Annotated in this window: 44 protein-coding genes (1 of these 44 running past the window's edge); 42 read left to right on the top strand and 2 right to left on the bottom strand. The window is 36.0% G+C overall.

Annotated elements, in window-relative coordinates:
* A partial coding sequence (locus tag QPK98_RS11550) for an FIDD domain-containing protein (RefSeq protein WP_310993539.1) occupies positions 1 to 3,749 on the bottom strand: 3,749 nt, incomplete at its 3' end.
* A 374-nt stretch (positions 3,750 to 4,123) separates the two neighbouring features.
* Here QPK98_RS11550 and QPK98_RS11555 point away from each other — a divergent pair.
* From QPK98_RS11555 to azu, 13 genes are all read left to right on the top strand, one after another.
* A complete protein-coding gene (locus QPK98_RS11555) occupies positions 4,124 to 4,792 on the top strand; it encodes a hypothetical protein (RefSeq protein WP_310993540.1) in 669 nt (222 codons plus the stop codon).
* 319 nt (positions 4,793 to 5,111) lie between these two features.
* A complete protein-coding gene (locus QPK98_RS11560) occupies positions 5,112 to 6,077 on the top strand; it encodes an EpsG family protein (protein ID WP_310993541.1) in 966 nt (321 codons plus the stop codon).
* 145 nt (positions 6,078 to 6,222) lie between these two features.
* Positions 6,223 to 7,605, top strand: coding sequence for a phenylacetate--CoA ligase family protein (locus QPK98_RS11565; RefSeq protein WP_310993542.1), 1,383 nt, complete (start codon positions 6,223 to 6,225; stop codon positions 7,603 to 7,605).
* 322 nt (positions 7,606 to 7,927) lie between these two features.
* On the top strand, positions 7,928 to 9,052 hold the full coding sequence (locus tag QPK98_RS11570; protein ID WP_310993543.1) for a glycosyltransferase family 4 protein: 1,125 nt from the start codon (positions 7,928 to 7,930) through the stop codon (positions 9,050 to 9,052).
* Positions 9,049 to 10,116 carry a CapA family protein gene (locus QPK98_RS11575; protein WP_310993544.1) on the top strand — a complete coding sequence of 356 codons (1,068 nt, stop codon included), beginning with the start codon at positions 9,049 to 9,051 and terminating at the stop codon, positions 10,114 to 10,116. The genes QPK98_RS11570 and QPK98_RS11575 overlap by 4 nt, the downstream gene beginning before the upstream one ends.
* A gap of 4 nt (positions 10,117 to 10,120) precedes the next feature.
* Positions 10,121 to 11,395: a phenylacetate--CoA ligase family protein gene (locus QPK98_RS11580; RefSeq protein ID WP_310993545.1), complete on the top strand. Its 1,275-nt coding sequence runs from the start codon at positions 10,121 to 10,123 to the stop codon at positions 11,393 to 11,395.
* A gap of 1 nt (position 11,396) precedes the next feature.
* The gene (locus QPK98_RS11585) at positions 11,397 to 12,002 is read left to right on the top strand and encodes a sugar transferase (protein ID WP_310993546.1); all 606 of its coding nucleotides are present in this window, start codon (positions 11,397 to 11,399) and stop codon (positions 12,000 to 12,002) included.
* A gap of 4 nt (positions 12,003 to 12,006) precedes the next feature.
* On the top strand, positions 12,007 to 13,083 hold the full coding sequence (locus QPK98_RS11590; protein WP_310993547.1) for an ATP-grasp domain-containing protein: 1,077 nt from the start codon (positions 12,007 to 12,009) through the stop codon (positions 13,081 to 13,083).
* A 342-nt stretch (positions 13,084 to 13,425) separates the two neighbouring features.
* Positions 13,426 to 14,562, top strand: coding sequence for a DegT/DnrJ/EryC1/StrS family aminotransferase (locus QPK98_RS11595; protein ID WP_310993548.1), 1,137 nt, complete (start codon positions 13,426 to 13,428; stop codon positions 14,560 to 14,562).
* Position 14,563: 1 nt separating this feature from the next.
* Positions 14,564 to 16,519: a polysaccharide biosynthesis protein gene (locus QPK98_RS11600; RefSeq protein WP_310993549.1), complete on the top strand. Its 1,956-nt coding sequence runs from the start codon at positions 14,564 to 14,566 to the stop codon at positions 16,517 to 16,519.
* A gap of 203 nt (positions 16,520 to 16,722) precedes the next feature.
* Positions 16,723 to 17,481 (top strand): polysaccharide biosynthesis/export family protein, encoded by a 759-nt coding sequence (locus QPK98_RS11605; RefSeq protein ID WP_310993550.1) that lies wholly within the window; start codon positions 16,723 to 16,725, stop codon positions 17,479 to 17,481.
* A gap of 3 nt (positions 17,482 to 17,484) precedes the next feature.
* On the top strand, positions 17,485 to 19,863 hold the full coding sequence (locus QPK98_RS11610; protein ID WP_310993551.1) for a GumC family protein: 2,379 nt from the start codon (positions 17,485 to 17,487) through the stop codon (positions 19,861 to 19,863).
* Between the two features lie 215 nt (positions 19,864 to 20,078).
* On the top strand, positions 20,079 to 20,618 hold the full coding sequence (gene azu, locus QPK98_RS11615) for an azurin (RefSeq protein WP_310993553.1): 540 nt from the start codon (positions 20,079 to 20,081) through the stop codon (positions 20,616 to 20,618).
* A gap of 155 nt (positions 20,619 to 20,773) precedes the next feature.
* Here the strand turns inward: azu and lplA are convergent, their stop codons facing one another.
* On the bottom strand, positions 20,774 to 21,778 hold the full coding sequence (gene lplA / locus QPK98_RS11620; RefSeq protein WP_310993555.1) for a lipoate--protein ligase: 1,005 nt from the start codon (positions 21,776 to 21,778) through the stop codon (positions 20,774 to 20,776).
* A 607-nt stretch (positions 21,779 to 22,385) separates the two neighbouring features.
* On the opposite strand from lplA, the gene QPK98_RS11625 reads away from it, so the two are divergent.
* The 29 genes from QPK98_RS11625 to QPK98_RS11765 form a co-directional block, all read left to right on the top strand.
* Positions 22,386 to 23,042, top strand: coding sequence for a PglD-related sugar-binding protein (locus QPK98_RS11625; protein WP_310993556.1), 657 nt, complete (start codon positions 22,386 to 22,388; stop codon positions 23,040 to 23,042).
* Between the two features lie 51 nt (positions 23,043 to 23,093).
* Positions 23,094 to 24,398 carry a polysaccharide pyruvyl transferase family protein gene (locus QPK98_RS11630; protein WP_310993557.1) on the top strand — a complete coding sequence of 435 codons (1,305 nt, stop codon included), beginning with the start codon at positions 23,094 to 23,096 and terminating at the stop codon, positions 24,396 to 24,398.
* Positions 24,395 to 25,621: a WbqC family protein gene (locus QPK98_RS11635; RefSeq protein ID WP_310993558.1), complete on the top strand. Its 1,227-nt coding sequence runs from the start codon at positions 24,395 to 24,397 to the stop codon at positions 25,619 to 25,621. Before QPK98_RS11630 ends, QPK98_RS11635 begins: the two co-directional genes overlap by 4 nt.
* Complete coding sequence (locus QPK98_RS11640) at positions 25,618 to 26,628, top strand: glycosyltransferase family 2 protein (RefSeq protein WP_310993560.1); 1,011 nt, start codon at positions 25,618 to 25,620, stop codon at positions 26,626 to 26,628. Before QPK98_RS11635 ends, QPK98_RS11640 begins: the two co-directional genes overlap by 4 nt.
* Before the next feature lie 43 nt (positions 26,629 to 26,671).
* Positions 26,672 to 28,468, top strand: a complete 1,797-nt coding sequence (locus tag QPK98_RS11645; protein ID WP_310993562.1) for an ABC transporter ATP-binding protein — start codon at positions 26,672 to 26,674, stop codon at positions 28,466 to 28,468.
* Between the two features lie 255 nt (positions 28,469 to 28,723).
* Positions 28,724 to 30,520, top strand: a complete 1,797-nt coding sequence (locus tag QPK98_RS11650) for an ABC transporter ATP-binding protein (protein WP_310993563.1) — start codon at positions 28,724 to 28,726, stop codon at positions 30,518 to 30,520.
* A 55-nt stretch (positions 30,521 to 30,575) separates the two neighbouring features.
* The gene (gene cysQ, locus QPK98_RS11655) at positions 30,576 to 31,367 is read left to right on the top strand and encodes a 3'(2'),5'-bisphosphate nucleotidase CysQ (protein ID WP_310993564.1); all 792 of its coding nucleotides are present in this window, start codon (positions 30,576 to 30,578) and stop codon (positions 31,365 to 31,367) included.
* A gap of 45 nt (positions 31,368 to 31,412) precedes the next feature.
* Positions 31,413 to 33,197, top strand: coding sequence for an SLC13 family permease (locus tag QPK98_RS11660; RefSeq protein WP_310993565.1), 1,785 nt, complete (start codon positions 31,413 to 31,415; stop codon positions 33,195 to 33,197).
* 10 nt (positions 33,198 to 33,207) lie between these two features.
* Entirely contained in the window at positions 33,208 to 33,816 is a 609-nt protein-coding gene (cysC, locus tag QPK98_RS11665) for an adenylyl-sulfate kinase (protein WP_310993566.1), read from the top strand.
* Positions 33,813 to 34,718 carry a sulfate adenylyltransferase subunit CysD gene (gene cysD, locus QPK98_RS11670; protein ID WP_310993567.1) on the top strand — a complete coding sequence of 302 codons (906 nt, stop codon included), beginning with the start codon at positions 33,813 to 33,815 and terminating at the stop codon, positions 34,716 to 34,718. Before cysC ends, cysD begins: the two co-directional genes overlap by 4 nt.
* A gap of 76 nt (positions 34,719 to 34,794) precedes the next feature.
* Positions 34,795 to 34,965, top strand: coding sequence for a GxxExxY protein (locus QPK98_RS11675; protein WP_310993568.1), 171 nt, complete (start codon positions 34,795 to 34,797; stop codon positions 34,963 to 34,965).
* 159 nt (positions 34,966 to 35,124) lie between these two features.
* Entirely contained in the window at positions 35,125 to 35,268 is a 144-nt protein-coding gene (locus QPK98_RS11680; RefSeq protein WP_310993570.1) for a GxxExxY protein, read from the top strand.
* A 29-nt stretch (positions 35,269 to 35,297) separates the two neighbouring features.
* Entirely contained in the window at positions 35,298 to 36,554 is a 1,257-nt protein-coding gene (locus QPK98_RS11685; RefSeq protein ID WP_310993572.1) for a sulfate adenylyltransferase subunit 1, read from the top strand.
* A 677-nt stretch (positions 36,555 to 37,231) separates the two neighbouring features.
* Complete coding sequence (rfbB, locus tag QPK98_RS11690; RefSeq protein WP_310993573.1) at positions 37,232 to 38,275, top strand: dTDP-glucose 4,6-dehydratase; 1,044 nt, start codon at positions 37,232 to 37,234, stop codon at positions 38,273 to 38,275.
* 127 nt (positions 38,276 to 38,402) lie between these two features.
* A complete protein-coding gene (locus QPK98_RS11695; RefSeq protein WP_310993574.1) occupies positions 38,403 to 38,777 on the top strand; it encodes a four helix bundle protein in 375 nt (124 codons plus the stop codon).
* A gap of 262 nt (positions 38,778 to 39,039) precedes the next feature.
* Complete coding sequence (gene rfbA / locus QPK98_RS11700) at positions 39,040 to 39,918, top strand: glucose-1-phosphate thymidylyltransferase RfbA (RefSeq protein ID WP_310993575.1); 879 nt, start codon at positions 39,040 to 39,042, stop codon at positions 39,916 to 39,918.
* Between the two features lie 182 nt (positions 39,919 to 40,100).
* Complete coding sequence (locus QPK98_RS11705) at positions 40,101 to 40,793, top strand: sulfotransferase family protein (RefSeq protein ID WP_310993577.1); 693 nt, start codon at positions 40,101 to 40,103, stop codon at positions 40,791 to 40,793.
* Entirely contained in the window at positions 40,790 to 41,869 is a 1,080-nt protein-coding gene (locus QPK98_RS11710) for a DegT/DnrJ/EryC1/StrS family aminotransferase (RefSeq protein WP_310993579.1), read from the top strand. Before QPK98_RS11705 ends, QPK98_RS11710 begins: the two co-directional genes overlap by 4 nt.
* A gap of 191 nt (positions 41,870 to 42,060) precedes the next feature.
* Entirely contained in the window at positions 42,061 to 42,861 is an 801-nt protein-coding gene (locus tag QPK98_RS11715) for a sulfotransferase domain-containing protein (RefSeq protein ID WP_310993580.1), read from the top strand.
* Positions 42,862 to 42,936: 75 nt separating this feature from the next.
* A complete protein-coding gene (locus QPK98_RS11720) occupies positions 42,937 to 44,136 on the top strand; it encodes an ATP-grasp domain-containing protein (RefSeq protein ID WP_310993581.1) in 1,200 nt (399 codons plus the stop codon).
* Between the two features lie 40 nt (positions 44,137 to 44,176).
* Positions 44,177 to 45,001, top strand: coding sequence for a sulfotransferase domain-containing protein (locus QPK98_RS11725; RefSeq protein ID WP_310993582.1), 825 nt, complete (start codon positions 44,177 to 44,179; stop codon positions 44,999 to 45,001).
* Between the two features lie 9 nt (positions 45,002 to 45,010).
* Positions 45,011 to 45,970, top strand: coding sequence for a glycosyltransferase family 2 protein (locus tag QPK98_RS11730; protein WP_310993585.1), 960 nt, complete (start codon positions 45,011 to 45,013; stop codon positions 45,968 to 45,970).
* A gap of 83 nt (positions 45,971 to 46,053) precedes the next feature.
* On the top strand, positions 46,054 to 46,908 hold the full coding sequence (locus QPK98_RS11735; RefSeq protein WP_310993587.1) for a glycosyltransferase family 2 protein: 855 nt from the start codon (positions 46,054 to 46,056) through the stop codon (positions 46,906 to 46,908).
* Between the two features lie 87 nt (positions 46,909 to 46,995).
* Complete coding sequence (locus QPK98_RS11740; protein ID WP_310993590.1) at positions 46,996 to 48,123, top strand: hypothetical protein; 1,128 nt, start codon at positions 46,996 to 46,998, stop codon at positions 48,121 to 48,123.
* Between the two features lie 309 nt (positions 48,124 to 48,432).
* Entirely contained in the window at positions 48,433 to 48,849 is a 417-nt protein-coding gene (locus QPK98_RS11745) for an FAD synthase family protein (protein WP_310993591.1), read from the top strand.
* A 1-nt stretch (position 48,850) separates the two neighbouring features.
* A complete protein-coding gene (locus tag QPK98_RS11750) occupies positions 48,851 to 49,900 on the top strand; it encodes an iron-containing alcohol dehydrogenase (RefSeq protein ID WP_310993593.1) in 1,050 nt (349 codons plus the stop codon).
* A gap of 391 nt (positions 49,901 to 50,291) precedes the next feature.
* Positions 50,292 to 51,395: a helix-turn-helix domain-containing protein gene (locus tag QPK98_RS11755; RefSeq protein WP_310993595.1), complete on the top strand. Its 1,104-nt coding sequence runs from the start codon at positions 50,292 to 50,294 to the stop codon at positions 51,393 to 51,395.
* Between the two features lie 364 nt (positions 51,396 to 51,759).
* Complete coding sequence (locus QPK98_RS11760) at positions 51,760 to 56,565, top strand: DUF7507 domain-containing protein (protein ID WP_310993596.1); 4,806 nt, start codon at positions 51,760 to 51,762, stop codon at positions 56,563 to 56,565.
* 718 nt (positions 56,566 to 57,283) lie between these two features.
* Positions 57,284 to 57,671, top strand: the start of a protein-coding gene (locus QPK98_RS11765; RefSeq protein ID WP_310993598.1) for a LicD family protein. 398 nt of this gene lie beyond the right edge of the window; the window shows 388 of its 786 coding nt (coding positions 1–388); its start codon is at positions 57,284 to 57,286; the stop codon falls past the right edge of the window.

Below are 57,671 nucleotides of genomic sequence, written 5' to 3' on the forward strand. Positions count from 1 at the left end.
TTTTGTATGGCAAGGGAGAAGTCGGGGTTGTCCAAAGCGGCCATCCCGGCGTCTATTGCGTCTTGCTCTACTACATAAAAATACAAATCGTATAGTTGGGGGTCTAGGCCACCCAAGATCTCGTCTTCCTTGGTGGTGAGGTCAAAAATGGCAAGGCCGTCGCTGTCGTCATCACACAGACGGTAGGGCTCGGGAACCGTGAGCACGGGGCTATCACGGACTTCCAATTCTAGGGCTACAAGGGCGTAACAACTGGTGTTTGGGCCCACTACGCGTGCCCAAACTTCATCGTTATAGGGGATGATGTTCTCAAAGGGCTCAGGGAGCTCTCCCTCGTCGGTACGGGCGTCAAGCTCGGTGTAGTGATAGGTGACCGTAAGGGTGGGGTCGCCACCGGTAATGTCATCGTCTGCGGTGTGCAAGAAGAAGTCTGTAAAACCATTGCTGTCGTCGTCGCAGGCGATTAAGGGGTCTATGCTATTGGCAGTAGGTAAAGGTTTGACAATAAGCTCCAATTCAACCAGAGCATGGCAGCTATCATTTTGTTTTTCTACTCGCGCCCAAACAGAATCGTTAAATGGTACAACATTGGTGTAAAGATAGGGAGCGGGTATATAACCAGGACCTCCAGCTTCTGCTTCTGCTTCAGTAGGATAGTATTTTAATATAAGACTAGGGTCTCCATTAGTAATCTGAGTTATTCTCAAGCTAAGGTCAAATTCAGCGAAGCCACCACCTTCATCACATACTTCTATGGGATCTGGTTGTGAGGGTGAGGGTACTGGATCTACTACCAAAGTCAAGTTTACAACATCTTTACAATCAAACCCATTGGAAACCCTGGCTACAATATTTTGTGGGTTTGAGGTGTTTTGGTAGGCAGTAGGGTTGGCAATTGGAACATTTGCAGCCTCGTCTGCCGGAGTTTCAAACCATGTAACGAGTAACTGCGGATCTCCTCCCGTAACTTCATTGTCTTTAGAAGTGAGATTAAAGCTGCTAATTTGATCATTAGGCGTACTTCCATTCAAGGTATCATCACAAAGGTGGTAGTCTGCTGGATTAACCCCTTCTGGAGTAGGGTCAACAACAAGCTGCATTTCCACAATATCATAACAGCCTTCAGCGCCGTTATTGGGTGTGGTATTGGCTGCTGTACCCACTCCAAGCACATAAATAGTCTGTGCGTACTGCACTTCGTTTTGATAGTTGGTTATATTGCTTATGGCTTCAGAAAAATCTGGGTTTTCAAGTGCTGTTTCCCCTGCATCAATGGCTTCTTGCAGTACGCTATAAAAATATAAATCATATTCCAGCGGATCTAGACCATTGCGTATCTCGTTTTCCTTAGTAGTAAGATCAAAGATTTCATACCCATCATTGCTTGCATCGCAAATACTATATGGGCTTGGCTCCGTTAGCACTGGGCTATCCCGAACTTCTAACTTCAACAGAACTGTAGCGTAGCAATCAGCAGGTGAACCTTCTATTCGGGCATAAACTTCATCATTATAAGGAACAATATTATCAAAGGGTTCTGATAATTCTCCTTGAGCATTCTGGGCTTCTAAAAGCGTATAGTGGTAGGTAACCGTCAAACTAGGGTTTCCTAAGCTAATATCTGCATCGGCATTGTGAAGAAAAAAAGAGGTGATACCATTGTTATCGCTATCACAAGAAACTAAAGGGGCTGGAGTTTGGTTAACATTAGGGGTAGAGTCTATTGTAATATTTACCGATGTTGTTAGGTAACAGTCACCATCTATTGCAGTTTCAATTCTAATAAAAACCCTTACTCCTGGAACTGGAACGTTATAAATATTCGGCAAGGGAGCGTTTCCATTATCAGCATCACTTTGGGTGCTATGGTAGGTTACTTGATAATCAGTAGCACTTTGACCATCTAGGACGATATCATCAAAAGTACTCGATAGGTTTAGGCTTTCGTTACCGCTACCGTCCAAGTCACACAAAAAAATCGGCGAAGGATTACCCGCACGGATTGGAGAATAGTAAATTTCAAATTGCTCGAGTTCATAACACGATTCATTTGCCTGATTGTGAATACGGACGTAAATGGTTTGTGGTGAAGGTCCAGCTATGGGATAGGCTTCGGGGCTTGGAATGGCATTTACATTATTTTCACTTTCTGCGAAACTGGTAAAATACTTCACCTCAAAAATCGTAGGGTCCTGGCCTCCCAATACGGTATTATCATTTTGGGTAAGGTTAAAAGTGCCTGTTTGCGTTCCATTGTTGCATCTATATAGGTCAACAGGTGTATTTGCAACTGGTGTAGTATTGAAACTAACGTTAAATACTGGTGACTCCGTTATAAAGCAATTTCCCACATTTCCACTAACGGTATAGTCTCCAGCTTGGGTTACATCTATAGTTGGGGTGTTGCCACCATAGGGGTCGCCGTTAAAAAACCAGTTATAGGTATCTAAGTTGTCAAAATTTGCTGATAAGCTTATAGTTTCGCCTTGGCAGTCTTGATTGTCGCCAAGTATTAGTAAACCGTCACTTGTCAGAACCACTGCCTGTTCAAACTCATTATTGTCTTCATTGGTTTCCTCGATTATTCCATTTCCTGTTCCATCATCATCAACTACCGCTTTTAAGGTAAATGTTTGCGGTGTTCCTAAAGGTATATTTAGATTAACACTACCGCTTTCCGATCCATTTCTTGGAATTGTATTTACAGTATATGCTTGCCCTAAATGTATATTATCGGCGTAAAATGCAATTGGGACATTTGCTGGCAAGGGGGCAGTACTATTAAAATTTGAGACCGTATAATCAACGTTAATACTTTCGTCCCCACAATTTACTTCATAATCGTCAATAGTTATTGTAGCATCTGGCAACTCTGAATTTATTTTTGTAATGATGTTGTTCACTAAAATCCAATCGCGATCTGAGGTCAATTTAATATCTATGGTATTGAGACCAGATTCAATTATTCCAACCAGACTATAATAATCCAGATCCATATTATAGTTCTGTGCATTTTCAGGGGGGGGGATATAAGAATTAGTTCCGTTAAATGCATTATCGGCAGGATTTAAAGGCGGATTTGAGATTACTTGGTCACGGATATATAGTCTTTCTTTAACACCGTGTTGATTATCTCCCTCCCAAGCAAGTAAACCTATTTTTGAATCTTGATCTGTAGTTACTTCAATATTGGTCAAGGTTAAATTTATTGGATTATTAAAACTTCGAACGCTTTCTAATCCATCAAAAAGGCTAATCTGGTTTAGAAGCTCTGTATTAGAATCCTCATAAATTACATAAATTGCCCACCCACCAAAATTATATTTACAATATTGACCTATAATGTCCATAACGTCCAGTTCTGAGAAGGTATAGTTGCCATTACCCGTGTTGGTAACTAGGTCGGTAACATCGGAATAAGCAGAAAAATATGTACCCCCGCTAGCTGAGTGATTAAACGTTCTTTCAGCGTTAATTGATTCTCCGTTTAAGCTAATCTCAAAATCTCCCGGTCCTATAGAGGCCCAATATAAATGGGCTGAAATTACAGTTTGTTCAGGTTCCAAGTTTAAAGTAGCACTACTTTCAGATAGCATATCGCAATACCCATGGCCATTTTCTTCGGCGTTTAAGGTGTTCCCAATAGCGGTATAACCATAATGTCCATTAAATTGTTTATATAATTCAATAGACTGACCAAAAGTAAAAAGAGGCAAAATAAAGAGTAAAAGAAATACTAATCTTTTCATAATTAGGAGTTGACGTTTCAAATATATTGAATAGGACGCTTAATTGCTCGTTTTTTTTACGAAAAAGCTAACAATTAGCACTGTTTCTTGTCTAAAGATTAACATCTTGTCCATTTAGGATTTAAATTTCATAAAGTTGTTACCAGAATTTGATTGGTTATAGTTTTAAAAGACAAAAGACAAAAGACAAAAGACAAAAGATATAACCCCAAATAATCTAACACATTTTACAGCTTTTCTTTTGCAGTTTCTAGATTATAATCAAATATATTTAGTTATATAATTAACATTCAAAAAAATAATCTTATTTTTGCTCTTTGTTCCGTAAAAGGAACAAGTACTTAAAAATCTAAATTTTTAAAATTAAATTATCCATGAAGAAGTTTTTGAATATTAAAATTCTTTCTATTGCTGCATTCTTATTTATTGGCATGAGTGTGTCTGCCCAGAAATATGAACGTCCTTATAACCAATGGTCATTAGAGGTGCAAACTGGCTACCACCTGCCCGTTGCTCCTAGTGATGATGTAAAGCTGGGTGATTATTCTGGCGCTTTTCAACAATTTAAAGGAGGGATTCGTTATATGGTTAATGATACGTATGGTATTAAAGCGCATTACTCATTTCTAAGTTTTGAAAATTCCGATCTTCCTGGCGATTATAAATTTAATAGCGTTGCTATTGAGGGGGTTGCAAATTTATGGAAAGTAGGTAATGTAAAGGGAGATTTTAAAAAGACCTTTGGGCTTTTGTTTCACCTAGGTGCTGGCGTTACTTTCGCTAATCCTTCCGGTTCAAAAGGTACCGACCATGTTGGTAATATTTTGGGAGGGTTTATGCCCCAAGTAAAACTTTCCAAAAACTTTACCGTTTTTGCAGATTTGGCTTTTCAGACTAATTTAAAACAGCATTATGCTTATGATGGAGGTTTGATTGATAGAAGTTATGAGCACAAAACTGGAGGCTTATTTAACTTTAGTATAGGGCTTACCTATAGCTTTGGTAAAAAGGACAATCACGCCGATTGGTATTATGAGAAGTAAAATTCCTTTTCAATAAAGAAAAAGAAATTCGAGTCAAGAACAAAAATATTGAGGAATGGTCTGTTTTGAACTTCAAAAGAGGCCATTTTTTATTTCCCTTTTCTTAGTTAATTAATCTTATAGTTACATTTTTTATCAGCACACCTTGTTAAACTATTCATTTAATCCATTATTAATATAGCCTGCTTAAAATATGTTTGATTGGATTCCAGTAGATGATTATACTAATGTCCATTATTATATAATGTATTTTTTGGTATTGTTGACTTTTACTCATTCTCAGAGTACACCTATTGATAGTGATCAGAACTTTCGATATATGAAGGTCATTGGGTGGATATATTTGATATTTTTAGTTTTATTTATGGGGTTAAGACCTATCAGCGGGAAGTTTGTTGATATGATGACATATAACCGACTTTTCCAGCATTACGCAATAGGAGGGTCAATAAGATCTCCAAATGATATTGCTTTCCACATTTTTACGCAGATTAGTTCACAGATTATGAGTGCTAAGATTTATTTTCTAGTCTGTGCCACTTTGTATGTTGTGCCCTTATTCTATGTAGCTAAAAAATGGTTTAAGGACTATTGGTTTTACGCACTATTATTTTTGGTTACCTCTTTTTCATTTTGGGCCTATGGGACTAACGGAATTCGTAATGGAATTGCTGGCTCTTTATTTTTGCTAGGAATGTCCCGTGATAAAAGAGTTTGGCAGATAACAATTATTTTGTTGGCCATTGGCTTTCATAAGTCTATGCTAATTCCGGCTGCTGCTTTTCTCTTGGCTAATTTTTATAATAAACCCAAGGTTCTGATTTATGGATGGTTGTTTTGTATTCCTTTGTCGCTGGTAGCAGGGGGTCTTTTTACACAATTTTTTGGAACACTCGGATTAGAGGATGAGAGATTAGCCTATTTTGCTGGAGAAAATAAATACAACGTCCAGTTTGCTGGTACCGGGTTTAGATGGGATTTTTTGTTATATAGTGCTACGGCTGTATTTGCGGGTTGGTTCTATATATTTAAAAGAAATTATAATGACAAGATTTATTTTTGGCTGTTTAACACTTATATTATTGCAAATGCTTTCTGGATTTTAGTAATACGAGCAAGCTTTTCAAATAGATTCGCGTATCTATCATGGTTTATGATTGCTTTGGTTATTCTATATCCTTTATTAAAACATTTTATTGTGGATAAACAACATAAAAAAATTGGATTACTTCTTCTTGCTTATTCTGGTTTTACTCTTGTTATGATTTTATTGAAGAGGCTATAATTGATATTTATATGGACGAAAATTTGAAAAACCTAAACAGGATTATGAAAAATCTTAGTTACCACAACTTCCTCTTCTATTTTTAAAATAGTGAATTTGCCTGAGGACATAAATTAAATTTAGAATCAAAATAAATCCTTAAGAAATGGATGAAATATATAAACTTGCTCCCAATTTTTTTCAAAACCTAATGGTAACTCTTTACAATTATAAAGCTTATAAAAGACGTTATGGAGGAAGTTATTATGAATTTTTAAAAGTTTTTAAGGCGAATAGAAACTTAAGCAGAGAATCTCTAATTGAACTTCAGAAAGAAAGATACTCAAGATTTATAGAGGGGGCGATGTCTCAATCTATATTTTATCGAGAGCGATTTAAAGACATTAGTGATCCCACGAATCTTAATAATATTAGGAAATTACCCATTTTAGATAAAGAGACCCTTCGGACTAAAACTGATGAAGTCGTAATTCAAACTGATGAAGATTTAAAGACTGCAAAAACAGGAGGAACAACTGGTAAGTCGCTTCAAGTTAAAATCAGGGCTGTTAATATTCAGGAACGTTTCGCTATGCTTGATGATTTCCGTTCGAGATTTGGTTATAAACTCGGAAAAAAAACAGCGTGGTTTTCAGGAAAGGATTTGTTGACTCAGAGAGATATTAAAAAAAATCGATTTTGGAAAAAAGATTACTTAAACAAGGTGCGTTACTACTCTACATTTCACATGAAGAGGGAGTTTATTCCTTATTATATTGAAAATTTAATTCGTTTTAAACCAGAATATGTAGTGGGTTTTCCTTCCTCTATTTTTGAAATTGCTAAATTTGGTAAAAGAAATAATTATGAATTCCCACCGAATACTGTTAAAGCTGTATTTCCAACCGCTGAAACTCTTTCTAATGAAATGCGTATCGCTATTGAATCTTTTTTTCATACCAAAGTCTATGATCAATATGCATCATCAGAAGGGGCGCCATTTATAATTGAATGTTCGGAAGGCGAGTTACATTTGGAACTCCAAAGTGGCGTGTTTGAAGTGTTAGACAACAATAATAACCCTGCCACAACTGGGAGGTTAGTGGTAACATCCTTTACAACTGAAGCCACACCCTTGATTCGTTATGATATAGCAGATACAATCTCGTTAGCGGATCAAGACAAGATCTGTAGTTGCGGCAACAATAATCCGATGGCCTTAGAGCTTCATGGACGACTTGATGATTATGTCTTTTCACCAGAGATGGGCAAAATAAATATTATTAATGTGGCAAATGCAATTAAGGACGTTAAGGGCATCGCATCATATCAAATTGTACAGAATGAATTAAATCAACTTGTTTTTAAAATTGTTGCCGATAAAAACTATTACGATAAAAGCCAAGAAAAATTATTTATCAGGAATTGGCGTGATAGAGTTGGTTATCAGATGAAATTTGATTTACAATATGTGGAAGATATCCCTGTAGAATCGAGTGGTAAATTTAGGGTTGTAAAGAATAGCATCAAGCATTTAGTAGATGCTTAGTAAATGAAGTTTATATTATACTATATTCTTCCGAAAACAGATAAAACGATTAAATAAATGGGATTTCCAAGTTTGAGCGTTTAATTTAATTGGTTTTGGAAATTCTTCTTAGGGACTTGTCAGCCTATAATCTTTACAGTTATATCCATTTATTCCGTTAGGCAACTTTTTCACTCACTTTATGAAGTGCATACTTTTTTTAAAATTCGATAGATTAAGATATAGTATTATACTCCCGTGGGTGGGTCAATACATTTTTTCCTTACTGTAAATAACTATATTTTTGCGCAAACCAATGATACCATTTATAAATGTTAATTAAGTGAGAAGGAAAAAATTAATTTTAGGAGTCACTCTTGGAGGAAGTTCAAGATTATTAGATGGGCAACCGCAATATTTTAAAAACCTTGGATATGATGTTTTTTTAACTTCTCAAGAACATACTAAAGGAGTTGTATTTTGCGAAAAGGAAGGTATAAGTTATTTGCCTGTTACTATTGATAAAGAAATAAATCCACTCTTGGATATTAAAACCTTATTTCAACTTATAAAGCATTTCCGAAAAGTAAAACCCGAAGTTGTAAATTTAGGAACGCCAAAAATGGGGCTTTTGGGTATATTAGCAGCCACTATTGTTGGAATAGAAAAAAGAGTCTATACATGTAGAGGACATCGATATGAAACAGAAGCTGGTTTTAAACGAAAAATACTCATGTGGGTGGAACGTTTAACTGCCAAATGCGCAACAGATGTAATTTATGTGAGTAAATCCTTATATAACAACGCCCTTATTAATAAATTGGCATACCCCGAAAAATCCCATATAATTGGAGAAGGCAGCAGTAACGGAATCGATATAGAATTTTTTAATAGGAATGCCATTGATACTGCAAAGCAAAATGAATTAATTCAAAACCTTAATTTAAAGGAGAAATTTGTTATAGGGTTTGTGGGCAGAATTAGTTTACACAAAGGGGTATATGAATTGATTGAAGCCTTTGAAGATATATATGAAAACCATACTAACTCTAGACTAATTTTAATGGGGCACATTGATTGCGATGGCAAATTTGAGGAGCGATTTCGTTCGCATCCAGGCATTATTCATATTCCATTTCAGGATGATGTGCCTTTATATATGTCGCTTTTCGATATTTTTGTTCTTCCCTCGTGGAGAGAAGGCTTTCCAAATGTGCCAATTCAAGCAGCTGCAATGGGTTTACCTGTGATTGTAAGTGACGCTACAGGATGTGTTGATTCAGTAGAAGATAACGTGAATGGAATCGTGTTTCCTTGTAAAAATCCTTCAGCTTTAAAGGCCGCTTTAGAAAGTTATATTGAAAATCCAAGCTTAATTAAAAAGCATGGAGAAAATGGTTTAAAATGGGCCGGGAGTTTCTCTCAAAAGAGAATTTGGAATGGCATAAATGAAATTTATAAATTATGATTATACTCGGTGATATCGCATCCCCAAATATAGATAGTAGTCTTAAGGTTAAAAATTTTATCGATAGCTTGAACTTGTCAAATGATCAGGCTATTCTCTTTAACTTGGAAGGACTAATTACAGACAGCTATAAGCTTTCTGATAATAAGCCTATCCTGTTTAATCATAGTTCAATCCTAGATTCCTTTGACGACTTTAAGGTTAAAATTGCAGCATTAGCCAATAATCATACCTTAGATTTACCTGAATATTTAGAACCTACTAAAAATCAACTCAACTCAAGGAATTATCTTGCAGTTGGTGCAGGAGATGTTCAAGATGAAGATTTTGAAGTTATATCATTTTATGAATCCGGATTTCAAGTGTTTGTCATCAATGCCTGTTGGAGTTTTTTATTGTATCATCAAAATAACAATAATCCAGAAAAGAAAGTAAACACCATTGACGAAGAAAGAATCTTACAAATCGTAAAGAAGATTAAAGCCGAAACACCGGATGCTAAAATTGTAACTTACTTTCATTGGAGCTTTGATCTCGAAACATTACCATCACCGTCTTATAGATTATTTTCCCAACATTTAATAGATTCAGGTGTTTCATTAGTTGTCGGTGGGCACTCACATTGCGTACAAGGAGGTGAAATGTATAAGAATGGGCTAATTGTTTATGGTTTAGGAAACTTCCATATACCCAGCGGTGTTTATGCTAATGGAAAATTAAAATTTCCTCAAATGTCTCATTTAGGCTGGATGTTACAATGGGATATAAAAGAAAATAGAATCACTAATTATTGGGTGAATAGTGCTGATAATAATTTAGAAATAGTTGCAATTGATTTATTTAATAATTCGAAAATTTTAAAGGAACACTCATTGTACTCTAAATTTGACAATAAGACTTACATACCTTATTTTAAGCGGAACAGAAGAAAAAATTTATTGAACCCTATTTTTATAGATTATAAAAAGTCCATTACCAATTCGTTGAGGATGAATTTTCTGATACTTCGAGCCAAATTTGCAAGAAGACTGGCTGAGATGAATTTAATCAAATGGCAAAATTAAAATAATGAACAGTACAAGCATTTTGTTTAAATTAAAGGATAGGCTAGAGGGGGGGGGGATTAATTTGCACTATAATGATATAAAAAATCATTTCGAATCTATAAATCCTAGTTATGAAACAGCTTTAAATAACTTATTAGCCCACACTATCGAAAATGTTCCTTATTACAAAGATTCAGATATTAATAATTTGGATAACTTTTCTATTGTAAATAAAACTTTAATTAAATCGCATTTTCAAGAATTCAGGGCTACAAATTATGACGAAAAGGGAATAATTAAAATGATAACCTCTGGTTCAACTGGTACCCCTTTTACCGTTTATCAAGATAAAAATAAAAAAGCTCGTAATTATGGAGATACATTATATTTTGGAAACTTGGGGGGATATCATTTAGGTAATAAATTGATATACCTAAAAATTTGGGTTAAAAAAAAGATGCAGGCATCTTGGCGCTATAAGCTACAGAATATTGTACCTGTAGATGTTATAAACCTCAATGATAAAGAAATTAAAAAGTTGATATTTTTTTTTAACAACAACTCTAACCAAACCCTAAATGTTTTAGGCTATGTTTCGGCCTTAGAGCAAATAATTAGATATTGTGAAAAAAATAAAATACTTGGCTTTCAATGTAAGTTTTCTGGAATTATTACTATGTCTGAGGGACTTTCTTCGGAAACCCGCCAAAAACTTCAAGAATTGTTTGAATGTCATGTTGTATCTAGATATAGTAATATAGAAAATGGTATTATTGCTCAACAAGAAATTGACACTGATTATTTTCTTGTAAACACCGCTAGTTACTTAGTTGAGATCTTCCACCCAGAAAAAGATAATCTTTTACCTGATGATAACCTAGGACGGATAGTAATAACAGATCTTTATAATTATGCTATGCCTATGATTAGATATGATACTGGAGATTTTGGGTCGAAAATTGAAAGAAATGGTAAAACTTATTTAAAAACTGTGGAAGGGCGCAAATTAGATTTGCTTTTTGATACCTCTGGAAACATAGTATCTTCATACATTATGTATAAAAATATGTGGCAATATGAGGAAATTGAGCAATACCAATTGATCCAAATTGGAAAAAAATCTTATGAGTTTAAAGTCAATTGTCCTCAAGGATTTAAAAGAGAATCGCAATTGGTACAAGAATTTAAGACCTTTCTGGGAGCAGATGCAGATTTTAGAGTGACCTATGTAGAAGGAATTCCTTTGTTGAGTTCTGGAAAATATAGAAAGACTGTAAATCTTTATAGAAAAAGTTGATATGTATAGGAACGGACTTAAAAGATGTATCGATTTTTTAGCTTCATTTATTGGATTTATTTTGATAAGTCCAATTATACTTATTATTGCTATTGCACTTGCTTTTCAGAATAGAGGAACTCCTTTTTTCTTACAAACACGGCCTGGTAAAAATCAAAAAGCCTTCAAGATCATCAAGTTTAAAACAATGACAGATCAACGAGATGTTAATGGTGACTTATTGCCTGATAATTATCGTGTAACGAGTTTGGGGAGAGTTATTAGAAAACTGTCAATAGATGAATTACCGCAATTGATAAACGTTCTAAAGGGAGATATGAGCTTAGTGGGGCCAAGACCGCTACTTTTCAAATACATTCCGTTATTTTCCCCCGAACAATTACGCCGTCATGAGGTTAGACCCGGTATTACTGGCTGGGCGCAGGTTAATGGAAGGAATTCTATATCTTGGACAAGAAAATTTCAACTCGATGTAGAATATATTGACAAACTGAGTATGATGTTAGATCTTAAAATCTTGTATCTAACCATTTTAAAAGTAATAATAAAAGAAGGTGTAAATCAGGAAAAGGATAGTCCTATGCAGCCTTTTAATGGAAAAAATTAAGAATATGAAAATCACGATTTTAATCAATGGGGTAGGTGGGCCAACGCCTCGAAGTATTGCCCGATCCTTGCACCGTTATAGTAATTTGAAGGTTCGTCTTATTGGAACTGATGTAAATCCATTAGCATATGGCCTCTATGAAAGTGAGCTTTATGATAAAACCTACGTAATTCCTCCAGCTGGTCACGATCAATATTGGACCACCTTAACAGAAATTGTAAACTCTGAAAAAATAGATCTTGCCATAGTGCAACCAGAAATGGAAGTCTTGGAATGGACCAAGTATAAGTCCTTAGGTAATAATTGGCCTTGTAAGGCCTTATTGCCAGATTATGCCATTGTAGAAAATTTGATTGATAAATCCTTAATGACCGAACTTTTAAAGGAAACTGATTTAGTTCCAAATTCCTTAGATATTTTTCCAAAGAATATAGATTTAAAAACAATAGAAGAAAAACTGGGATATCCATTTTGGATACGTTCAACTTCTGGTTCAAGTGGATTGGGTTCTTTAAAGGTAAAGGACGGCAGTAGCTTAAAAAATTGGATAACCATTAATCCCAATGTTTCCAAATTTATAGGAAGTGCATTTTTACCGGGGCGCAACTTGGCCTGTAAGTTACTTTTTAATGATGGTAAACTTCTAAGGGCTGCCTCAGGAGAACGTGTTAATTATATAATGAGTAAAGTAGCTCCTTCCGGCATTACTGGGAATACCTCTTTTGGCAGACTTTTAAACGAGCCTAAACTTGTTGAGTTATCTGAAAAGGCACTTCGAATTGTAGAAAAAAATACAGGTGCCAAACTTCATGGGTTCTTTACGGCAGATTTTAAGGAAGACCAAAATGGGAAACCATACCTTACAGAAATTAATGTAAGAATGGTGGCCTTTAACATGTCTTTTGCGGCGGGAGGAGCTAATTTTAGTGAAGATATTGTTAATTTGCTTCAAAACCCTAAGAGTTTTGATCAAAACTATAAAATGTACAAATTCGAAAAAGATCTTGCTTTTTTAAGAGATGTTGATGCTGAACCAATCCTTATGAAAGAGTCTATGTTTTTAAAAGAAACCTTTTATTGATTTTAAGATGGTAACAATAATTTACTCCTGTGTTTCACAAAAATTGCATAGGCTTTGAATGAAATTTCCCTCTGTGTTTCAATTAATGCTTTTATACTGCCTATAAGGAAATACTTATAATTAAAAGTAATTTTAAAGTATATACAGAGATTTTACTTGGAAGATGCCTTTATACTATTGGTTAATTTCATATAAAAAATTCATATATTTGCGACTCCCCCACGTTGTTTTATTAGAGCTAGCTTATTAAACAAAAACATGTTTGATTATAAACTTTATTTTTTCAGTTATAATTCGTTTTAAGAGCCCAACTTGTGAAAAAAATCAATTATCCAATTGCTAATGGAAGAAAAAATATACCTTTCGTCTCCACATATGGGTGGAAAAGAATTAACCTACATTAATCAAGCGTTTAAATCCAATTGGATAGCGCCATTAGGTCCCAATGTTACCAAATTTGAATCTTCTTTGGAACACTACCTTGGTGGTGAGAACCACGTAGCTACGCTTAGCTCAGGCACTGCCGCTATTCATCTGGCCTTGATTTTACTTGGCGTAGGCAAAGGAGATGAAGTGCTCTGCCAGAGTATGACCTTTTCGGCCTCAGCAAACCCTATTGTTTATCAGGGGGCAACTCCTATATTTATAGATAGTGAGGCAGATACATGGAATATGTGTCCAGAACTTCTGGAAACTGCTATTCTAGACAGACAGGCAAAGGGGAGAAAGCCAAAAGCAATAATCGCTGTGCATTTATACGGTATGCCTTATAAGGTGGAACAAATTAAAAACATTTCAGAAAAATATAATATCCCTATTATTGAAGACAGTGCGGAAGCCCTAGGATCTAGTTATAAGGGTGTGAAATGTGGTAGTTTTGGCGACTTTTCAATCCTCTCTTTTAATGGAAATAAGATTATCACTACTTCTGGCGGAGGTGCATTGGTTTCCCGAAAACAGCAACACAAAAACAAGGCTATTTTTTTGGCAACTCAAGCTAGAGACGATGCTCCGCATTATCAACATTCAGAAATTGGTTATAATTATAGGTTAAGTAATGTTAGTGCTGGTATCGGGTGTGGGCAAATGGAAATCTTGGACTCACATGTGAACTTACGACGAAAAATGAATTTTTTTTACCAGGATCTATTTGTTGATTATGAGTGTATTAGCGTTATGGTAGAGCCTTATAGCTATGTTTATAGTAATCATTGGTTGAGTTGTGTTACCTTTGCTGACAATGAGAGGTATAGTCCTGAGGGATTACGAAATGCCTTATTGAAAGAAAATATTGAGTCCCGACCCCTTTGGAAGCCGATGCACTTACAACCTGTTTTTAAAGACGCCCCAAGTTATAGAAATGGAGTCAGTGAAAATTTATTTAATTCAGGATTGTGTTTGCCTTCGGGAAGTAACCTGAGCGATACGGATCGTCAACGAATTTCGAATGCTGTTATAGGCTACTTAAAGCAACCATGAAATGGGAAGACCTGGAAAACTGACATTGTTTTTAACTAGGGTTTACTGTAACTTTAGAAGTAATATTCTAGGGCAGCGGTATTTGCCTAGATGGATAGTGGCGCTTAACGACTTGGTGATTTGCGCCCTTTCATTCCTTATTACTTGGTTTATCTTGAGTGAAACTCCAGTTTTTTTTGATCAGTATTTATCGGTCTATCAAAAGGCAATTACTCTTATATCTATACATTATTTGTGTTTTTTCCTATTTCGAACCTATTCAGGGATTATTAGATATAGTACTTTTTCTGACGTTTATCGCTTTGCCAAGGCCACAATTACCTTCGTTGTAATAACCTCGGTTTTAAATATGGTATTTTACCATTATACAAACTCAAAATTATTCCTGACCACTACGTTATTACTTTACTCTTTTATATCAATAACGCTGTTGCTAGGGTTTCGTATTGTTATTAAAGAAACATACCGTTTTTTACGTGCTGCAGCTTCCGGAAACTTAAAGAAACGCGTAATAGTTTTAGGAACAGATGATAAAACCATATCATTAGCCCACGCAATTCTGACAGATCCAGCTTCTGGCTACAGACCAGTGGCATTTTTAACTACCAAGGAAAAACGAACGAGTTTTAAACTTATTGACCTCCCAGTTTGTTATACTGATTCAAATTTGGAAACGAATCTTAAAAAATTCACCAAAAGGTATAAGGCTTCGGGGGTTTTGTTAATAGGAGACATGCTTTCGGTAGAAGAACGCTCTTGGATTGCGGAAGCTTGCTTTTCATTAGATGTTGCAGTTTATAACCTCTCACTTCCCGAGCAATGGAATGATTTTTCAGATAAGCCTTTGAAAATTGTACCATTAAAAATTGAAGACTTGTTAGAGCGCAGTGTAATTGAAATTGATACGGATAATATCTCCAATGACCTTAAGGCAAAAAAAATACTAATTACTGGAGGGGCCGGAAGCATCGGTAGTGAACTTGTACGGCAAATTGCAGCATTTGACCCAGAAATGTTGGTGGTGCTAGATAATAGTGAAAGCCCGCTTCATGTTACAGAGGTTTATTTAAAGAAAAACTTCCCCGAGCTCAATTATCGAATTTACTTAGCAGATGTTACCCAAAAAGAACGAATGGAGGGCGTATTCAAAAAATTCAATTTTGATGTAGTCTATCACGCTGCAGCCTATAAACACGTACCTATGATGGAACGTCATCCACGGGAGGCTATAAGAACAAATATTCTTGGTACACGAAACTTAGCCGAGCTCGCTGTAAAATATGGATGTGAGCGGTTTGTTATGGTTTCTACTGATAAAGCCGTAAACCCGAGTAATGTAATGGGCGCCTCTAAACGCGCCGCCGAAATGTTTGTTCAGGCGTTACAACGATCTCCCGGTATTACTACTCGGTTTATTACCACTCGTTTTGGGAATGTGCTAGGTAGTAACGGTTCGGTGATTCCTTTCTTTAGACAACAAATCAAAAATGGCGGCCCCGTTACGGTTACACATAAAGATATTATTCGTTACTTTATGACTATAGAAGAGGCTTGCCAACTGGTGCTTCAAGCTGGAACTATGGGGAAGGGCGGTGAGATTTTTGTTTTTGACATGGGAGAGCCTGTTCGAATATTAAGCCTGGCGGAACGAATGATAAAGTTGAGTGGCTTTAAACCGTATATTGATATTCCAATAGAAATTGTTGGCCTAAGGCAGGGAGAAAAACTATACGAAGAGCTTTTGATTGACGGCGAAAGTACACTTCCTACTTACCATCCAAAAATAATGGTATGTAGTACAGTGCAACACGATTATACGGTAATATCTGCTGCTATTGATGAACTTGAGGCTTTGGCCAATAGCATCTGTAAAAAGAGAGACATTATTATAAGGTTAAAAATGCTGGTTCCAGAATTTCTAAGCCAAAATTCAGAATATAGTAAATTAGATCGATAGCTTAAAACCACTTTATAGCGCCTTGTAAAGTTGCTTAAGTTTACATTTTCTAAACTTATAGAAAGCGTTTTGTTTCTCAATTTGGTTTTTAGTCTTTAACTTTCTTCATTAGGAAGTAATAAAAATAACATCATCATTCAAAATTTAACAATAGTGTTTTCCTACTAGGTATAATAGTTTATATTTGCGTCAAATTTAATTAGATGAGCCGAATTGCAATAAAAATTATTCTTGCGGCACTGCTGCTACAATTTGTAGCTTCTTGTGTTTCGCCAAAGGAAGTTGTATATTTTCAGAATCTCCCTGAAGAACTTGCCCAATTAGACAGCGTTCAAAACAATTTTAAGATTAAGCCGAATGACATCTTGAGCATTACGGTTACTGCATATGACCCTTCTGCGGTAAAACCTTTTAACCTAGTTTTGGAGTCAAAGGGAGGAGTGTTGGCGCAAAATCAAGGTTATTTAACAGATGTGGATGGGTTTATTAATTTTCCGGTTTTGGGAAGAGTTAAAGCAGCTGGCCTTACAAGGGCGGAGCTCAGTGAAAAACTTACTGAAGAGATTTCAGAATATATTTTAGACCCCATAGTCACTATAAATATATTAAACTTTAAGGTCAGTATACTAGGAGCAGTCAATAGTCCAGGAGTTTACTCTGTGCAAGGAGAGCGTTTTACACTTACCGAAGCTATCGGATTGGCAGGGGATCTAAGTATGTATGGGAAACGCGATAATATTTTGGTGCTTAGAGAGTCTAATGGTAAAAAGGAATATGCCTATTTAGATCTGAGAGATGCCAAAATTATGGAAAGTGAATATTATCATTTACAACAAAACGACCTTATATATGTTGAACCAAATAACAAGGTTGTGCAAACTGCAGGAATTGTAAGTGACCCTAGAACTATTTTGAGCATTATATCCTTATTGACTACTTTAGTGGTCGTTTTTATTAAATAAACAATGCAAGACTTACCACAAAATACCAATCAGCAACAAGAAACTTCAATCCGAGAGCATATTGATGCTTACCTAAGAAGATGGCCGTGGTTTGTACTAGCCGTTTTTATAGCCTTAAGTGCTGCATTTATCTATTTGCGATATACGCCATCTACCTATAGTGCAACAGCTACAATTTTAATAAAAAACCAAGGTAGCAAGTCGGCTTCCGAATTAGGTGCGTTTAAAGACTTGGGACTTGTGGATATGATGAATGTTGTCGATTTTGAGAATGAAAAAATTGTCCTGAACTCTAAGAGCCTTAGTGAAAAGGTGGTAGATGCTCTTAACCTTACGGTTAGATATTTTGTAGAGGGAAGTATATTAGACTCTGAAATCTTTAACAATAAACCTTTTGATTTAAAAGTGGTCTCTCCTCCGGATGAAACAAGAAGACCTCCAGGCCCCTTATATATTCAACCTATTTCAACTACACAATTTAGATTAAAAGCTAAAATTAAGGAAAAAAGTGATCTATATAATTTTGGAGACTTGATAGATCTAGGATGGGGTGTCGTTTTAGTTACCCCAAATGTTGAAGTCTTAAAAAAAGGGGAACGTAAAGGTTATTTTTCTGAAGTACGTGCCTCAATTAGTAATCGAGAGGGGGTTGCGGCAGGTATTCGTTCTGCAATTCAAGTAAGGTCCATGACGGATAGAAGTAGTGTTGTTAAACTCACGATGGTATCTACTGTGCCAGAAAAAGCAAGAGCAATTCTCAATGAGCTTATTGAACAATACAACGCCGATTCAATGAACGACCGGAACTTGATATCTCGTAATACCGCAAATTTTATTCAAGGCAGATTGGAGATAATTACCGAAGAGCTGGACAGCGTTGAAACTGGTAAAGTTGAGTATAAAGAAGAAAATCGTCTAACAAGTATTGAGGCAGAAAGCCAGATTTCTCTTCAAAATGCCAACCAAGCCGATATGCAGCAGATGCAAATAGAGACGCAGATAGCCTTGGTTAACACAATGATGGATTATTTAAAAAATAGTTCAGATACAGATTTATTGCCTACAAACTTAGGTGTGGGTAAAGAGAGTTTTGCTACGGGTATAAATGAATACAACAAGCTTATCATGGAGCGCAATCGCCTGCTGCAAAGTAGTACAACGAAAAACCCTTTGGTTGTTGGCTTGGATAAGCAGATTGGTGAGGTGCGAGGCAATGTGTTGGAAAGTATGGAAAATACTAAAAGAACACTGCGTATTAATTTAAGAGAAATCAACAGCCAGAGGAAAAATATTGGATCGGAAATTCATCAAATCCCTGAAAAAGAAAAAGACTTTAGAAGCATCAGTCGTCAACAGGAAATTAAAGAGTCGCTTTACCTATATTTACTTCAAAAGCGAGAAGAAAATGCTATTACTCTTGCTGTAACTGCGCCAAAAGCTAAGATAGTGGATTCAGCCTACAGTCAATCTATACCTATATCTCCTCAAAAATCAATTATAATTATAGGAGCAATTTTTGCTGGATTAATGATTCCATTACTCATAATCTACCTAAACCAGCTATTAGATAACAAAATTAGAAATCGAGCTTATGTGGAGCGCCACGGTGGCGATGTTGCAATAGTCGGAGAGATTCCAGAAATTGGTAAAAAAGACCATACTCTAGTAAAAACTAACGATACCTCGGTCTTGGCCGAATCCTTTAGAATATTAAGTACTAACTTAAAATATCTAGTACTGGATAAAGTAGAAAATGAAAGTAATGGAAAAACTATCTTTGTTACTTCAACGGTAAAAGGAGAAGGTAAAACATTTGTATCTGCTAACCTTGCCGTTACTTTGGCAAATGGTGGAGCAAGTGTTGTTGTAGTTGGAGCAGATATTAGAAATCCGCAACTACACCGGTATATAGAAGGTGATTTTAACGATAAGGGAGTCGTGGAATATTTGGTCTATCCAGATAGTACAACAGACGACTACCTTCAACCGGCAAACAATCAAAAAAATCTTTGGATGATGGTTACCGGAGCCATTCCGCCAAACCCTGCCGAACTGTGGATGCAAGACCGCGCCAGTGAAATGTTTGAGGAACTTGCTTCAAAATTTGACTATGTAGTGGTAGATACCGCTCCTGCAATGCTAGTAACAGATACCTTATTAATTAATAAATATGCAGATGTAACAATCTACACCTTAAGAGCAGGCTATACAGAAAAGAACCTACTTAACTATCCTTTAGATAATAAGAAAAACGGAAAACTTAAAAATATAGCATTCGCCTTGAATAATGTGACCATGGCCAACTTTGGGTATGGTAATAAATATGGGTACACCTACGGTAGCAATAAAAAGAAATCTTGGCGAAATATATTTGGAGGATAGTATAATCCTGAATAGACTAATAGTGGAGGCTGATAAACTAGCCTCCATTTCATTTGCCTGGAAGCTTAACTTCATTTCTAGAAAAAGTCTTTCTTCTTGTGGGCAAGTGTTATCATTATCACAATTTTATCAATTTTCAGGTAATAGATTTTGTTATCCTAAAAATAGCCGTTAATTTTGTCCTCTATTTAAAATCAATCTAAATTCTATATATAATGAAAAAGTTAGTATTAGTATTTATGGCCGCTCTTGCAATTAGTTGTGGCGATAACAAGAAAAAGGAAGAGAAGTCTAGTATGAAGATCGGTACGCCGAAAGTAGAAGAAAAATCTACTCCTACGGAATCCAATACTTCAACAGATTCTGACACTGCTTCTGATGTAGCGGTTGTAACCATTGAAGGGAATGACCAGATGAAGTTTAATAAAAGTGAAATTCGTGTAAAAGCAGGTCAAAAAGTTAAACTTACTTTAAAACACGTAGGGAAAATGAAAAAGGCAGTAATGGGGCATAATTGGGCTTTACTTACACAAGATGCAGATATAGCCACTGTTGGTCAAGCTGCTGCCACTGCGGCTGATAACGATTATATTCCAGCTGATATGACCGATAAATTTATAGTTCACACCAAAATGCTTGGTGGAGGCGAAAGCGATACCATCGAGTTTGAGGCTCCAGCACCAGGAACTTATACATTTATGTGTACCTTCCCTGGGCACTATGCCTTGATGCAAGGAAAGTTTATAGTTGAATAACTTCAACTATATAAAAAGTTAAAAAAAGCCGCAATAAAAATTGCGGCTTTTTTGTTATCAACTCCCACGGTAATTGTTTTTAGTCCGTGGTGCTATTTTCAACTTTAAACAAGATACAGTTAACCCTTCCTCGCTCTGGGAGCAAAGAGGCCTAACTAAACCTCATCTTCCCCATAGATTAAGTCAATAAATTCCTCTTTCTGAATATCACCAAAGTATTCTTTAACATTGATATCTTTTAGTAATTCTGAGATATTGTTTTTTTCATACTGCGTCCCTGTAAGTAAGTTTTCCAATTTTTCTACGGGTTCTTTTCCGAAGAAATCTCCAAAGACCTTAAATTCCTTTATATGGCCTTTTTCAACAAAAATTCGCAGGTCAATTTCTCCAACGGGGAATCGCTTATTGCGCTGGATGTTAAACTTTGGAGAACGACCATAGTTCCACTCCCACGTGTCGTACTTTTCTTCCTTTAATTGATGAACTGCCTCCCATTCTTCTGGGCTTAGATGATATGATTCAAAGGCTTCGCTTTCCTCATAAAGTCCTTCGAGCAACAACTGGCGAAACTCTTCAATAGTGAGTTGTTTTTTTAAAAACTCAGAAATATTAGCTACTCTGCTGCGCACAGATTTATGACCCTTGGACTGGATCTTGCTCATTTTAACGTTCAGGGCATTTGCAACTTCGCCTAAATCGGTATCCAGTAATAAGGTGCCATGGCTAACCATTCTTTTTCCCGTAGAAAACTGGGCCGTTCCTGAAATTTTCTTCTCTTCAACCTGGATGTCATTTCGGCCTTTTAACTCGGCATTTAGACCTAGGCTATTTAAAACCTTAATTACCGGTGCGGTAAATTTTTTAAAGTTGTTTAGGCTTTTTACATCGTGATTGGTGATAAAGCTAAAGTTTAGATTTCCAAAATCATGATAAACCGCTCCACCGCCCGAAATACGCCGTACTATATGAATGTTATTCTCTTCAATATAGTTCTGGTTAATTTCCTCCAGAGTATTTTGGTTACGACCTATTATAATTGAAGGTTCATTGATATAGAACAATAAATAGTCGTTTTCTGCACTAAAATTCCGCAGTGCATATTCTTCTAGGGCCAAGTTTAACTTCGGGTTGGTGTTGCCTTCGTTTTCTATAAAAATCATAGTCTGTTTGGTTTGGTACAAAGATAAATAAATGTTGGACGGGAAGGAAGAAACCAAGAAAGAAACCTAGGCGTTTTTTAGTTGAAAATTAAAGCGAAGTACCTAGGATTTCAGTATTTAGAAAACCGTTTTCAAATTTAACTATAAACCGATAATTATTCCTCAGAAATTTGAGTCGTACTAACCATTCAATCTCACTTAAACTTATACTTTTAAAAAAATGTTCTTAAAACTTGGTGGTTATTACGTCAGAAATTCTCAAATTTACACTTTGTTAATATTTGTTAAAAAAAATTGGTTTAATTAAGCTGTAATGTCTTATTTTAAATTAGATTTTTCAAAGACTTTGAGTTGCCACGAATGAATATACGGCAATTGAATTTTGATAGCTAGGGATGCTGCCTAGGGAAAGGAATTCAGTTTTCGCAATTTTGTTTACGCGCTATCCCCAGTATAACGCAACTCGAGTAATATAAACAAGTTGTTTTAAATAATTGATGGTTTAATGCAACTGTCAGCGACTTTGTTTATTTAAAATTTAGAGTTTTGATTGGAGTTTATACAAAATAGCTCTTAATCAATCTGATTAGCAAGCATACTGAATACTATGGAGAAAGTTGTAATATATGGAACTGGGCACCACGCCGAGGTGATAGCGTACGAAATGAAGGCGTATAACCTACACGATGTGGTGGCATTTACGGTAAAGGAAGAATATTTGGATAAAACTGAATTAAACGGACTTCCAGTTGTGCCATACGAGGAACTTAAAGAAGTGTATCCACCAGATCAATTTAAGATGTTTATAGCCATAGGGCCGCAACACGTTAATCGTTCCAGGGAAAACATGTTTAATGATGCTAAAAAAAGAGGATATAGCCTTGTAAACTGTATTTGTCCTACCCCTTATAAATCAGAAGACCTTATTGTGGGGGAGAATGTATATTTAGATTACGCTTCCCAAATTTCAAGATTTGTTGAAATTGGCAATAATGTAATTATTATAGCCTCGCAAATTGGGCATCATTGTAAAATAAACGACAATGCTTTTGTCTCTGGTAGCATCATGGCAGGGAATATAAATTTGGAGAAAAATGTTTTTATTGGGTTGGGCTCTACTATAGGCCCAAATATTACCCTTGGTAAACATACCGTGGTGGGCTTGGGATGTGTTATATCTAAAAATACTGCTCCAGCTTCGGTTTACTCAAATCAGTCTACCCGAAAACAAACGTTTGATTCTTCGAGGTTAAAACTATTATAATCCTTAATTTTAGTGTTAAGAGTATTGCTTTAATCAATTAAAAATCCAGATTTGAAAATCTTTATATTCGGTCAATCTACAGTGCATTGGGGAAGGGTAGAGTTCGGTAATATTGGGAACTACTATATTGTAGAACCCGCCATTAGAATGTTGCACCGCACTTTTCCACAGGCCAAAATAAAAACTACCCTACAGTTGTCTAAACGTTTTTGTAGTGATGAGAATATTGAAGTCGTTCCCATGGAATGGTATTATGGCTTTAATGAACAAGATTTGCCCGTGGCTCAAAAGGAATATAGGCTCGCATTAAATTTTAATAATGGGAAACCGCTTCCAGAAACAACTCCTTTTATGGATGCAGTTCTGGAGGCCGATCTGATAATTGACTTTAGCGGTGATATCTGGGGCGATAACGCAGATTTTTTGGGTGAAAACCGTTTCTTGGTTGGGCTATATAAAGACCGTACAGCCCAATTATTAGGAAAGAAAACCGTTATGATGGCTGGTTCTCCAGGACCATTTAGCCCAGGGAAAAATCTTGACTTTGCAAAAGAGGTTTTTAAAAACTTCGATCTTGTAACCAACAGGGAAAGCTATAGTAGAAACGTGTTAGAAGAATACGGTTTTAATCTAGACAAACTTAAAGATTTAAGTTGCCCATCTTTTTTGTTTGAGGCTAAGAAAGATTTTAATCCCGCTGATATTCATCCTTTGCTAGACGGAAAGGAATCGGACTTGGTGGTAGGTCTTATTCTCTGCGGATGGAATTTCCCAACCCAAGCTTTTGATACAACGAAGCGATCAGACTCAGACTACGATTTTTTGGTAACCCCATTGATAAAGTTTCTCGATGAGAATAAGAAATTGAAACTTTGTTTAATGTCCCATTCCAATGGATTCAATCCGGGGGAGGAACCTTTTCGCCTACTTCAAGGCCGAGATTACGAAAACATCAAACAATTGGAGGATATATTAATAAGAAAAGGCTATGAAAATAGAATTTTTGCGCTGAATGATGTATATGATCCCTGGACAACAAAAGCCATAATCGGAAATTTTGACATGTTAATCAGCGGTAGAATCCACGGTGCGGTAGCCGGTTTGAGCCAGGGGGTGCCAACAGTAATTATAGATTACGGCAATGGCCCAGAAGCCCATAAATTAAAAGGTTTTGCGAAAGAAGCTGAAATGTTGGAATATGTAGCTAACCCTAATAAAACCGAAGATATTTATAATAAAATTACCGATTGCATCCTAAACCTTAAATCCATAAAAGAAAAACTTGATAAGCAAATTCCAATTGTTAAAGAAAAATCTAAACAGAACTTTGAGCTTTTAAAAGAAATTTTGAAATGAAGAAAATAGGAATCATGCAACCTTACTTCTTGCCGTACATCGGTTACTTTCAACTGATAGCTATGGTAGATGAGTTTGTTATCTATGATAATATTGAATTTTCTAAGGCCAGTTGGATTAGACGGAATCGTATGCTTCAAAACGGGAAAGGTGTCTATTTCACCCTTCCTGTTAAAAAAGATTCAGACTTTTTAGATGTAGATCAGCGTTACCTGATTGACGATTTCAAGCAAAAGGGCGATAAGCTCCTACGGAAAATCGAGGCTAACTATAAAAAGGCACCTCACTTTGAAACCTTCTTTCCCATTGTAGAAAAAATTATTTCTTATAGAGACTTTAATTTGTTTAACTACATTCTTTATAGTGTAGAAACAATAAAGGAATACTTAGAAATTCAAACCCCCATTAAGGTGTTTTCGAAAATAGGAAAGGAAATTAATCAACTAAAGGCTCAAGACAAGGTTATTGGGGTTTGTAAAGCATTGCATGCCACGCATTATATAAATTCAGCTGGAGGAAAAGAGCTTTATAACGCAGAAGATTTTGCTAAAGAACAAATAAAGCTAATTTTTTATAAGACTGAGGCTATAACCTATTCGCAATTTGGAGAAGAATTTGTGCCCTTGCTTTCAATTTTAGACGTCTGCATGTTTAATAGCCGTGAACAGATTAAAACTTTTTTAAAGGAGTATAAGATCATTTCACCAACAATGAAAGCCTATTCATTCAACAAATCAAATGTACAACAGATTCAGGAGCACCTTTGGCGTGTAGATCAAGATTTTAAACCCGCCTTACACACCTATGTAGATATAGACGCTTACGCGCAAAAAATAGCGGATAGTGCCGTTCGACTAGAGTTCTTTGTTGAAGATAAATTAATAGGCCTGATGGCTAGTTATTACAATCCTGAAAAACAGTTTCTTTTTATCACTAACTTTAGTATTGAGAGTAAGTATCGTGGTCACGGGATGGATTTGATCATTGGTCTTTTACACTACTTAGGAAACCAAAATTCTACAGTTTCTCCAGAAATAGAAGTAGTTGCCAAAGATTTCTCTAAAGTTCTTTTTGATGATTTAAAAGGAGCTAAAATTCCAATATCCAGTGTGCGTACCGAAGTTCGAAATGCCAACCAGAAACTGATAGCATTCTATAAAAAACTCGGTTTTTTCGAACTTAAGAAAGAGCTGCAATCTACTTATCTGATTAAGCAAATATGAAAGCGCCTTTAGTTTCAATACTTTGTGTAACCTACAATCACGAACAGTTTATTGGTGCTTGTCTTGAAAGTTTGGTAAGTCAAAAATGTGACTTCAATTTTGAGATCTTAATTCACGATGATGCCTCTACCGATGGCACACAAGACATTATTAAAACCTTTCAAAAAAAGTATCCCGATATAGTTAAACCTATCTTGCAGACCGAAAATCAATGGTCTAAACAGGCAGGAGGTATTAACCTACGGTTTAATTATCCAAGAGCAAAAGGAAAGTTTATAGCGCTTTGTGATGGTGATGACTATTGGATAGGGGCTGATAAACTTGAAAATCAAGTACGTTTTTTAGAAAACAACCCGAATTATTCATTGGTTTGCGGCGGCTATAATCTGGTTGAAAATGGAGTAGAAACCCCGGTGATTAAATCGGGACTGGCAGCTACAGAAAAAGAAGATGAGAAAGGCTTTAGCTTTAATTTGGAAGCTTTGATAAAAGGCTGGTTTATACGGCCCTCTACCGTTTTATTTCGGGACCTGCCAGATCAAGCTGATATTATGGAGAGCTATGAATTTTCATTTGATGTCCACCTTTTTTATCATCTGTTAAGAACGAAAGATGCTTATTATAGCAAAGCTGTATTAGCAGGTTATAACCGGCATGGAGGTGGTGTTTACAGTGGAAGAAGGCCTCAAGACTTATTGTTGGCGCATTATTATATCTTTAAAGAAATTTATGAAAGGGATAATAATGAATTTGTTAAGAAAAAGTATTTAGATATTTCTTATAAGGTTCTCAATTTAAGGATTTCGGGGCTAATGCCTACGCGAAAAATTAAAACGTTAGCATTAAAAAATAAAAATGTCGGAATCAGGGATCTCTACAAAGAAATAAAGTCCTTAATCAATACAAAAGAGGAGCAACAAAAACTGCAAAAAAGCTTAATACCTTTACAGTTAAAACTGATAAAAGCGAAGGTTTTTAGGTTGCTTTCTCCATCTAAAAAAGCCTAATTAGCTTTACCGAATAGGTGTTTAGCCTACCAATATTAATAGTATGAGCAAGTCCAAAGGAATTTTTAAAGAATACACATCGGGGTTTTCTTTTTTCTATGCCCACCTCCGAAACAAGGTGTTTTTGATTTTGCTACTAAGCGTCTTAATCAGTGTTCTGGATGCTTTGGGTTTATCGATGTTCTTGCCTTTATTGCAAGTTCTTAACCAAGAAGGCGGGATAGATGCTTCTAGTATGGGGAAGTTAGGTTTTTTAGTAGAAGGCCTTCAAAATTTGGGTATCAGTCTCAGCTTAACTAAGATTATCTTGGTTATGTTGGCCTTTTTTATAATAAAGGGTGTGGTAAAATACTTTGCCAATATCTACTTTATTGTTTTGCAACAGGCGTTTATCAGAAAAATGCGGATGTATCTTTTAAAGGGACTCAACCAAATTAGCTTTAAACAGTTTATGTTAACCGATTCAGGTCGCATCCAAAACACCTTAAGTGGCGAGGTAGATCGGGTTTCCAATGCCTTTACCACATATTTTGGCACCCTTAGAAACGCGTTGATGGCTTTGGTTTATCTTGGCTTTGCCTTTCTTATTAACCCTGGCTTCGCACTCTTGGTAATTATCTTTGGCGTTATTTCACACTTTTTATTTAGAATGGTCTATTCGCGTACTCGGAAGGCATCTAGAGGCTTAACCAATCAAAACCACGTTTTTCAGGGGCAGATTATTCAGCATGTAGCGCACTTTAAATACTTGCGTTCTACCGGAATGATTGATAAGTTCACTAAAAAGCTTGAGGAAACTATTGTTTCCATTGAAGCCTCACGAAAACGATTGGGGATGTTATCCAGTATTGGTGGTGCCGTTGTAGAACCGGCGGTAATTGTTGTATTGGCAATTGTTATGTGGGTGCAGTTTTATTTTTTTGGCGGCACCTTGAGTACAGCCATGGTTAGTTTGCTGTTTTTCTATAGAGCGCTCACCTCCTTAATTGGCCTACAAGCCCAGTGGAACACTTTTTTAAAGGTCTCGGGGTCCTTAGAAAATATTGAATCGTTTAGCGTATTACTAGAGCAACATGAGTTTAAAGATGGCACACGTCCTTTTAAGAAATTTACTTCGGGCATTGCTATCGAGGATCTTAATTTTGCTTATGGTACAAAACCAATCTTAAAAAACATAGACCTTCAAATTTCAAAAAATGAAAGCTTAGCTTTTGTAGGTGAAAGTGGGAGTGGTAAAACCACGCTAATTAGTTTAATTACTGGCCTGCTAAATCCCGATAGCGGAAGCATTAAGGTAGAAGGTGTAGCTTTAAACGAATTTCAATCTAAGTCATACCAAAAACGCATTGGTTATGTAAGCCAGGATCCTGTTATTTTTGATGACACCCTCTTTAATAATGTAACATTTTGGGCGCCAAAGACACCAGAAAACCAACGTCTTTTCGAGGAGAGTATTCGCAAGGCTTCATTAAAGGAGTTTATGGATGAACTCGAAGGAGGTGAAAATGCGATTTTAGGAAATAACGGAATAAACTTAAGTGGCGGACAACGACAAAGAGTTTCTATTGCTAGGGAACTCTATAAAGATATCGATGTTCTTATTTTAGATGAGGCTACTTCGGCCTTAGATTCTGAAACCGAAAACGCAATCCAGAGCAGTATTGAAGCGCTACAAGGAAAATATACCATACTAATTGTAGCACACCGTCTTTCCACAATTCGCAATACCGATAGAATTGTATTTATGGACAAAGGGGCGATTATAGATGTTGATTCGTTTAATAACTTAATCCAAAAACAAGATAGGTTTAGAAGAATGGTAGAATTGCAGGAGTTGTAAAATTTATGAAAATTTGAACTGGTCTATAATTGGTGTCTTGTAATGGGCTTGACGAAATTGATTTCATTATCAGGTTATTATGTTTTTAGGTATTAGTCGTAGGTCGTACGTCGTATCGCGTCGTAAATGTCAAACTCGACTGAAGTTAAATCAAACCTTAATTGGTCTATTTATCTGCGAAGCATAGATTATCTTATCAAAAATGTATAATTTCGCGACCTATTTAAAAAGCATAAATAACACCCACAAAACCACATGCAAAAACTGAAAAATTTAGTCAAAAAATATTTTAAGGATTTTTCCTTTTTCTACCGATACCTTCGGGGTAAGATATTTATTGCTTTTATTCTGAGCGTTGGTGTAAGTTTTCTTGATGGGTTGGGCTTAACTATGTTTATCCCTTTACTGCAAATAGTAGAGGATGGGGGGATGGCAAATCCAGATGAAATGGGGCAGTTGGGAATATTTGTAAAGGTAATACAGGGGTTAGGTATTCCGATGACATTAATAGGGGTGTTAGTTATTATGATTGTATTTTTTTCCTTAAAAGGAGTCGCCACTTACTTACGCAGTATTTACCTTGTTATCTTATTACAGAGTTTTAATCGTAAAATTAGATTAAACCTTCTAAACCTTTTAAATCGACTGGATTTTAAACGCTTTATATTATCAGATGTCGGGCGTATTCAAAACACCATGACAGGTGAAGTAAGTAGAGTTGCCTCCGCCTTTGCCAATTATTTCCGTACTTTTCAGCAAGCTGTTATGGTACTTGTTTACATTGGTTTTGCCTTTATGGCGGATGCCCAATTCGCTATCTTGGTTAGTATTGGTGGAGTCTTGACTAATTTGCTATATAACTTTATTTATAAACGCACAAAGGGCGCATCTCGGGAACTTACGCGTTACAACTCTGCGTTTCAAGGTCAGGTCATACAGCATGTAGGGCATTTTAAGTATTTAAAAGCCACTGGTATGGTAAATACTTACGGTGGGAAGCTTAACGAAACCATTTTTAATATTGAAAAATCCCTTAGACGTATTGGTTCTTTAAATGCAATTGCTACTTCTGCACGCGAACCTATGCTGGTTTTTATTATTGCAATTGTAATTTTTATTCAAGCCACTTTCTTTGGTGGTAATATTGGCGTAATTTTAATAAGTTTATTGTTCTTTTATAGAGCACTTAGCGCTTTAATGGCATTGCAAGGTCATTGGAATTCATATATGGCGGTTTCTGGATCCATTGAAAATATGCAAGACTTTCAAAAACACTTAGAGGCTGGAAAGGAAAAAGTTGGGAAAACTGCTATTAAGAGCTTTAAAAAGAGTATTAATATATCAGATGTTAGTTTTTCGTATGGAAAAGAGCAAATACTAAAAAATATTAACCTTGAGGTTAAGCACAATGAAAGCGTAGCCTTTGTTGGCGAAAGTGGAAGTGGAAAAACGACTTTAATTAACCTAATCGCAGGTCTTTTGCCAGAAAGCGAAGGTCACATATTAATTGATGGTACTCCGCTAAGAGAACTAAATAAAGAGACTTATCAAAAGCGAATTGGTTACGTAAGCCAAGATCCAGTGGTCTTTAACGACACCATTTACAATAATGTAACTTTTTGGGCGCCACCAACCCCTGAGAATCTAAAACGTTTTGAGCGAAGTGTAAAACAAGCCGCACTCCATGTTTTTCTTGATGAGTTGCCGGAAGGAAAAAACACCCAGCTTGGTAATAACGGAATTAACTTGAGTGGCGGACAGAAACAAAGGATCTCTATTGCTCGCGAACTATTTAAGGAAATTGACATCCTGATTCTGGATGAAGCAACTTCGGCCTTAGACTCTGAAACTGAAAAAACAATTCAAAAAAGTATTGATGCCTTAAAAGGTGAATATACTATCTTGGCTGTTGCCCACCGTCTTTCTACCATTCGTAAGGCCGACCGTATTGTCTTTATGGATAAGGGTAAAATTTTGGACGTGGATAATTTTGAAGGCCTAGTCCAAAAACAGGAGCGGTTTAAAAAAATGGTAGAGCTTCAGGAATTATAAACGATACAATAGATAGAGTTACTACTTAATAAGTAGCTAAAAATATAGAATAACCATGAACAACTTAAAAATAGCACTTCAAGCCGGATTGTTGGCAGGAAAAAAAATCATGGAAATTTATCGGCAAGACTTCCAAGTTGAGCTTAAAGCCGATCAATCTCCTCTGACTAAAGCCGATCAGGAGGCGAATCAGGTTATTCTGGATTCCCTTAAACCAACAGGAATACCGGTTATTAGTGAAGAAATTAAAAACATGCCATACGAGGAACGTGCAACATGGAACTCATGTTGGATTGTTGACCCCTTGGACGGCACAAAGGAATTCGTAAAGAAAAACGGAGAATTCACAGTGAACATTGCCTTGATAGAAAACGGAGTACCTGTATTAGGGGTTGTTTTTTGGCCCGTAAACCATAAACTGTATTTTGCTTCAGATGATATAGGAAGCTTTAGCATTACCTTAAAGGATGACCCCCTACATACAGATATAGACACTTTGATAGGTCAAGCTACAAAACTAGAAACACAAACCAAGACAAAACCATATACTGTTGTCGCTTCGCGCTCACACTTATCTGAAGAAACAGAAGAATTTATCGAAAAATGTCGTACAGAATATGGCGATGTTGAATTGGTGAGTCGGGGTAGTTCGCTAAAGCTTTGCATGGTAGCCGAAGGAAGCGCCCATGTGTACCCTAGGTTGGCGCCTACTATGGAATGGGATACTGCAGCAGCCCATGCCGTTGCGAAATACGCTGGTTGCAAAGTTTTACATTTTGAAACTCGCAAGGAACTGAAATACAACAAAGAAAACTTGTTAAACCCTTATTTTATTGTAACTCGGTAAAACAGAATTAAGTGATGCTTTACTAAATTAAACAAATTATAAACCATGGCCTTGAGCTTCGCATTACCAATCCAGCAAATAATTGTCTGCGGCGTCACCTTGGTGTTAATTGTTTTTTTATTTTTAGAACGAGTTAGACCTGCCTTTTTGTTTTTTACGGCCGTCTTGATTTTCTTATTGGTGGGCATCATCGATACTGCCGATTTATTAGAGGCCTTGGCTAATGAATCAATCCTCAGTGTTTTCCTATTAATTTTTATCACCACAGGAATAAAAACACATTTTAATTTAATTGGCTGGTTAGATCGGCTTTTTGCGAAAGCTAAGAATGGTAAAAATTTTATGCTTCGGATGACCACCACGGTGGCGGGCGCTTCGGCAGTATTGAACAACACTCCAATCGTCGCTTTGTTTTTGCCCTACGTATATCAATGGTCTAGAAAAAACAAGGTTTCCCCTTCCAAATTATTAATACCCCTTAGTTTCGCTGCTATTGCAGGGGGGATGATGACGGTTATAGGTACTTCTACCAACTTGGTTCTAAAAGGCCTAATTGAAGCTAAAAATGAAACTCCTCCGGGCATTTTAGATTACCTGCTTCCGGGGTTATTTGTGAGTATTGGTGGTATTTTGTTCCTATATTTTTGGGGCTACAAACACTTGCCCAACCGTATAGATCTCTTAAAAGAGGTTGAGCGACAACCACGAGAATATCTGGTTGAAGTGCGCATTGTAACCAATTCTTCAATAATAGGTCAATCTGTAAACCAAGCTGACTTAAGAAATCTAAAGGGAGTTTACCTCTTTGAAATTATTAGGGAGGGTAGAAGTATTTCGCCAGTGAGTCCGCAGGAGGTTATTCAAAAAGGCGATGCTCTGGTATTTGCGGGAGATACAGATAATATTATGGAACTCCTGGAGCGAAAACAGGATTTCACCCCACCCTTGGGTATTGATAAAAATGAAAAATTAGACCGCTTAAACATTATTGAAACCGTCATTCCTTTTAATAGTGAATTGGTAGGCAAAAGTCTAAAAGATTTAGAGTTTCGAGAAAACTATGATGCAGCGGTACTTGCTGTTCACAGAAAAGGGGAACGCTTAAACGGAAAAATTGGAGAGCTTCCCTTACAGGCAGGAGATTTATTGCTGATTTCCCCCGGAGAAACCTTTCAGCATCAAATGGAAAACCGTAAAAGCCTTTACTTGGTTTCTACCCATCAAAAAAGAAATAAAGCCCATTCCTTGGCAAAAAAAGGATTTGTAGTCGTATTAATTGCTTTAATTGCGGGGATTTCCTTTGGGGTTTGGTCCCTGTTTTTTGCACTTTTATTACTTATGGCTTTTATGGTTGCTACAAAACTGCTGAGTATTGGTCAGATTAAACAGGAGCTCGATATTGATTTATTAGTCATTTTAATATCTTCATTAGCTTTTAGTACTGCCTTGATTCAATCGGGAGCTGCCCAATTATTGGCCGATAACCTAATGCTGTTTTTTCAACCCTTGGGGCCTGCGGGGGTAATAATAGGAGTTTATATAATCACCTTGCTCCTTACTACTTTTGTAACCCATGTAGCTGCCGTTTCTATCGTTTTTCCCATTGGTTATGCCTTGGCGCTTCAATTACCAGATGTAAATAGTACCGCCCTTTTTCTGGCTATTGCTTTTGCGGCATCGGCGTCATTCCATTCCCCCTTCAGCTATCAAACTAACACGATGGTTCTTGGCCCTGGCGGATATAAACTCAAAGACTTTATCAAAATAGGAAGCCCATTCACACTAATTTATTCTATTTTGGCATTGGCTTTTATTCTGTTGTATTATTAAAATTATAATCATGAAAGAGAAACTACACATCATCCCCCACGATCACGTTATTACTCAAGATGACCGTAATAAACTTCACGGCCATCAATCCAAGGTGATCTGGTTTACGGGATTATCAGGCTCGGGAAAATCAACCCTTGCCAGCCGTCTGGAGCAATTACTGATGGAACAGGGCATGCACACCTATATTCTAGATGGCGACAACGTACGTTCGGGCCTTAATAAAGACTTGGGCTTTACCGAAGAAGACCGCTATGAAAACCTGCGTAGAATTGCTGAGGTTGCAAAGCTTATGACAGATTCAGGGCTTATCGTGTTGAGTGCTTTTGTATCACCTTTAAATAAAGACCGCGAAATGGTACGAGATATCATTGGAAATAATAATTTTGTGGAAATTTATATAGCCACTTCTTTAGAAGAATGTGAACGCAGAGATGTTAAAGGCTTATATAAAAAGGCAAGGTCGGGAGAAATTAGTAATTTTACAGGCTTATCTGCTCCTTATGAGCCGCCGGAAAATCCAGATTTGGTTATCCGTACGGAAAATCAAAATGTAGCGGAAAGTGCAACCCAAGTGCTTAAATTTTTATTAGAGGTTCAAAAAATAAACCAGCTATGAATTCATATTATTTAAATTATTTAGACGAATTGGAGGCCGAAGCAATTTATATTCTTCGCGAAGTATATGCCCAATTTGAAAACCCCGTAATTATGTTTTCAGGGGGAAAAGATTCAGCCTTGGTGACCCATTTGGCTAAAAAAGCTTTCTATCCCAATAAAATACCTTTTCCTTTATTGCATGTAGATACCGGTCATAATTTCCCAGAAACCATATCTTTTCGCGATGAACTAGTAAAAAAACTAGATGTTGAATTGCTGGTTGGTTCTGTTCAAAAGTCTATTAATGACGGGCGTGTTGCAGAGGAACGTGGAAAAAACGCTACCAGGAACGCCCTACAGATTACTACCTTACTCGATGCAATTGAAGAGCATAATGTAGATTGTGCAATAGGTGGAGCACGACGTGATGAAGAAAAGGCACGCGCTAAGGAACGCTTCTTCTCACACCGTGATGATTTTGGCCAATGGGATCCAAAAAATCAACGTCCCGAGTTGTGGAATCTCCTTAATGGAAAATATTTTGAAGGCGAACATTTTAGGGCGTTCCCTATCAGTAATTTTACCGAAATGGACGTCTGGAACTACCTAACCCGCGAACAAATAGATTTACCCTCCCTATACTTTGCCCATGAACGCGAAGTAGTATGGCGAAACGATACATGGCTACCCAATTCAGAACATCTTAAGCTGGAGGACGGAGAAGAAGTTGTAACCAAGAAAATACGCTTCCGAACTTTGGGCGATATTACAATTACGGGCGGTATTGAAAGCGAAGCAGACACCTTGCAGAAAATAACTGAGGAAGTCGCCACTATGCGTAAAACCGAGCGTGGCAATCGTTCAGACGACAAACGTTCAGAAACCGCAATGGAAGATCGAAAAAAACAAGGATACTTTTAAAGAAACACGAATTAACGCAGATTAGCACGAATTTACACGAATTAGCACGGATTAACGCGGATTGACACCGATTAAGATGACCGATAAGAACAAATTATTATTTGAAGCTGAAACCTATAATATAATAGGAATTTGTATGAAGGTACACCGCAGTATGGGAGCCGAGTTTTTAGAGTCGGTTTATCAAGAAGTTTTGGAAAAAGAATTCACAACTCAAAAAACACTTTTTAAAAACATAAGAAATTAAATTTATATTCATAATTAGTCAGAAAAAAATAAAATGGTTTAATTAGAATCCGAATAAGCCTTACCCCAGCCCTAAAGGGCGGCTTATTCTCAATATTAGAGTGTTTTTACACCCTTTAGGGTTGGGGCAAATAAAAATACGGTTCATGTTTTTCATTTGATGCCTAAAGCCTTTTACAAACAATTAAACAATTACTTACTGGCAACAAATAAAGAATTAGGCATGCTTGTAAATTTCGGAAAGCCTTCCCTCGAATATAAAAGAATTATAAAAACAAAGCATTCGCACAAAAATTCGCAGTAATTCGTGACGATTCGCATAACTTTTAACTCATGGAAATAAACAACAATCAACTTTTACGTTTCACAACTTGTGGCAGTGTCGATGATGGCAAAAGCACCCTTATTGGGCGCCTGCTTTACGATTCAAAATCTATTTTTGAAGATCAATTTGAATCCATCGAAAAAACCAGTAAGAAAAAAGGCCATGACCAAGTAGATTTGGCCATGTTTACTGACGGCCTGCGCGATGAACGCGAACAAGGCATCACCATTGATGTTGCCTACCGCTATTTTAATACCCCAAAGCGAAAGTTTATCATTGCCGATACCCCTGGGCATATTGAATATACCCGCAATATGGTTACTGGAGCATCTACTGCAAATGCTGCCGTTATCTTGATTGATGCCCGAAACGGTGTAATAGAGCAAACCAAACGCCATGCCTTTATTGCTTCGTTGCTCAATATTCCGCACCTCTTGGTTTGTGTTAACAAAATGGACTTGGTGGAATATAAAGAGGAGGTTTATAACGACATCTTAAAGCAATTTGAAAAAGTAGCTTCAAAACTTAATATTAAGGACATTCGGTTTATTCCAATCAGTGCGCTAGATGGCGATAATGTGGTTAACCGTTCTAATAATATGGATTGGTTTCAGGGGGCACCTTTGCTTCACGAGCTGGAAACCTTACACATTAGTAGCGATATTAATAAAATTGACGCCCGTTTTCCGGTACAGACCGTTTTACGCCCGCAACGCAAAGGCTTTGAAGATTACCGCGGCTATGCTGGCCGTATTGCCAGTGGAATCTATAGGGTAGGGGATGCCGTAACTGTTTTGCCTTCGGGGTTTACTTCAAAAATTAAATCTATTAACCGGGACGAGGAAGATATGCAGGAAGCCTATGCTCCAATGTCTATCGCAATGACCTTGGAAGACGATGTTGATATTAGCCGTGGCGATATGATTGTAAAAACCACTAACCAGCCCGAACCTAAACAGGAATTCGATGTTATGCTCTGCTGGCTCAATGATAGACCGGCTCAGGCCCGCACCAAATACACCTTGCGCCATACCAGCAATGAACAGGTGGCAATGATCAAAAACGTGGTTTATAAAATTGATATCAACACCTACGACCGTATTACCGACGACCAAAGCCTAAAGATGAACGATATTGCCCGTGTAAGCATACGTGCCAGTCAGGCCTTAATGACCGACCCTTATCTAGACAACCGCCATACCGGAAGCCTTGTTTTAATAGATGAAAACACAAAAGAAACCATTGCAGCAGGGATGATTGTTTAATCTGTTGCAGTAGAAAAATTAAATTTAGGTGTAATAGTTCGGCTCTATGTTGTTTCAAGTGTGTAATTTTTTCAAAGACCAAAATTTTATAAGTGCTGTTTTGGCCTAGGAAAAGTTTACGAAAAAAATGAGGTGAGTGGAGGGTTAAGCAAACTAGCGCTAGCCGCTCAGATAATTTTAATCTTAGCGATATTAAAATATTAACTTTTTTGAACTAATAAATGTGAGCCTTTAGTTTGCGCCGCAACGAGGGAAATTTTTAGTAAAGTTTTGCTCAGCCTAGCCTTTTTTTGGTTCGTTTTTTTTGGCAATGAAAAAAAATGAACAATTATATTTACATGATTCAATTTTAACAGTTAGACATATTTTTATTAATACAAAAATTAATCTACCATCTATATTCAACATAGTACTAATAATTCTAGGTCATTTCTAGTTCATTTGGAAAAAAACACCTTGTTTAAGGTGACTGTTAATATATAAGGGCTGCAGAAGGAAGTAAATTTATTTAAAAACCCATTATGGTAAAATGTTTTTAGGAAAAAGCCTCAAATCTTACTTGTCCTGTGAAACTAAAAATAACATGAATTAAATCCCTAAGTAGTTTCAAGTTCTGTTTAACGGGATTTCACAAGTCGGGATAAAGGAAACAATTAGACTAAAGAGAATTGAACTTAATGAAAAAAACAATTATTATTACGGGAGGCGCAGGTTTTATTGGAACCCATGTAGTACGTCGTTTTGTAAACAACCATCCAGAAAACAATATTATAAATGTAGATAAATTAACCTATGCTGGTAATCTTACCAACCTAGAAGATGTTGAAACTGCCGAAAACTATCAGTTTATCAAAGGCGATATTGTAGATGCCAATTTTGTAAACCAGCTATTTGAAGCCCATCAGCCAGATGGTATCATTCACCTCGCGGCCGAATCGCATGTAGATCGATCAATTAGTAATCCTTTGGAATTTGTAATGACCAATGTTGTAGGTACCGTAAACCTTCTTAATGCTGCAAGAAACACAAGTGTGTCAAACTTTAGATTCTATCACGTTTCTACCGATGAAGTTTATGGAGAGCTGGGAGAAGAGGGCCTGTTTACCGAAGAAACCAAATATGAGCCACATTCACCGTATTCGGCTTCAAAAGCAAGTTCAGATCATTTTGTACGTGCCTATCAGGATACCTATAATTTGGACGTTGTAATATCAAATTGCTCCAATAACTACGGTTCGTATCAATTTCCTGAGAAATTGATTCCGCTGGCTATAAACAACATTAAAAACCAGAAAGCTATTCCTGTTTACGGCGATGGTTCTAATGTTCGGGACTGGTTATGGGTAGAAGACCATGCTAGAGCAATTGAAGACATTTACTTTAAAGGAAAAACAGGAGAAACCTATAATATTGGCGGACATAACGAATGGACTAATCTTAACTTAATTCACCTGTTGTGTACATTAATGGATGAAAAGTTAGATAGGCCAGCTGGAACATCCAAAAAATTAATCACTTTTGTAAAAGATCGTGCAGGCCACGATGTACGGTACGCAATTGATGCCAGTAAAATTGAAAAAGAACTAAATTGGAAACCAAGCCTTCAATTTCAGGAAGGACTTTCAAAAACTATCGATTGGTATCTGAAGCATGAAGATTGGCTGAAAGCAGTGACATCTGGCGATTATCAAAAGTATTACAAGGAACATTATGCGGAGTGAAGAGGCGAGGGGGCGAGAAGTGGCGACTTGGCGAAAATGGGCGACATGGCGAGAAGTGGCGACTTGGCGGTGAGGCGAAAAAAGGCGACTGGCGAATGGTGAGACTTGAAGTATAAAAATATAAAAAATGGAAAAAATACATTCACATAGAGATTTAAAGGTGTATCAGCTATCTTTTAAAGGAGGAATGGCTATTTTTCATTTGTCGAAGGCTTTTCCAAAGGAAGAAAGGTATTCGTTAACTAGCCAAATAAGGCGTTCGTCACGATCAGTTTCTGCTAATTTGGCTGAGGCTTGGCGCAAAAGACGCTATCCGAAGGCCTTTATAGCTAAATTATCCGATGTGGAGGGTGAGGCCGCCGAAACCCAGAATTGGTTGGACTATGCGCTAGCCTGTGACTATATACAACAAGAAGACCACAAAAGCTTAGACGACCAATACGACCACATTATTTCAATTGTTGTTAACATGATAAACAATCCCGGTAAATGGACACTATAAACCCACCCAAGTCGCCAGTTCGCCCCTTCGCCCCATCGCCAAGTCGCCAGTTCGCCCCATCGCCAAGTCGCCAAGTCGCCCCATCGCCAAGTCGCCAGTTCGCCCCTTCGCCCCATCGCCCCATCGCCCCTTCATCCCTCATTGACATATAAGAGAATATTAAACAAAACCAATTCGCGTAATTCGTTCTAATTCGCGTAATTTGCGTCAATTTGTAATAATTCGCAAATATTCGCAAACATTCGCATTAATTAGCATTACCATGAAAGGAATAATACTAGCCGGCGGTTCCGGTACTCGACTCCACCCATTGACGCTTGCCGTTAGTAAGCAACTTTTGCCAATCTACGACAAACCCATGATTTATTACCCACTATCGGTTTTAATGTTAGCAGGTATCAAAGAAATATTGATTATATCTACACCGCACGATTTGCCTAACTTTAAACAACTTTTAGGTAATGGCGATCAACTTGGTATAGCTTTAAGTTATAAAGAACAACCAAGCCCAGATGGTTTGGCGCAGGCATTTATTTTGGGCGAAGAGTTTATTGGCGATGATGACGTTTGTTTAGTCCTTGGCGATAATATATTTTACGGTGCTGGCTTACAAAATATACTAAAAGAAACGGTGACCACTGTTAAAAAGGAAGGTAAGGCTGTTGTCTTTGGTAATTATGTTAACGATCCAGAGCGGTATGGCGTGGCAGAGTTTGATAAAGAGAAAAACGTTATCAGTATAGAAGAAAAACCAGAGCACCCAAAGTCAAATTATGCGGTGGTTGGTTTATATTTTTACCCTAATTCGGTAATAGAAATAGCTAAAAATGTAAAACCATCGCACCGAGGCGAATTAGAAATTACCTCAGTAAACCAAGCTTATTTAGAGCAAGAAAGCCTCAAACTTCAAATTTTAAGTCGTGGCTTTGCTTGGCTAGATACAGGTACACACGAAGCCTTGACCGAAGCTACCGAATTTGTAAAAGCCGTAGAAAAAAGAACCGGATTAAAAATTGCCTGCTTAGAAGAAATTGCTTTGCGATATAAATGGATTTCTGATTACCAATTAAAAGAAAACATTCAAGGTAAAAAAGGTGATTATTATAACTATTTGAAAAATATAATAAATCAATACGCGTAATTCGCACTGATTCGCGTATAATTAGTACTAACTTATTGTTCAATTGTTAAGGGTTGCTTAAATCATATCTCTTTTATATTTAGCAGACTATAATGGGGTGAAAGCTTTTAACTTGTTTCATTGAAGTTAGTTGAAAATCTTATGTAAAAGTTTTCTTTAAAGAGCTTAAATCAATTTATTATATGAAAAAAAAACTTAAAAAAATCCTTAGACCCTATTATTACCAAATTAAATTTGGTAAAGGTCCAAAGGTTTTTGGTGTAGGCCGTAATAAAACGGGAACTACATCTTTGACTGCAGCCATGAAGGAATTAGGCTATACCCCAGGTATTGAAGACGATGGCGCCAAATTATTAGAAGAATGGGCGGTTAGAGATTTCAAGAAGTTAATTAAGTACTGCCATACGGGTAATTTTTTTCAAGATGTACCTTTTAGTTTACCTTATACCTATCAAGCAATGGACAAGGCATTTCCGAATAGTAAATTCATTTTAACGGTTCGGGATAGTTCAGACCAATGGTATAATTCGGTATTAAAACATGTAACTAGAAAAAGTGGGAAAAATGGACAGCTTCCAACAAAGGAAGATTTGAAAAATTCAAATCCCCCAAGAGGGAATAGATGGCGAAACAATAGATTGGTAGCTATTACTCCAGAAGATAAGCTTTATGATAAAGACTTGCTTATTAAGCACTATGAAAATTACAATAAAACTGTAAAAGATTATTTCCGACATCGGCCTGATGATCTATTAATTTTGAATGTTGCAGAAAATGGTGCCTATAAAAAATTATGTGATTTTTTGGGTAAAGAAACTGACAAAGCTGATTTCCCCTGGAAAAATAAAAATCCGGAAAAAGCCAAAACTAAATGATACCAGTAACCAAACCTTTTCTTCCACCAAAGGAAAAATACGAAAAATATCTCGATAAAATTTGGGAGTCCCAATGGTTGACCAACATGGGACCTTTAGCCAATGAATTGGAAGACCGCTTGTGCAAACATTTAAACGTTGCAGATTTACTTTTTGTAACCAATGGTACAATCGCTTTACAAATGGCAATTAAAGCTTTAGGCTTAAAAGACGAAATTATTACCACGCCGTTCTCCTTTATTGCAACCACCAGCAGTATTGTTTGGGAAAACTGTAAGCCAGTTTTTGTAGATATAGACCAAGACTCCCTTAATATTGACCCCACAAAAATTGAAGCGGCCATTACCGACAAAACCACCGCTATTCTGGCAACCCATGTATATGGTAATCCCTGTGATGTTTTAGCCATTGAGAAAATTGCTAAAAAGCATAACCTAAAAGTTATATATGACGGAGCCCACGCATTTGGTTTACAGGTAGGAGGGCAGTCTATTTTTAATTACGGCGATATAAGTATTTGTAGCTTACACGCCACCAAATTGTATCACTCCGGAGAAGGCGGATTTATGGTGGCAAAAGATGAGGCGATCCATAAAAAATTAAAGTCCATACGCAATTTTGGTTTTGCCGGTCCTGAATCTTTTTCTGAATTAGGCATTAACGGTAAAAACTCAGAGTTTCATGCCGCTATGGGATTGGTTAATTTAAATTATATTCAACCGATTCATAATAAGAGAAAACAACTAGCCGAAGCTTATGATGAGGGTTTAAAAAACTTTCCACATAAAACTCCGAAATGGCATAATAGTGCTACTAAAAACTATGCCTATTACCCTATTTTGTTTGAGAATGAAGCCATGCTTTTAAAAACAAAAAAACGTCTAGAAGAAGAACAAGTCCTGACGCGACGCTATTTTTACCCATCTCTTGCAAAGGTATTGCCCTACCTCCCAGAGAATGAGATGCCAATTACCGAAAGCCTTGCTAAACGTGTGTTATGTTTGCCCTTTTATTACGATCTTAAAATAGCTGACGCCCAACGTATTTGCCAGCTAATTCAAGAGGGAGTGATTTAAAGCTACAATACAATTATCTTTTTTTAGTTCAAAAAGTTGTATTTTCGTAGGCTTGAAATCAGAGATTAAAGTTAACACCCAAAGAGATGCCCAATAAGTATTTAGACCCAAATAGCTATCGCAACTTTTATAAAGGGCGTTTAAAACAACCTTTATTAAAAAAAATTATACCGGACCAAAAACCAGATTTTTTGATTGTAGGCGCACAAAAGGCAGGCACTTCAACGCTATTTAACTCTTTGGCACAACATCCTGATTTATTGGGGGCAAGAACTAAAGAAATTAGATATTTTAGCAGGAAAGAAAATTTTCAAAAAGGAGATCAATGGTATATCAACAATTTAAAGGACCTTAAAAAACCTTTTAAAAGTGGATTGCTTTTTGAAGCTACGCCGGAATATTTAAACCATCCTGAGGCAGCGCAACGGATTTATAAATTTAATAAGGGCACTAAAATAATTATCGTTGTAAGAGAGCCTATAAAAAGAGCCTATTCCGCATGGAATATGTATGGTGATTTTTTGGTAAGTCGCAAGCATCTGCCGCGTGTTATTGACCCTGCCTATTATCCAAATAGTAATTTGGCGCAAGAATTTTACGGCAATGGTGAGTTTCCTTCTTTTGAGGAGATTATTGCTTCTGAAATGAAGAAGATAGAAAACAATGATAATAGATCGCCTGCTATCCTCAGGAGGGGGATTTATTTACCGCAAATTAAACGTTATTTAGATTTAATTGGAAAAGAACAAGTGCTTACCTTAGGATTTAAAGATTTGGTTACCCAAAATAAAACGGAACTCAATAAAATACTTCGTTTTCTCAACCTGCCGGAAAGCGATTGGCAATTTTTAGATAGTTTGGGTAAAAAGGGTAAAAATGCCCGTACTTATAAAAAGAAGATAAATCCCGAAGCAAAAATAAAGTTAGAAGAGTTTTATAAACCTCATAATGATGCGCTTTTTGAGTATTTGGGTTATGAGTTGAACTGGTAGGATATAATATAAACTTAATCTTATCGGTATAAAGCTTTTATTTATATTATTATTGAGCGTACAAACTAATTATTAATGAAAAAGTTATTGTTTCTTGGAGGTCTTCGCTATCTTATTCCTGTAATTAAGACAGCAAAAAAGATGGGGCATTACGTTATTACATGTGATTACCTCCCCAATAATATAGCCCATCAATATTCAGATGAATACCATAACTTGAATATAGTTGATAAGGAAGCCGTTTTAACTTTAGCAAAAAAACTTGAGATTGATGGCATTATGTCTTTTGCCGTAGATCCAGGGGTTACTACAGCAGCTTATGTAGCTGAAAAATTGAATCTTCCCTGTCCCGGCCCTTATCAATCCATAAAGATTCTACAAAACAAAGGCTTGTTTCGTCAGTTTTTAGAGCAGCATCACTTTAACGTGCCACGGTCAAAATGTTATACTAAGTTAGATAAGGCCTTAGAGGAATTTGATTCTTTTGATTTGCCGGTTATTGTAAAACCTGTAGATTCGGCAGGGAGCAAAGGAGTGACCAAGGTTTCAAAAAAGACAGAATTGGAGCATGCAATAACGCATGCTCTTTCAGCTTCCCCCAGCAAAAATTTTATTATCGAAGATTATTTAAAAAGTAAAAATCATTCTTCCGATAGTGATTGTTTTTCGGTGAACGGAAAATTTGAGTTTATTTCATTTTCCAGTCAACGATTTGACGACAGCTCTCCTAACCCATACGTACCCTCGGCTTATAGCTGGCCATCCAGTATTTCTAAAAAAAATCAAGAAGAACTGAAATCTGAATTACAACGATTAATTGAATTATTGGGGATGAAATCTTCCGTTTATAATATAGAAGTACGGGAAACCCAAGATGACCGCGCTTATATTATGGAGGTATCTCCGCGAGGTGGTGGCAATCGGCTTTCGGAAGTATTGAAACTCGCTACAGGTACTGATTTAATTTCATGCGCCATAAATGCAGCCTTAGGAGCAGAAATCGGTAAAATTCAGGACGTCGCCTATGAAGGGGAATGGGCGGAGATTATTTTGTATAGCAATCATACCGGCCAGTTTAAAGAATTGAAAATTGACACTGTTTTAGATAAATATATTAAAGAGGTAGATTTATGGATCGAAGAAGGAGATCAAGTAAATGCTTTTACAGGCGCTAATGAAGCTATAGGAACCTTAGTCCTTCAGTTTGATTCTGCCGAACAATTAGAAAACATAATTTCTGAGTATTCAAATTATATTGAAGTAATTGTAGAATAGAACTTTTTTCGGAGTTGATAAGAGTAATAGTTGAAAATTTATGGATTTAAAAAAAATTGCAATACATAGTGTTCCACGTTCAGGTTCTACTTGGGTAGGTAGTATTTTTGATTCATCTCCACAAACAGCATATCGTTTCCAACCCTTGTTTTCGTATGCTCATAAAGGACAATTGGATGTAAAAGCTTCTAGAAATGAAATAGATGAATTTTTTAATGATATTTTTAAAACGACAGATTCATTTGTATTACAAAAGGATTATAAAGTTAAAGAATTAACACCTCGATTCAATAAAGACGTGCCAACTCATTTGGTTTATAAGGAGGTTCGATATCATAACATTCTTGAAAATCTTTTACAAAAAGATGATGATGTTATAGTTATTGGAATTGTGAGAAGTCCGTTCGCAACAATTTGCTCTTGGTTGATGACTCCAAAAGAGTTTAAAAAGGAATTGGGTTGGCTGGAAGAGGAGGAATGGAGATTTGCTCCAAAAAAGAACTCGGATAAACCTGAAGAATTTAATGGTTTTGAAAAATGGAAGGAAGTTACCAAGCTATTTTTAAAACTGAATCAAGATTACCCGAATCAGTTTTACTTATTATCCTATGATGATTTACTTCAAAATACTGAAACAGAAATAAAAAAGATGTTTAAATTTTGCCAGTTGGAAATGTCCGAACAAACACATGCGTTTTTAACAAAATCAACTTCAAGTACAGCTAAGGATGATGACCCATATTCAGTTTTTAAAAGTAAAAAGAAAGACAATGCATGGAAGAACAATTTACCTTCGTTTATAGAAGAAGAAATTAAAGCGGATAAAGAATTTAAAAAGTTAAACTTTCACTTTAAATGGGTTTAAACCTAATCTATGGAATTAATAGAAAAACAGCAACCCAAAAGGGATAAGGAGAATTCAAGCTCTGGAGGTGTGCAGCCAACTGTTTCGGTTTGTGTCCAAACCTATCAACACGCATTGTATATTAAGGACTGCTTAGATGGTATATTGATGCAAAAAACTGATTTTACAATAGAAATTCTTCTTAGGGATGATGCGTCTAATGATGGGACCGCAGAGATTTGTAAAGATTATGCAGCGCGTCATCCTAACAAATTTAATTTATTGTTGTATTCAGAAAACCAATTTGTGAAAGGAGTAAAACCTCTACCAGATAATGTAAAAAGGGCCAAAGGCAAATATATTGCAATGTGCGAGGGCGATGATTACTGGACTGATCCTTTGAAATTACAAAAGCAGGTTGATTTTTTGGAACAGAATGCCGAATATGTAGCCTGTTTCCATAAATATAAAGAATTAGTAGATGGCGCGTTTAGCGAGAAAATATTACCGGATATAGAGGATGATTTTGTTATTACAAAAAAGAATTTTTTTGATAAATGGTACACCAAAACTTTAACGGTGGTTTTTAGAAAAGACGTGCATAGCAGTATTGATTATTCTATGTATGAAAAACATCGCGATACCACCTTATTTTATGAGCTTTTGAAAATCAATAATGCAATTTGTTTAAATTTTATTGCGGGGGTATATAGAATCCATCAAGGTGGTATTTGGTCTTTAAAAAGTAAACGTGATAGAGATATTGCCGCCTACATTCATTTAGAGGAAATTTATTACTTCAACCAAGAAGATGAAAATTTGAAAATAAAAATAAAGAAGGTTTTATATCGTCTTAATTTAATTGCATCATATAATACCCTTCTCTTATTAATAAAAAACTCTAGGTCGTTTTATTTCAAAATGTATTTACTAAAGAAACTCTTAAAAAAACCAGTAAAAGACTTTAGACATAGAACAGGGGAGGAGTAAATTTAATTATACTTACAATAGAGTTTTAAACAGTAAGTAGATTCTCAATACGCTGCAAAGTGGTTAAAAAACTATAAATTAAAATGCAAAATAAAAACCAGAGAGCCTCTGTTATTATTCCAACTTATAACAGAGCAGAGTTTATAACAAAATCACTTGATTCGGTTTGGGCGCAAACCTACAGGCCTATAGAGGTTTTGGTTATTGATGATGGTTCTACTGACAATACCAAAGATGTAGTTGAGCAATGGTTTACTGCTCACGAGAGTAAAGACTTTACCGCTAAATATATTTATCAAAAAAAGTCTGGAGCTCCAGCGGCCCGAAATACTGGTATTAAACATGCTACAGGCCGATACTTGCAATTTTCCGATTCTGATGATGTTTTGTATCCTAATAAACTAGAATTGCAAATTTCAAAAATGCAGGAGGAAAACACGCCTATTTGTATTTGTGGATATTATCATTTGGATGAAAATGGCAATATACTTCTCGAAATTACCAATAACCGCTCTTTTAAAGAAATTCTTCAAAGCGATCTTCGTTTAAGTACCTTAATTAGTGTTATAGATACAACGCTCATAGATGCAAAGTTTTTAAAATGGAATCCAAAATTAAAAAAATATCAAGATCGTGATTTTCACCTGAAGTTATTCCTCATCATAGAAAGCTTTTCAATTATTGACGAGCCCTTATTTGAATGGATACGACATAAAGGGGAACGTATCTTTGACTCTACAAAGACATCGGTAAAAATACCAGGGTCATTTTTAAAATCATTAATAGTTTTTTATTATAGAAACCTTAGTAAAATAGAACCTTATAAAAGACCATACATAAAAAAACTTTTTAAAGCTTTATCAAAACGAACTTATATTACTTCCGGCTTGGGAAATATAATCCCCAAACAATTAAAAATATGGCATTATTTTAAATAATTTGAGGTAATTGTTTTTTAAGGATGTTAAAATGATAAACTTTGCGTGTAACTTTACCTATACTTATATACTCCATACCACTATGATATGAGAAAATTTAAAACAGTAATTATTCATAGTGATTATAAATTTGTTAGCGCTTCTAAATGCTTTGAAACGCCATATCTTGAAAATACAATTGTTATAATTAAGAGGCTAGGTGAGGAATATAAAGGCCCTTATCAAAACAGCGCTGTCTTTATAGAAAAACACGAAAAAAACAAGCTTTTGCAACTTTGCCAAGAAGCAGATTTGGTTGTGATGTATGGTTTATACCACTTTAATAGTACTGTTGTTTTAGAGCTGCCTAAGAGCATAAAAATTATTTGGCGTCTATTGGGCTATGAATTGTATTCAAAGAAACTTGATCTCTTTGTAAGTGATTTAACTAAAGAATTTGTTGATTTGCCTGAGCAGCTCAGCTTCCTAAAGAAAATATATCGAGTTGCACGGTATGGCTACATTGATAACCCAACTTTTTATAAAGCTGTTAAGAGAGTTGATTTTATGATGGCTATATGCCAGGAAGAGTATGATTTTTTACAAGGCCATTTTAAAAATTTACCCAAATTTATAAAGGTGCCTCATCCGCAATTAGGCGAAAAATTTAAACCGAAGGCACCCAAAACCAGATCTCAAAAGCCTATAATCCTTTTGGGCAATAGTAGGCATGCGTTTAACAATCACTTAGATTTAATAGCACTTGTAGATTCAGTACAAGTAAAACATAGATATAGCTTTAAATTACTTTCTAGTTATGGGCCAACTACTGCGTATTATAATGCTTTAAAAAAAGCTACAGCAGACAAGCCATATTATCAGCTTGTAGAGAAGTTTTTAGAACTTGATGAATTTAAAGATTTTTATGCCAATGTAGATGCCTTGGTTATTAATACGTATCGCCAAATGGCGGTTGGCAACATTCTTTATGGCGTTAAAAATGGCACTAAAATTTATCTTAATAAAAAAAATACAATCTATAAATGGCTTAGAAATGAGGGATTTATTATCTATACTATTGAAAACTTTAAAAACGATTTAAAAACTGGAAACTTTTGTTTGGCGGCTGATAAAGCTGAGCATAATATTAAGCTAAGTATAGCATTAGAAGAAAAATATTCTGTAGAGAGTTTTCAACAGCTTCTTTTAAAAAAAGTTTTATACCTTCAGAAATGATTTTATTTATAGATATTCGCGCCTACCAAGAGTAAAAGCAATTTAATAAAATTGTAATTTTAATCATTACGAGCATATAAAAAAGTGAAACCAAGGTGGGGGTAAAACCCAGATAGATTTTGTGCAACAACATTTTGGGTTTACAGATCAGTTTACAATCAATCGGAAACAATATTTAACCTTGCTTTTTCCCAGTAGAAAAAATGCATTGGTTTGAATGCGTTTTCTTTTGGGAGATTCAGCTTTTTTCAGGTTAATTAAATTTAAGTAGAAGTAAGCCTTTTAAAAAAACGAGAAATTAAGTATATAATGAAAACAATTTATGTAATTGGGGTCTTTGACCTCTATCATCGCGGCCATTTAGAGCTGTTAAAACGTGCAAGGGAGCTTGGCGATAAACTAGTAGTTGCAATAAATGGTGATGAAATGGTAGCATCTTACAAACGTAGGCCGTTTTTTAATGAAGAGGATCGTTTGGCACTAGTGGAGGCGACTAAATATGTAGATGAAGCATTTATTATTAGGCAATATGACAATAAGGAAATCATAAAGAAATATAAAATCAATAAGATTGTCCATGGTGATGACTGGGAGGAAGGCAGTTATATGGAGCAGATAAGGGTGACGGAAGAATTTCTAAAAAATAATGATTGCGAATTAGTTCTTCTGCCCTATACAAAAGGCATAAGCACTTCAGATTTAATTCAGAAAATAAAAAGTTCGTAATATGATTTATACCCAACAATCCAATTTACCCATCATATTTCAGGTAGATGAGGGTATTATTTTAGACGTTGCCTATTATTTAAAAAGAAACAACTTGGCTTTTCCAAAAGTGCTGGTTGTTTCGGGTAAAAATCATTCCTTCCATTATGCCAAGCAAATTGCAGCATTGAATAATTGGATTAATTACACTATTGATGACAATACGTTTAAAGTTGTAGAAGACTTAAAAAACTATATTAACTCTAATAATATAGACTTATTAATAGGTGTTGGTGGGGGCAAAGTGATTGATACGGTAAAAAGAGCGAGCTATTTGTCTAACACCAACAATCTTTCCATACCAACTATTATTTCTAACGATGGCTTAATCTCTCCGGTTGCAGTCATTAAAAATGAAACCGGGAAAACAGATAGTTTGCCGGGGATGATGCCAATGGGTGTAATAATAGACCTTGATGTTATTAAAGAATCGCCCACAAAGTACCTAGAAGCAGCGGTGGGAGATGTCTTCTCTAATTTATCTGCCACCAACGATTGGGTATGTGCTTTTAAAGAGGAAAAAGAACGAATGAATGATGTTGCTTTTCACTTGGCTAAGGGCGCAGCCAATTCATTAGTAAACTTTGGCGATATTGACCTCAAAGCTAAGCCGTTTTTAAGGCTTTTGGTCCAAGGTTTGGTCAATTCGGGAATTTCCATGTCGTTGGCAGGTACCTCCCGTCCGTGTTCCGGTAGCGAACACATGCTGAGCCACGCTATAGATTTTCTTGGATTAGCTCCAAATGTCCTGCACGGCCAACAAGTGGGGGCGTTAAATATTTTCACTTTATTTTTACAGAACAAATTAAAGAAAGATCATTTAAAATTTGCGCAAGAGGCTAATATTCCTTTTGATTTTACAAGCTTTTTAGAAGATAAGAGCGAAACGCAACTAAAAGCAATGTTTCATAAAGCAAAGGAAATGCGTCCAGGACGTTATACCATCTTAAACCAGCTTACCGAAGTAAAATTTTTAGATGAACTTAAAAAGTTTCAAAAGACCATAAGTTGAGCACTAATAACGCCTTAATCATTTTTGTGGATTCTTCCTAAGTAACGTTCATGATTCAGATTCAATAGCAGAATTTAAGTTATAAAAGCAAAACTAATTTACCGAAGTAAAGAAGATTATTGCAAATGAGTTGACGGGTTGGCTAGTTAGGGGTTATCACGCTGATTCGACACGAGTTGAAAGCCCAAAACCTTCCAAAAGTTAAAATAAAATAGGCGTAAAAAACAATACGGATGAGATTGCACTTAATTTTATAAATTTGCAAGCAATAAATTAAAATAAGCCTAAAACACCTTTGCGTTAATCTAAGAACTAAAACCCAAAACTTCAACTGGTAAATACCTAAAAACAAACTTATGGCAGAAAACGCGAGCAAAAAATAAGAAATACAATGTACAACACAACTGAATTACTGTCGCTTTGTTTTCTGTTTAGCAGTGGTGTACTTTTATTGGTGACCTTTTATTGGCAGTTATCTTTAAAACATAAAGAACCAATTAGTAAAGCACTACAATTTGTGGTTTGCATTTTTATATTCCATCATCTATATGTCACAATTGCTCGCATGGCTTGGAAAGACAACCTTTTTATTGATTACGGTGCTCCTTTCTCCTTACTTTATCCGCCCTTAGCCCTTTTTGCGACAATTATAATTAATGGACACAACTTTTCCCTAGCCAAGGCTAAATGGCATTTTATTCCCTTTATAATATTTGTTTTAGGGTATTGTTATTGTCTCTTTCACCTAAACAGTAAAGAGATAGTTTCTAACTACACTACGATTTTATACGGTCTTACGGCGCTGCAATGGTTTATATATGGCGCATTAATCATTGTAAAAATCCGATCTATTTTTAAAAATCGAGAAATTTTTACTTTTGTCAAAAGAAGGTTTTTTATATATATACTATTGACCTTAGGTTTATTTATAACTCTAATCTTAGTAGTCTTAGTTCAACATAGGTACTTTAATGTTGATATGCAAGCTTCTTCCTATTTAGTACATTTTTTGATGTTGATGTTTTCCATAATCTTATCTTGGAGCGTCTTTGACTATCATATTCAAGTAATAAAGGAAAAATCGGAACAGACTGTTTGGCATATCCCACTTGAAGAAAAAGTCATTTTAGAAAACTGCTTGACTCCCGAAATGGAGGAAGAGTTTGAGCAGATTATCTCAACTTTAGAAAAACTTCCCCTAAAAACCTTCAGCGATCTTGAGCTTAATTTATCCAAAATGGCAGATCAATTGGCCATAACTCCTATATCGCTTTCTCAAGCTTTAAACAAAAAGTTACAGGTGAATTTCAATCAATTTGTAAATGACAAGAAATGCCAAATCGCTGTAAATTATCTTATGGATCCCAATTTTGAGGGAACTATGAAAGACCTTGCTTTCATCTCAGGATTTAATTCCGAAACAACGTTTTACCGTTCGTTTAAACAAAATTTCAAGCTCACCCCACTGCAATATAAAAATAAGAACGGAAACTAATTCAATAAACTACTACTCGTCAATTCACTTCACAGCGCTGATTGTTTTCCGGAATTCTGCCAACGTTAAAATCGCATGGCGTTTTGAATGTTTGTAAAACGCTGTTTGTTAGTAGATTGAGCGCACTTTCAAAAAACTTAAAATTCGAATGATCATTTTTATGAAGGTCTTTTTCATTCGCAAGCGGTTATTTTTGCACTTGAATTTAATGAGTTGAAAAGGATTTCTTTTGCTTTTACATTCCAAAATCTGGTAATGCTAAATGGTATGTTTAAAAAGAAATAGTATTAAAACTCAGTCGATGCTTGAAATTAATTCAAAGAGCAAAAATTTAAAGGTTCGCAAACTAAAAGTTTATTTTATTATGAAAAACACTATTACAACTATTATCCTTTCACTATTTACGATTGGAGTGTTATATTCTCAATCATGTGCTAGAGAGTTATCATCCTTGGAGCCAAATGACCCAAATAATAGTAACTGGGTGGTTCCTGCCGATGGTGTTACTTGTGTAAGTAGCGATATAACTATTAATCGTTTAGAGATAGCCGATGGCGGTACATTAATAATCGCTGAGGAAGTTACTTTAACGATTGCGCAGGGAGTTTTTCCTGACCAGATTCCTAATCGAAATAGCACAATTGAAGTTCATGGAAACTTGAAATTCAATCAAGCTACAGTAATTCCTATGAGTACTGATTTAACGGTTCACGAAAATGGAAGTCTTTCAGTGGGTAACGGAAATGCGAACCTTAACTTTAAAGGTAATGCTGTAAACTTCCTTAACAAAGGTACTGTAGCGTTTTCTGTTTTAGATTTGTCAGACAATTCTAATGCCTATTTTGATAATGAAGGAACGATGAATGTTAATCAAAACATTAACATTGCTGGTAAAGCTGAATTTATAAATACGGGTTCTTTGACTATCGGCAGTAGTTTTAACAATAATGCCGATAGCCGTTATATAAACTGCGGTGAAGTTCAAACGGGAGGTTTTAACCTTCAGGGAGGAGAAGTAATTAATACAGGCATATTTAATGCAACCAGTACAATTGAAATGAATGAATCTTCATCCTCAATTAAAAATTACAATACATTTACTGCAAACTCAATAAATTTAGCAGGTGCCACAATTTATAATGCTGGGTACTTCACTCTTCCTACTATTACTAGTACCGGTAATTTAGAAGGTCCAGATAGTGAATCAAATTATTGGGGAAGCTTTACTTTTAATGGTCCACAGAATGGTTTTAATACCGGAAACATATCAGGTCAATTGAATATAATAGATCAAAATGATCCATCTTCAAATGCTAATCTTTTTAACCCCAGTAACGCTGTTGATAGTTCAGTTGTTTTCGGAACCTGTACTTCTTGTACTGTGAATACGGATAATGAGGAATGTCCAAGCTCTGATAATCCTTTGGTAGCCGGCTCTGCCGTTGACGACAATGCAGCTACCGATCAAAATACGCCAGTGAGCATTGATGTTGCGGCAAACGACATTGATATGGATGAAACTACTGTAAGTATTACAAATCAACCTGTCAATGGAACAGTTGAAGTAAACGCAACTACCGGTATAGTAACGTATTGGCCAAACGAAGATTATGCAGGACCAGATACTTTTACCTACCAAATTTGTACAGACAATACCGAAACAGATTGTGAAACGGCAGAAGTGACAATCGATGTTTTGGAACTCCCTTGTTCAGTACCTATTAATGGAAATTATTTTGAATGGGATTATGAAAATAGCAATGATGATACTGTAACCGAAACAATACAACAGCCCAGTGCTAACGCAGGCTTTGTGATTGATATATGGAGGTTAGATAACTCTTTTAATATGAATATTAATGGAGATGATTTAGCGACCAGCGAAATTGAATTTCAGTCTTCTGGAACTCCTGCGCCTGGCATTAATATTCGTTTTCAAGATGGGGATGAATATGAAACTAATACTTCTCCAAACGCTATTTGGAAAATGCAAGGATCGGAAGAAACCCCACTAATTCGTGTGAAAGTTGGTCCCAACGGTAATGTATCAATGTTTGGTAGTAAAGTAGATAACGGGCCTTTATATCCTTTAGAATTGTTCAACGGAAATAGTTTTAACACTGTTACTTGGAATCCTGATTCTGATAATACGGTGATTTTCACCCAAAATGTAGTTGGGGTTACTAACATATCAGGAAAAGGCTATGGCTTGAATCAGACGGACAGTCCTGTAATTACTGTTCTAAACATTATCCAACCAACCTGTGTTGATGGAGAAAGTGCCAATAATGGCGCCATAGAAATGACTGTTACCGGTCTTGTAGATGGAGTTTATAGCTTTCAATATGACGGAGGTACCCTTGAAAATGTAGAGGTTGTTAATGGTGAAGCAGTTGCAAATAATCTTTCAGGCGGTGATTATAACAATATCGTAGTAGGAAGCGGGAATTGCCAGTCTCCTCAAGGAGTAAGTGCAATGCTTATAGAGCCAGATTGTGGTAGTTGTATAGAAGTACTCCCCGGTGGCGAATGGAACCAGTCTATTAGCAAGGCTGAAGCAAACCAATTAAACCCACCCGTACTTACTTATGATCCAATCACGGTGGCAGGAACAAACGCAGGAATGTTTCTTGATATTTATAGATTGGATAACTCCTTTGATCTAACAATTAATGGAACGGCGATTGCTACTGAAGAGATCCAATTTGATTCAGGTACTCCTGCAGCTCCTTCGAACAACATCAGGTTTTTGGATGGAGACTTATACAGATATGATGCTCCTGCCATTTGGCAAATTGTTGGTACATCGGATAAACCTGTTATACGTGTTGAGATTAGTCAATTAGGAGAAGTAACTTTATATGGCAGTAAAGTAAGTGGTGGGCCATTATACGAATTAGTTCTGAGTAATGGTGCAGCGCTTAATACCGTAACTTGGAATGAAACTACAGACAATTCAATTGAGGTGACTCAAGACGCCAATGGATGGACAAGACTACATGGAAAGGTTTATGGAGAAAGTATTTGCTCCACGGGGCTTTATAATTTCACCAAGACTAGTTCATTTGACAATTCAACACCAGCAGAAGTAGGAGACATAATCACCTATACAATTATAGTTGAAAATGTAGCCAATGAGGATATTTCTGATGTGGTAGTGATGGATCCCTTGTTAGGTGGGGAACTTTCAGGCTATGTAGAAAGTGACACTAACGATGATATTTTAAACATTGATGAGACTTGGACCTATACAGCTCAATATGCAATAACATCGGAAGATATTGCAAACGGTGGCGTATATAATCAAGCAACTATATTTGGAAAAGACGTTAATGGCAATGCCATTCCAACCAAAAAATCCTATGACCCCGCTGGAGCTCCAGGTCCAGATCCAGATTGTGCAACCTGTACGTTTACGCCTTTAACAGGAGATGATAATTGTGAGGTTAGGTACCCTATAGAGTCGGAAGATCCTTTTTATTGGATTGTAAATGGATCCAGTGCACAGTCACTAATAAATCAAGGAACTGTTGTGGGGACTAATGGAGGTTTTGTTTTCGATATCTATAGATTAGACAACTCTTTTAATATGAACATTAACGGAACAGATTTGTCCACCCAAGAAATTCAGTTTCAATCTCAAGCAACCTCAGGTATAAATGTTCGTTTTAAAGATGGTGATAGTTATGAAGTTGATACACAAGAAATCTGGAGACTTAGAGGAAACCGCAGTAATCCGATGCTTAGAGTTAAGGTTGCTCTTGATGGAAGCGTACAGTTGTTTGGAACCAAAGTAACTAATGGCGAACTCTTTGAACTTGAGCTTTTCAATGGAAATAGTTTTAATAATATAGCCTGGGAGTCAACTACAGAAAATACAGTGATTGTTTCTCAGTCAAGAACGGGGAAAACGGCAATGGATGGTTCCGGTTATGGAGTTGAAATAGCTTGTAAGCCTTATGAGCTTGAGAAAATAGGGGAATTTAACGATGAGAGTGGTGATGGAGTAGCTCAACCTGGAGAAACAATAAAATATACATTTATTTTGGAGAACACAGGAAATATGGACGTATATGATCCGATGGTATATGACGCCCTTTTAGGAGGCGAAATAACCATCGCCCCTGTGGGAGACACCAACAATGATGGTGTCCTGAATATCGGTGAAACCTGGGTATATCAAGAAGTGATTTACGAAGTGACGCAGGAAAATATTGCTCGGAAAGGTGTTTATAACCAGGCCGAGGCAACGGGGTACGACATTCAAGGTCAGTATTTAACCCCTGTGTTGTCTAAGGACCCTGGGAATACTTCTCCAGATGCCGAACGACCCGACCATACTTTTGTATTATTGATAGGAGAGGAATGTATAAACCAAGTTAATGTAGCTAATATTGAATATAGAGCTTATGGAAGTCCTAATAACGGACAATCCACAACTAATAATATATCAGTCAGAGCGTCGAATGAAGGGTACGTGCTTGATTTCTATAAGTTAGACAATTCCTTTAACATTAATATTAATGGAACGGATATCTCAACTGATGAAATTGAGTTTCAATCCCGACAAACCTCTGGTATAAATGTTCAATTTGCTGATGGCGATCAATATGAAGTGGATACCCCACTTATCTATAGAATAATAGGTGATGAGGTAAATCCAATGCTCAAGTTGATTATTAATAAAAATGGAGAAGTAAGTCTATTGGGCAGTAAAACAAGTTACGGTCCTTTATTTGCACTTGAATTGATTAACGGAGATCCTTTCAATACGGTTCCATGGAATAATAACGATGACAATACTATTTCAATAAGTCAAAAATTGAATTTTCTAACAATTTTAACAGCTGATGGACATGTTGTTATAAACCAATGTGCTAATGATTATGTCCCCTTCAGACCTAATGGCGAAGAGAATGGTTTAGAAAACCACGGTAAAGTCAATACAATTGAGTATTATCCAAACCCGGTAAACTCAATGCTGTATGTTGAGGCTAACACGCTTATCGAAAGCCTTGAAATCTTCAACTTGTTAGGGCAAAAAGTTATTAACCTTAGTCCAAACAGTAAAGAGACCGATGTCAATATGGAGTTTTTGCAAGCCAATGTTTATATGATGAAAATTACTGTTAACGGTAAAACTGAAACCTATAGAGTGGTAAAAGAGTAAGTGAATAGATAGATTTTTTAAATTAATCTGATAAAACGCTCCGTTCATTGGTGGAGCGTTTTATTTTTTTATATGCTTCATTGTTTACTTGTCATGCTGGATTATTCGCAAATGATATTACGAGTTTTACAGACTTTCATAATTTAATATCATTAGTATTTAATATCATTAGTGTCCGATTAAAAGAGTGAGAAAATTTGTTGAGTCACAGATAATAGGCAATTAAAATATTTTTTATTTAATGACAGCATGCTATTATACTTAGCATCAAAATTTATCAATTAAAAAGTATGTTTAATCAATTTTATCTAGTTTTCAATCTATTAAAATGCAAGTCTTACGTCTTATGTCTTTCAGCGCAGCGGTCTTATATCTTAGTCGGACACGACTAATTTAATATCAATGCATCAAGCTGTTTGGTGAACGATCACAATATCTTTATTTCAAGTTAGTATATTCAATTATTGTTTTTTATATAGAAGAGTGTAGCTTTGCAACTTTCTATGTAATAATTGGTTTTCGGCAGTAGAAAAGGTTAGATTAGGTAACTTCAAAAGGGTTTCGGTAAGATTAAGATTAAGGTATTTGCTTTTTTCTTTCAAATACTTTAGAAGTTAAACCTCTATTTTTTAGATAAATTATTGTTGTAGCGATTATAATAATTTAACCTTAAAAGATTATTTTAACTTTGCTATATAGCTTACTAAGAATAAGAGAAATGAGAGAGTTAAATATTGAGCAGGTAAAAGAAATTCAGCTATCAATATTGCAAAAAGTAGCGGATTTTTGTGATAATAATGACGTTTCTTACTTTTTAGCTGCAGGCACCATGTTAGGTGCAGTTAGGCATAAAGGCTATATTCCTTGGGATGATGATATTGATATAATTGTTCCAAGACCTGATTTTGAGCGTTTGCTTAAACTATTTGATGTCGATAACCTGTCGTTAGGCTATCCTTCATTGTCTTCAAATTACCTTTATCCGTTTCTCAAAATTTCTGATAATAGAACTTATTTAAAGGAAGAGTTTACTTCAGAAATGAATATAGGAGTTCATATAGACGTCTTCCCTTTAGACGGTTTCCCAGAAGAGGATAAGTTAATAG

Origin of the sequence: Aequorivita marina (assembly GCF_031631895.2) — a bacterium.
GTDB lineage: Bacteria > Bacteroidota > Bacteroidia > Flavobacteriales > Flavobacteriaceae > Aequorivita > Aequorivita marina.

What these genes read in the sequence shown, in the direction of transcription:
- QPK98_RS11555 (WP_310993540.1), top strand. Translation starts at nt 4,124, where the DNA reads ATGAAGAAGTTTTTGAATATTAAAATTCTTTCTATTGCTGCATTCTTA.
- QPK98_RS11560 (WP_310993541.1), top strand. Translation starts at nt 5,112, where the DNA reads ATGAAGGTCATTGGGTGGATATATTTGATATTTTTAGTTTTATTTATG.
- QPK98_RS11565 (WP_310993542.1), top strand. Translation starts at nt 6,223, where the DNA reads ATGGATGAAATATATAAACTTGCTCCCAATTTTTTTCAAAACCTAATG.
- QPK98_RS11575 (WP_310993544.1), top strand. Translation starts at nt 9,049, where the DNA reads ATGATTATACTCGGTGATATCGCATCCCCAAATATAGATAGTAGTCTT.
- QPK98_RS11580 (WP_310993545.1), top strand. Translation starts at nt 10,121, where the DNA reads ATGAACAGTACAAGCATTTTGTTTAAATTAAAGGATAGGCTAGAGGGG.
- QPK98_RS11585 (WP_310993546.1), top strand. Translation starts at nt 11,397, where the DNA reads ATGTATAGGAACGGACTTAAAAGATGTATCGATTTTTTAGCTTCATTT.
- QPK98_RS11590 (WP_310993547.1), top strand. Translation starts at nt 12,007, where the DNA reads ATGAAAATCACGATTTTAATCAATGGGGTAGGTGGGCCAACGCCTCGA.
- QPK98_RS11595 (WP_310993548.1), top strand. Translation starts at nt 13,426, where the DNA reads ATGGAAGAAAAAATATACCTTTCGTCTCCACATATGGGTGGAAAAGAA.
- QPK98_RS11600 (WP_310993549.1), top strand. Translation starts at nt 14,564, where the DNA reads ATGGGAAGACCTGGAAAACTGACATTGTTTTTAACTAGGGTTTACTGT.
- QPK98_RS11605 (WP_310993550.1), top strand. Translation starts at nt 16,723, where the DNA reads ATGAGCCGAATTGCAATAAAAATTATTCTTGCGGCACTGCTGCTACAA.
- QPK98_RS11610 (WP_310993551.1), top strand. Translation starts at nt 17,485, where the DNA reads ATGCAAGACTTACCACAAAATACCAATCAGCAACAAGAAACTTCAATC.
- azu (WP_310993553.1), top strand. Translation starts at nt 20,079, where the DNA reads ATGAAAAAGTTAGTATTAGTATTTATGGCCGCTCTTGCAATTAGTTGT.
- lplA (WP_310993555.1), bottom strand. Translation starts at nt 21,778, where the DNA reads ATGATTTTTATAGAAAACGAAGGCAACACCAACCCGAAGTTAAACTTG.
- QPK98_RS11625 (WP_310993556.1), top strand. Translation starts at nt 22,386, where the DNA reads ATGGAGAAAGTTGTAATATATGGAACTGGGCACCACGCCGAGGTGATA.
- QPK98_RS11635 (WP_310993558.1), top strand. Translation starts at nt 24,395, where the DNA reads ATGAAGAAAATAGGAATCATGCAACCTTACTTCTTGCCGTACATCGGT.
- QPK98_RS11640 (WP_310993560.1), top strand. Translation starts at nt 25,618, where the DNA reads ATGAAAGCGCCTTTAGTTTCAATACTTTGTGTAACCTACAATCACGAA.
- QPK98_RS11645 (WP_310993562.1), top strand. Translation starts at nt 26,672, where the DNA reads ATGAGCAAGTCCAAAGGAATTTTTAAAGAATACACATCGGGGTTTTCT.
- QPK98_RS11650 (WP_310993563.1), top strand. Translation starts at nt 28,724, where the DNA reads ATGCAAAAACTGAAAAATTTAGTCAAAAAATATTTTAAGGATTTTTCC.
- cysQ (WP_310993564.1), top strand. Translation starts at nt 30,576, where the DNA reads ATGAACAACTTAAAAATAGCACTTCAAGCCGGATTGTTGGCAGGAAAA.
- QPK98_RS11660 (WP_310993565.1), top strand. Translation starts at nt 31,413, where the DNA reads ATGGCCTTGAGCTTCGCATTACCAATCCAGCAAATAATTGTCTGCGGC.
- cysC (WP_310993566.1), top strand. Translation starts at nt 33,208, where the DNA reads ATGAAAGAGAAACTACACATCATCCCCCACGATCACGTTATTACTCAA.
- cysD (WP_310993567.1), top strand. Translation starts at nt 33,813, where the DNA reads ATGAATTCATATTATTTAAATTATTTAGACGAATTGGAGGCCGAAGCA.
- QPK98_RS11675 (WP_310993568.1), top strand. Translation starts at nt 34,795, where the DNA reads ATGACCGATAAGAACAAATTATTATTTGAAGCTGAAACCTATAATATA.
- QPK98_RS11680 (WP_310993570.1), top strand. Translation starts at nt 35,125, where the DNA reads ATGCCTAAAGCCTTTTACAAACAATTAAACAATTACTTACTGGCAACA.
- QPK98_RS11685 (WP_310993572.1), top strand. Translation starts at nt 35,298, where the DNA reads ATGGAAATAAACAACAATCAACTTTTACGTTTCACAACTTGTGGCAGT.
- rfbB (WP_310993573.1), top strand. Translation starts at nt 37,232, where the DNA reads ATGAAAAAAACAATTATTATTACGGGAGGCGCAGGTTTTATTGGAACC.
- QPK98_RS11695 (WP_310993574.1), top strand. Translation starts at nt 38,403, where the DNA reads ATGGAAAAAATACATTCACATAGAGATTTAAAGGTGTATCAGCTATCT.
- rfbA (WP_310993575.1), top strand. Translation starts at nt 39,040, where the DNA reads ATGAAAGGAATAATACTAGCCGGCGGTTCCGGTACTCGACTCCACCCA.
- QPK98_RS11705 (WP_310993577.1), top strand. Translation starts at nt 40,101, where the DNA reads ATGAAAAAAAAACTTAAAAAAATCCTTAGACCCTATTATTACCAAATT.
- QPK98_RS11710 (WP_310993579.1), top strand. Translation starts at nt 40,790, where the DNA reads ATGATACCAGTAACCAAACCTTTTCTTCCACCAAAGGAAAAATACGAA.
- QPK98_RS11720 (WP_310993581.1), top strand. Translation starts at nt 42,937, where the DNA reads ATGAAAAAGTTATTGTTTCTTGGAGGTCTTCGCTATCTTATTCCTGTA.
- QPK98_RS11725 (WP_310993582.1), top strand. Translation starts at nt 44,177, where the DNA reads ATGGATTTAAAAAAAATTGCAATACATAGTGTTCCACGTTCAGGTTCT.
- QPK98_RS11730 (WP_310993585.1), top strand. Translation starts at nt 45,011, where the DNA reads ATGGAATTAATAGAAAAACAGCAACCCAAAAGGGATAAGGAGAATTCA.
- QPK98_RS11735 (WP_310993587.1), top strand. Translation starts at nt 46,054, where the DNA reads ATGCAAAATAAAAACCAGAGAGCCTCTGTTATTATTCCAACTTATAAC.
- QPK98_RS11740 (WP_310993590.1), top strand. Translation starts at nt 46,996, where the DNA reads ATGAGAAAATTTAAAACAGTAATTATTCATAGTGATTATAAATTTGTT.
- QPK98_RS11745 (WP_310993591.1), top strand. Translation starts at nt 48,433, where the DNA reads ATGAAAACAATTTATGTAATTGGGGTCTTTGACCTCTATCATCGCGGC.
- QPK98_RS11750 (WP_310993593.1), top strand. Translation starts at nt 48,851, where the DNA reads ATGATTTATACCCAACAATCCAATTTACCCATCATATTTCAGGTAGAT.
- QPK98_RS11755 (WP_310993595.1), top strand. Translation starts at nt 50,292, where the DNA reads ATGTACAACACAACTGAATTACTGTCGCTTTGTTTTCTGTTTAGCAGT.
- QPK98_RS11760 (WP_310993596.1), top strand. Translation starts at nt 51,760, where the DNA reads ATGAAAAACACTATTACAACTATTATCCTTTCACTATTTACGATTGGA.